This is a genomic window from Janthinobacterium sp. AD80 (assembly GCF_002878455.1).
Classification (GTDB): Bacteria; Pseudomonadota; Gammaproteobacteria; order Burkholderiales; family Burkholderiaceae_D; genus Janthinobacterium.
In genome coordinates this window covers 55,169-97,608 of the sequence record NZ_NRDQ01000009.1, presented here as the reverse complement: position 1 = coordinate 97,608, position 42,440 = coordinate 55,169, and the positions used below count along the sequence as shown (strand labels likewise).

Sequence of the window (42,440 nt, the reverse complement as noted above, 5' to 3'; positions counted from 1 at the left end):
GGTTCCAGGCGCGCGCGTGTTCCGGGTCGAGCGCGCGCCACTGCGCGCTGGCGGCCAGGTCATCCGGCGTGGCCTGGCCCGACTGCTCCAGCAGATACCATTCGACGGCCTGGCGCGCCACGCTACGCGACAGCGGGGGAGATGGAGGAGGGGATGGCGCAGCGGCGGCGCTCATGCCAGCAGATCCGGCGCCAGCAGCACGCATTCGGTCAGCGCCTCGGCCATGTAGCGCTTCACCGAGCGCTCGCCGATGCCCAGCTGCGCGGCGATGTCGGCGTAGGCATGGCCTTCGATCTGCGCCAGGATGAAGACGGCGCGCACTTTCGGTTTCAGGCCGTCGAGCATGGCGTCCACGGCCTGCAGCGCCTGCAGGATTTCGGCGCGCTGTTCGGCGGACGGCTGGTGCCGCTGCGGCAGGGCGGCCAGCGCCTCGGCCCAGGCCCGTTCCAGCGACTGGCGCCGCAAATGGTTGATCAGCAGGTGCTTGGCGACGGTGGCCAGGTAGGCCTTGGGCGCGCGCAGGGCCGGCGTCTGCGGCTGCGCGGGCGCGCCTTGCAGCAGGCGCGTGAAGGTGTCCTGCATCAGGTCGGCCGCCTCGGCTGCATTGCCCAGGCGCCGCTGCAACCAGTGCGCCAGCCAGCCGTGGTGCGCACGGTAGTGGCTTTCCAGCTGCGTCGGCAGCAAGGGAGTGGGCGCGAACGGACTGCCTGGCATGGTGGGGAAGCCTTAATGCAAATAAGAATTATTCTCATTTTAGCGCGATGGGCACGCCGGCGCAATGCGTTGTTGCTGGGCCGCCACGCGCTAGCCGCCACGCGCTTGTCGCCACGCGCTGGCTGCCACGCGGGTGGCGGCACAGCATAAACGCTACAGCACGGCCAGCGCGATGGCGGCCAGCACGGCCGCGCCGCCGATGCCGCGCGCCAGGCGCATGGCCTGGTGCGGCGCATAGGGCAGCAGCCAGATCAGCAGCAAGCCGCAGCCCGTCAGGCTGCCGACCCAGTACACCAGGCCATAGCCGCCGCCGGCGATGTGCATGGCCCAGGCCAGGCCCGCCGCCAGCGCCAGCCACCCCGTCCACTGCAGGCGGCGGCGCAGGGGTGCGGGCGGTTCGGCGCCGCGTCCGTGCAAGTCGGCGTAATGGCGGTCCATGGCCAGGCACAGCGCAGACAGGCCCGTATAGCACAGGGCAAAGACGAGGAAGTTCGCAAGCAGTTCCATCACGCGGCCTCCATCGTTTGCGCCGGTTTCATCGGTGCCGCCTTGGTGGCCTTCAGCGGCAGCGGTTTCAATTTGAACGCTGCATATGCCAGGCCCAGTCCCAGCACCAGCACCACCAGGTCGAAGGCGGCCACAGATACGGGACCGCGGCCGAGGAACAAGGTCACGCCCAGGTGCGATTCGGTGGTGAAGACATTCAGCACGGGCAGCGATGCCAGCAGGAAGGCGCCGACGGCCAGCTGCATGCGCCACATGGTGCGCGATGGACGCAGCTGGGCGATGATGGCGGCCAGGGCCCAGGCGCCGAAGAAGCAGGCGATTTCCTCTTTTGGCCGGTCTTCCATCGTCACCGACAGCAGGCGGTTGGCCCAGAAATACGCGCCGAAGGCGATCGGGATGCCGGCGATGGCACCGATGTTGAGCGCTTCCACCAGGCGCAGGCCGAAGCTGGGCCGCTTGCCGGCGGCCAGCGCCTTGGCTTGCTTCTGGCGCGTCTTGACGGCCCACAGCAAGGCGCCCGTGGCCACCATGGCGCAGCCGGCCAGGCCGGAGAGGAAGAACAGGGCGCGCAGCAGCGGGCCGCCGAAATGCGCGACGTGCAATCCCACCATCACGCCTTGCGTGGCGGCCGCACCGGGCTGCGTGTCGCCATCGGCTGACAACAGCTTGCCGGACACGCCATCGAATTCCATCGACGGCTGCTTCGAGGACATGGCGCGCCCACCGGCGCGCGTCAGCGAGATGGTGGCGTTGGCGTCGCCCGGATGGTTGACGGAAATGCGCTCGACCTTGCCGCCGCCCCAGTGCTGTTCCGCCTGGCGCACGAGGGGCGCCAGCGGCGTCAGCGGCGCGGCCACGCCGGCCGGCTTGCTGTCGCCCGAGCGGCCCGGGAAGGCTTCGGCGAAGAAGGCATCCTGGTCGCCCTTGTAGGCGGCCGTGGCGCCGGACGGCATGTACAGGAACATCAACGTGACCAGGCCCGTGTAGGTAATCATGATGTGGTAGGGCAGGGCCAGCACGGCCGTCACGTTATGCGCGTCCAGCCACGAGCGCTGGCCCTTCTTCGGCCGGAAGGTAAACAGGTCCTTGAAGATGCGCTTGTGCGTGACGATGCCGCTGATGATGGAGACGAACATGAACATGGCGCAGAAGCCCACGATCCAGCGGCCCCAGATGGCCGACATGTAGTGCAGGTCGAAGTGCAGGCGGTAGAGGAATTCGCCGCCCCGCGTCTCGCGCGGCTTGGACAGCACTTCGCCCGTGGCCGGGTCGGCTTTTTCGCTGTGAAAATTGCCGCGCCGTCCGCGCTTCTTTTCACCGGGTTTCGACGGCTTGCTCCAGCCCAGCTGCGTGGCGGGGCTGCGTTCGCCGGGCAGGCTGATGAACCAGCGCGTGGCGCCTTCGGCCCGCTCTTGCATCGCCTGTTGCGCCACCCTGGCCGCTTCTTCCGTCGTCACCTTGCTGGCGGCGGCGCCGTGCAGTTCGGGCTGCATCCACAGGGTGATTTCATTGCGGTAGTAGCTGGCCGTGCCGGCGCAAAACACCAGCAGCAGGATCCAGCAGACGAGCAGGCCGGACCAGGTGTGCAGCCATGCCATCGACTGGCGAAAACCTTCTTTCATGCTAGACTCCAGGATAAGGCGTCCATCCATTGCAGGATGGCGGCGATGATGGCGGCCGGGATCAGCAGGCCCAGCCAGGCGCGCAGGGCGCTGCCGGTGGCGAAGACCCACATCACGGCGCAGGTGTAGATGGCAAACGACAGCAGGGTAGCCGTCATGACGGCTTCGGAACGGGCCATGGGGAGGCTCACCGACAGCAGCATGGTGACCAGCGCGGCCAGCACGTAGCCGCCGACGATGGCGGCCACGCTGCGCGAGGCCACGCCGAACCGGTACACGGCGCCGGCGGAGAGCCGCAGGCGCGGCATTTTAGTGATGGCTGGCGCTTGCATGGTCAGTCGTGATCCTTGCTGGGTGGCAGGGCCGGACCGGCAGGCAGCGGCGCCACGCCTTGCGGCTGCACCAGGCTCAGGGTGGTCACATACATGGCCTTGTCATAGGCGACGCCTTCGTGCTGGCCGGCCTGCTTGTCCGTGTGCTGCACTTCCAGCACATAGGTACCCTGCCATGGCAGCGGGAAGCTGACCAGGCCTTGCGCGTCGCTCCAGGCTTCCTTGCCCCAGCCCGACTGCACCACGGCGTTGACCTTGGCTTGCGCCAGCGGCTTGCCCTGGTAGCTGACCTGGAACTGGCCTGCCGTGCCGGTCGGCACCAGGTCCAGGGTCAGCGCGGCGGCCTGCGCCTTGCCGTCGGCGACCAGGCGCGCGGCGGGGATCCACACGGTGCGCGTGGCCTTGCCATCCTTTTTCTCTTCCCATGACGGATAGTGGCGCTCCTCGGCGATGATGCTTTCGCCGGCCGCCACCTTGCCGTTCAGGACAAAGGCGCCGGCCGTCTTGCTGGCCTGCAGGGGCTTGCTGCCGGACGGCGAGATCCACGTCACGTTCCTGATGCTGAACTTGTCCAGCAGGCCGGGCGACGCTTCGCGCAGGTTGTCGCCGAATTCGCCGAAGTAGACGCTGGCCGACTTGCCGTCCTGCTGCAGCCAGATCTGGTGCGCGCTGGCCGTGCCGGCCGCGAAGACGCCGGCCAGCAATGCGGCGGAGAGGGCGCCGCGGCGGGCGATGGTAGCGATGTGCATGGTGTATCCCTTATCTTTTTATAGGAAATGGTAAAAACGGCCGCGTCCCGGAGAACGCGGCCGGCATGGTGCATCAGTACTGGTAGCGCAGGTTCAGTGCCACGTTGCGCGGTTCGCCGTAATAGCCGCCGTTATAGAAGCCCACGCGGCGGAAATACGTCTTGTCGAACAGGTTGTTGACGTTCAAGGTGGCGGCCAGCTTGGGCGTGATCTGGTAGCGCGCCATCAGGTTGGCCAGCACATAGCTGCCCTGGCTGACGCGTATCTTCGTCTTGTTCGGCAGGGTGGCCGTCGTGTAGATCTCGTTCTGCCAGTTCACGCCGCCACCGATGGTGATGTTCTGCAGTGCGCCCGGCAGGCGGTAGGTGGTCGAGGCGCGCAGCATGTTGGTCGGCTGGATGGTGTTGGTCACCACGCCCTTGCCCGTCTTCGATTTGCTGTGCGTGTAGCCGGCGAACAGCTGCCAGCCGCTCAGGGGGCTGCCCGACACTTCCGCTTCGTAGCCGCGGCTTTTCGTGCCCTTGCCGGTCGAGACATACGGACGGCTGCCATCGGGCAGCACGAAAGTCAGCGGCACCGACTTGTCTTCCTCGCCCAGGTTGTCCTGCCTGGCCTCATACACGGCAAACGAGGCATTCAGGGCCTCGTCGAAGAATGCGCTTTTCACGCCCGCTTCCACGTTGCTGCCCGTGATCGGGTCGAGGAAGGCGTTGTTCTTGTCCTTCAGGTTTTGCGGCTTGAACAGGTCCGTATAGCTGGCGTACAGCGAGGTGCTCTTGCTCACGTCGAGCACCACGCCCGCGTACGGCGTGACGACATCGTCCGTCTTGTAGGCCGAGCTGCGCTTGACGAAATTGCCCTTGGCGTCGTAGCGGTCGTTATACGTTTCCCACTTCGAGACGCGCGCGCCGGCCAGCACCTTGAGGTTGTCCATGACGTTGATGCGCGTGGCGATGAAGGCGCCCGACTGTTTTGTCGTGGCGACGTCGCGCGCGCCCGTGCGCGTCAGTACCGGCTCGGGCACGTCGCCCGTCCAGTTGCGGAAGTCGGGGATGCGGGTGGCGTAGGGCAGCGGATCGGGCAGCAGGGTTTCATTCGTCGTGCCCGTGCGCTTCCAGCCATTCACGCCCAGCACCAGGTCGTGCTGGCGGCCGAACAGGGAAAAGGCGCCGTTGGCCGACAGGTCGAAGTTGTCCTGTTTTTCATCGTAGGGGAAGGCGCCGCTCCACACTTCCAGGCCGCTGCCGTCGCGCTTCGGATAGCCGCTGCCGCCGTAGAACAGCTTGCCGTTCGAGGAGCTGTCCAGGCGGCCATACGCGGCCTTGATCTTCCAGTCGTTGGCGAAGCGGTGTTCGAGGTAGACATATTTATTTTCGAATGCGCGCTCCCAGCTGCTCCACTTGGCCGCCATGTTGAACGAGCGGGGCATGTTGGCCGGCGTGCCGTCCGAGAAGAACAGGGGCGTGGTGCCCCAGCTCGTGCCCTTCGGCGTGTTTTTCTGGTAGTCGATGCCGGCCGTCAGCAGCGTGTCCGGCGTCAGGTCCGCCTCGACGATGACGGCGCCCACCAGCTTGCGTTCCTTGTACAGGTCCATGTAGGAGTGGCGGTTCTGGCCCGCCACGACGACTCTTCCGCGGATGCTGCCGTCGGCATTCAATGGCGCGCTGATGTCGCCTTCGAGGCGGACCTTGCTCCAGGAGCCCACCGTCATGCCGGCCGAGGCGGCCAATTCCTTGCCCGGACGCTTGTGCAGCATGTTAATGGTGGCCGACGGGTCGCCATTGCCGCTGACCAGGCCCGTGGCGCCGCGCACGATTTCGATGCGGTCATAGATGGCCGTGTCGAACAGCGCATTGCTGCCCGAATTGACGGCCACGCCATCGATCTGATAATTGCCGATGGAAAAGCCGCGCGCGGAAAAATTCGTCCGTTCGCTGTCGTTTTCCTGCACCGTCACGCCCGTCGACTGCACCAGTACCTCTGCCAGGCTGTTCAGGCCCATGTCATCCATGCGCTGGCGCGTGACGACGGAAATCGATTGCGGCGTTTCGCGGATGGACAGGCCCATGCGCGTGGCCGTGGCCATCTGCTTGGTGGTGTAGGACCCCGTGTTTTCCGTCGATGCCTTGTCTTGCTGTCCCAGTACCTTGATTTCGCTCAAGGTTGCTTCGTCTGGCGTGGCGGGCGCATCGGCTGCCCAGGCCGCGCCTGCGCCCAGCATCAGCGTCAGCAGGGCGGAATGCACGGCCAGTGCCAGCGGACGCAGGGCAAGCTGGGAAACGGGTGGGGAAAACGGGCCGGCAACCATGCCGGTCCGCGAATGTACTCGCGCCATGAAAGATCCTTCTTCTCGTTTGCCTGCCGTCGTGCGGCTGGCGTTTTTGATATGGGAGGCTTGCTTGGCGGTAGGGCCTGGCTGGCGCAGCGTGTCATCCAGCCGCGCACCTCCCATGCCAGTCTGGCGACGCACCGGCGATGGCGGCAGGCGTGAGAGGTTTAGTGCAGACCTCGTCGAGGTCCAAATGTGAATGAGAACTATTCTTATTATAATGTCAGCTTGTGAGACATGCAAGAGTAGGCTGTTGCAATTAGGCAGCAAGCAAGCGCGGCTACCGCAGGGCAGGCGGTTGCCGCGTCAGCAGAAGTTCAGCAGTTCCTGCCACTGCGCGCGGGCACTGCCTCCCGTGCGGGCATGCGCAGCCAGGCAGGTGGCGATGCGGCGCAAAGCTTGCTGACGCACCCTCGCAAGCGTACGACGCTTTGCCGCTGGCCCCGCATGCGTTAACATGCATTATTAATATGGAGGCAATATGGCTATTCAAATCATCAACACGGCGCCGGTCGCCGGCCAGCAGCCTGGCACCTCGGGCTTGCGCAAGAAGGTCGGCGTGTTCAGCGCGCCGCAATACCTGGAAAATTTCGTGCAGAGCGTTTTTGACACGCTGGGCGACTGCCGTGGCCAGACGCTGGTGCTGGGCGGCGATGGCCGCTATTACAACCGCACGGCGATCCAGACGGTGCTGCGCATGGCGGCCGCGCACGGCTATGCGCGCGTGCTGCTGGGGCAGGGCGGCATCCTGTCGACGCCCGCCGTCAGCTGCGTGATCCGCAAGCACGGCGCCAGCGGCGGCATCATCCTGTCGGCCAGCCACAACCCGGGCGGACCCGATGGCGATTTCGGCATCAAGTACAACATCGCCAATGGCGGCCCGGCACCGGAAAAGGTCACGGAAGCCATGTTTGCGCGCACGCAGAGCATCAGCGAATACCGCATCAGCGACGCGGCCGACATCGACCTCGATGCCTTGGGCACCGTGCGCATCGAGCAGATGCAAGTCGACGTGATCGATCCGGTGCTTGATTACGCGGAACTGATGCAGCAGCTGTTCGACTTCGACGCCATCCGCGCCCTGTTCGCGGGCGGCCTGCGCATCTGCTTTGACGGCATGCACGCCGTCTCCGGCCCGTACGCCACGGCCATCCTGGAAGGCATGCTGGGCGCGCCCAAGGGCAGCGTCATCAACGGCGTGCCGCTGGAAGACTTCGGCGGCGGCCATCCGGACCCGAACCCCGTCAACGCGCACCAGCTGATCGCCATCATGGCCGGCGACGATGGCGTGAATGAGGCGCCGGACTTCGGCGCCGCTTCCGATGGCGATGGCGACCGCAACATGATCGTCGGCCGGCGCTTCGACGTCACGCCCTCGGACAGCCTGGCCATCCTGGCCGCCAACGCCACGGTGGCGCCGGGATACCGCGCCGGCTTGACAGGCATCGCCCGCTCCATGCCGACGTCGGGCGCGGCCGACCGGGTCGCCAGCGCGCTGGGCATCCCGTGCTTCGAGACGCCGACGGGCTGGAAGTTCTTCGGCAACCTGCTCGACGCCGGCATGGCCACCCTGTGCGGCGAGGAAAGCTACGGCACGGGCTCGAACCACGTGCGTGAAAAAGATGGGGTGTGGGCGGTGCTGTTCTGGCTCAACCTGCTGGCGGCAAAAAAGCAATCGGTGGAAGAGATCGTGCGCGCGCACTGGGCCACGTATGGCCGCAACTACTATTCGCGCCACGACTACGAGGACATCGACAGCGCCAGCGCGCAGCAGCTGATGGCGGCCGTGCGCGCGCGGCTGGCATCCTTGCCTGGCCAGCAGTTCGACGGCTACACGGTGGCGCTGGCCGACGACTTCAGTTATACCGACCCGGTCGACGGTTCGGTGGCCACGCAGCAGGGTATCCGCATCATCATGACGGATGGTTCGCGCATCGTGCTGCGCCTGTCCGGCACGGGCACGCAGGGCGCCACCCTGCGCCTGTACCTGGAACGCTACGAGGCCGATACGGCGCAGCACGACATCCCGACGCAGCAAGCGCTGGGGGGGCTGATCGCGGTGGCGCAGCAGGTCGCGCAGATCCGCGAGCGCACGGGGCGCGATGCGCCCACGGTGACGACGTAAAAAAGTAGGACGCGCAGGTCGGATTAGCGTGGCATCGCCACGCGTAATCCGACGACATTGTCAGCAGCGTTGTCGGATTACGCCCTGCGGGCTACTCCGACCTACTTGTATGATTACGCCTTGCCCGGCACCACCGCCTGGCGGTAGTTGTCCACCATCTTGTAGCGCTTCGCATACAGGCCGAAAGCCAGCATGGCGACGGCGGCGAAGGCGGCAAAGAAGAACATCTGGAAGGCCGTCACGCTGATGCCGCTTTCGGCGATCTTGCCGATCACGCCTTCGTTCATGACGCTGCGGTTGACGATCAGTACCCACAGGTTGCCGACGGTGGTCGACAGGTTCCAGAAGCTCATGATGGCGCCCTTCATCGAGACGGGCGCCTGGCTGTAGGCAAACTCCAGGCCTGTCGCCGAGACCAGCACTTCGCCGAACGTCAGCAGGGCATACGGCAGGATCTGCCACATGATGGAGACGGCGCTGCCGCTGTCGAGGGCCAGTTGCAGCAAGCCGATGACGATCCAGGCCAGCGAGGAGAAACCGATGCCGGCCGTCATGCGGCGCAGGGCCGTCGCTTCCCAGCCGAAGCGGTTCAGCATCGGGTACAGCACCAGGTTGTTGAACGGGATCAGGAGCATCACCAGCATCGGGTTCAGCGCCTGCATCTGCGCCGGCAGGAACCAGCTTGGTTTTTCCATGGTGTTGGCCTGCACGATCCAGGTCGAGGCCTTCTGGTCGAACAGCGAGAAGAACGGCGTGACGAGGGCGAAGATGACGAGGATGCGCAGCACGGCGCGCACGCCTTCGACGGCTTCGTCAGGGTGGATGCCGCGTGCGCGTTCCAGCTGCATGGCCGTGCCGATGCTGCCGAAGGCCAGCAGCAAGACCAGCGCGGTACACGCGGAAATCACGAAGCCCCATTCAGGAATGCTGTAGAACGCATACAGGGCGCCGATCACGCCGACGTAGGCCACGTACAGGCCGGGACGCGAACCGCCGTCGACGCGCGCCAGCAGGGCGGTGCGGGCCACGCGGGTGAACGAATCGGGGTTCGGCGGCGCTGGCGGCACGTGCACGTATTTCTTGGCGCCCATCCAGAACACGATGGTGGCGGCCAGCATCATCAGGCCGGGGATGCCGAAGGCGATCGACGGGCCATACTTTTTCAGGAACAGCGGCATCAGCAGCGACGCGAAGAAGGAGCCAAAGTTGATGATCCAGTAGAACAGATCGAAGACCAGCTTGGCCTTGTGCTTGTTGGTCTGGTCGAACTGGTCGCCTACAAACGAGGCCACCAGCGGCTTGATGCCCCCCGAGCCGAAGGCGATCAGGAACAGGCCGAAATAGAAGCCGTTGACGCTGCTTTCAAAGATGGCCAGGCAGGCATGGCCGGCGCAATACACGAGGCTGAGCCAGAAGATGGTGTTGTACTTGCCAAAGAAGCGGTCGGCCAGCCAGCCGCCCAGCAGGGGGAAGAAATACACGCCGATGACGAAGGTGTGGAAGACGTGCTTGGCTTCGCCCGTGCGCTGGTCGATCGGGATCATCAGCAGCAAGGTGCTGATGAGGAATGGCGTCAGGATGTTGCGCATGCCATAAAAGCTGAAGCGTTCGCAGCCCTCGTTGGCGATGATGTACGGAATTTGCCGCGGCATTTTGCCCGTGGCGGTGTGTGTCTCGGCCGATGACATTGGCTCTCCCCAAGTATTTTTTGTAAGCCGCGATGCTAAGGCCTGTTGCGCTTGCTTGCAACAGAAAAAACGGCATCTTGGTTATTTCGCAAGGATTTGTAAGGTATTGATTTTCATAAAGACATTATTTTTGGCATCTGCGACGCCCGCTTGCGCGGGACGGGGCAGCAAGAATTGCATCTGCAGCATGTCCAGCCGCGCCTGTTCGCTGGCCAGCGTGAAGCCGCAGCGCAGGTAGAGCTTGAGCGCCGCGTGGTTGTCGTGCGCCACGGCCAGGCGCAGCAGGGCCAGTTCAGGAACGGCGCAGGCGTGTGTGATGGCGGCCTGTACCAGTTGCCGCCCGGTACCCTGGCCGCGTGCCGGCGGCGCCACATAGATGCCCCACAGGCTGGCCTTGTCGTGCAGCACGGCGATCGGCTCGCGGCGCAGGCCGGCAATGGCGAGCAACTGCGGTCCCGCGAATGCGCCGAACATTATTTGGTGTGGCGTCGTGCGCAAGCGCTCGGCGATCTGCGCCAGCGGCACGGCGCTTTCCGCCGCATGCGTGGTGCAGAAGGCGGCCGGCAATTCGGCGATGCCCTGCAGGCGCAGCGCGCGGTAGGCGCAAGCGTCGTCAGGGGTGAGGGGGCGGACGGTGGTGGCTGGCATGCCGCCGAGTATCGGGCTTTGATGGCGGAAAGTAAACCTTGCGCTGCGGCGGGGGCTTGGGGGCATGCCTGGTGCCGGATGGGCGCATGCATGGCGCCGCGGCGGGCGCCAGCGCGAGGGGCGTTACTGGGTGGCGATGCGCTGCATGGGCGCGCTGTCCTTGCGCCATTGTTCCAGGCTCAGCAAGTCGCCGCTGACGCTATCGTCGACGAGGATGCGCTTGCCATCGGGCGAGACGACGAAACTTTCCCAGCGGTGGGCCGCTTCCGGCGTGCTTTCAAAAAAGCTCAGCTGATAGTAGGCGGTGCCATCGACGAGGCGCGTCTCGGGCGCCGTTTCCATCACGGCGCCATGCGCGCGGCCGCCCGAGGCTTTTTCGATGTGCGCCGACCAGGCCTTGATTTCCGGCAAAGCCATCAGCGCATCGATGGCGCGCGCACTGTGCTCCGCGGCGGGCGCGCCGCTGCTGGCGGCCGGCGCCTTGCCGTCCTGCGGCGTGGACTGCTGCAGGTAAAAAGCGCCGAGTCCGGCGGCCAGCAAGCCGGCCAGGATGCCGGCGATGATGGCGGTTTTGGAAGAAGAGGCGCGTGGCGGCATGGTGGCGTGATGACGGGATAAGGGTGGATGATGGCGGCCATGCTAAAGCAAAACGGGCAGGCGGGCAATCGCCGGCCCTGCCAACGGGCTGACAACGGGCCTGGCAGACGGGTTTGCCAAACGGGTTTGCCAAACGGGTTTGTCAAACGGGCTTGCCAAATCCCTGGGCGAAAAAAAAGCCACCTTCCGTAGAAGATGGCTTTCGGGGCTGCCGGGAAGGCGCTGGCAGCTTTTGGCCTGTCAGCTGCCCCCCGGCGTAGGCGGCTGCGCGCGCCGTCGCCTGCGCGCGTGGCCGCCGGACTTACATCATGCCGTCCATGCCGCCCATGCCGCCCATACCACCCATGCCGCCGCCCATGCCGCCGCCTGCCTTGTCGTCAGCGATTTCGCAGACCATGCAGTCGGTCGTCAGCATCAGCGAAGCGATCGAAGCGGCGTTTTGCAGCGCCGAACGGGTCACTTTGGCTGGGTCCAGGACGCCCATTTCAACCATGTCGCCATACGTGCCGTTGGCAGCGTTGTAGCCGTAGTTGCCCGTGCCAGCCAATACGGCTGCCACGACGACCGAAGCTTCTTCGCCAGCGTTTTGCACGATCATGCGCAGTGGCTCTTCCATTGCGCGCAGGACGATCTTGATACCAGCGTCTTGATCAGGATTGTCGCCCTTGACCGTGATGTTGGCGCGTGCGCGCAGCAGGGCTACGCCGCCGCCTGGCACGATGCCTTCTTCCACGGCAGCGCGGGTCGCGTGCAGTGCATCTTCAACGCGGGCTTTTTTCTCTTTCATTTCGACTTCGGTGGCTGCGCCAACCTTGATCACGGCAACGCCGCCAGCCAGTTTGGCGACGCGCTCTTGCAGTTTTTCACGGTCGTAGTCCGAGGTCGCTTCTTCGATCTGTACACGCACTTGTTTCACGCGTGCTTCGATCGAGGCAGCTTCGCCGGCGCCATCGATGACGATGGTGTTTTCCTTGCCCACTTCGATGCGCTTCGCTTGGCCCAGTTCGGCCAGGGTCACTTTTTCCAGGGTCAGGCCGACTTCTTCAGCGATCACTTGGCCGCCGGTCAGGACAGCGATGTCTTCCAGCATGGCTTTGCGGCGGTCGCCGAAGCCAGGTGCTTTCACTGCGCAGGTTTTCAGGATGCCGCGGATGTTGTTCACAACCAGGGTGGCCAGCGCTTCGCCTTCGATGTCTTCCGCGATGATCAGCAGTGGACGGCCAGCTTTGGCGACTTGTTCCAGTACCGGCAGCAGGTCACGGATGTTCGAGATTTTCTTGTCGCACAGCAGGACGAACGGGCTGTCCAGTACGGCAACTTGTTTCTCTGGGTTGTTGATGAAGTATGGCGACAGGTAGCCGCGGTCGAACTGCATGCCTTCAACGATGTCCAGCTCGTCGTTCAGCGACTTGCCGTCTTCCACGGTGATGACGCCTTCTTTGCCGACTTTTTCCATCGCTTCAGCGATACGCTCGCCGATCGAGTAGTCCGAGTTCGCCGAGATCGCGCCAACTTGGGCGATTTCTTTGGTGGTGGTGCAAGGACGGGCGATTTTCGCCAGTTCTTCGACGGTCGCGGCAACCGCTTTGTCGATACCGCGCTTCAGGTCCATCGGGTTCATGCCGGCGGCAACGAACTTCATGCCTTCGCGCACGATGGCTTGGGCCAGCACGGTTGCGGTGGTGGTGCCGTCGCCGGCGTTGTCGCTGGTGCGGGAAGCAACTTCCTTGACCATTTGCGCGCCCATGTTCATGAGCTTGTCTTTGAGTTCAACTTCTTTGGCTACCGAGACACCATCCTTGGTGACGGTAGGGGCGCCGAACGAGCGCTCCAGGACCACGTTGCGGCCTTTCGGGCCCAGGGTCACTTTGACTGCGTTGGCGAGGATGTTGACGCCTTCAACCATCTTGGCGCGCGCTGCGTCGCCGAATACTACTTCTTTAGCTGCCATGTTCAATTCTCCAGAAATTTCGGAATGAGTTATCTAAAACGTGGAAACAATTACTTGACGACGATCGCCATGATGTCTTCTTCGCGCATGACCAGCAGCTCATCGCCGTCAACTTTGACGGTTTGGCCGGCGTACTTGCCGAACAGGACACGGTCGCCCACTTTGACATCCAGAGGACGGACTTTGCCGTCGTCGAGAATCTTGCCATTGCCTACGGCAAGGACTTCGCCTTGATCCGGTTTTTCAGCAGCTGCATCAGGAATGATGAGGCCGGACGCAGTTTTGGTTTCCTGGTCGAGGCGTTTGACGATGACGCGATCGTTCAATGGGCGCAGATTCATACAAAACTCCTTAAAGTTCAATGGATAAGTGTTGCTGAATGAATACATGCCTGGCACAGCGCCAGGCGTGCTTTCAGTGACCGCCGTTGAAAGCAGCCCGCAACGGTCAAGCAAACCCCATGGCATCAGTACGTACCAGCCTGGGCAGTGGTGGCATCGCGGCGTCGCCCGCCGCGTAGCGTTCCCTGCTGTTGTCCGGCATGCACCATCATGTCCTGAGGATTGCTACGAAAGAGTTTGTTAGCACTCTCTACTAACGAGTGCTAATTATAGGGACGGTAGGGGGCTTATTCAAGGGGAACATATTGATACTTGTTCCGCGCAGCCTGCATTTACTCAGGGTTTGCGCAAACGCAAGCCTCGTTCCCGGGCGTCAGCAACAGGCGCGACTCTAGCATGCCCGTCAGGCGGAGGGCGTTCCTGTACGCATGGGAAACAGAGTTTTGCTATGGACTTTGATAAGATGATTAGAATTGCATATCAATATCGCCATTCGCACCTGAAAGCTCACTCACCATGCCATTGATTCTTTCCCGTCCCGCCCTGCGCCTGCTGGGCGCCGCCGTCCTCGGCCTCGCCTGCCTGGGCAATGCCGCCGCACAGCCTGCCACCATTCTCGACGAGATCACCGTGGCCACCCTGACGCCGCTGGAAAAAGAGACGCTGCTGAACGAGCTGTTCAACGACTTGAACAAGGACGATGACGATCAGCAAGCCCATGTGTGGGACAACGGCGCCGACAATGGCGTGCTGGTGAAGGTCACGTACAGCTTCAGCAACTCCGGCATGACGGAGCACAGCCTGAAGGCGCATGTGTGCCGCGACCTGAAATTCGTCGTCACGGCGGCCGACAAGACGCAGGACCTCAGCCGCCGCACCTGTTCGCAGAACAGCGGGCGCTGGGATGTGCAGGGCAAGGACCCGGCGCCCGTCGTGTCTCCGCCGTTCCTGTCCGACGTAACGGTGGCCAGGCTGAACGCGAAAGAGCAGGCCTCGCTGCTGAAGGCAGCCGTGCGCACCCTGAAGGATGAAGAGGATGGCAAGACGCGCCAGTGGAGCAACAAGGGCCTGGGCAATGCGCTACCGCTGGCGGTACGCCTGACGCCCTCGGGCACGGACGCCAAACCCGGCAGCTACAGCCGTACCTGCCGCGACTTGACGATGGTGCTTGACGGCAAGGGCGGACAACAGACCTTGACGCGCCGCTCTTGCGAAAACCGCTATGGCGGACTGGATATCGAAGCCGATTACGTCGACGAGTAAAACGCTGCCATCGCGGCGCTGGCAGATGCGCGCAGTTGGCGAAAAGCGCCGGAAAAAGCGTGTATTTTCCGCCAACTGCCCTGCATTGATGTAAATATGTGTGACAGCCGCGTGATTCGATTGACGCCCATGGAGCGTCCGCCCTATAGTGGCGGGATGATTTCCGAATTCAATGAATTATCCGACAAAATAGGCCTGCTGGCCGAAATGACCCATGCGCTGCGCCGTGAAAACGCGCAACTGCGCAAGGACAATGCCGCCCTGGCCGCCGACAACGCGCAGTATGTGCAACGCATGCGCGAAGCGCAGGAGCGCGTGGAAGCCTTGCTGGAAAAAATTCCGGAACTGGTGCAGGCCGGCCTGGAGCAAGCCGCTTCGGAAGCGGGTGCCTACATTGCCGAGAACGAGAAGGAAGCGTAATGCCGCGTGTCGATGTGAATATCATGGGCCAGTCCTACAGCATGGTGTGTCGCGATGGCGAGGAGCGCGCGCTGCGCGAAGCGGCGATCTACCTGGACAGCAAAATGAAAGCCATCCGCGACGCGGGCAAGGTCAAGGGCAATGACCGCATCGCCGTGCTGGCCGCCCTGGGCGTGGCAGCGGAATTCCTGTCCGTGAAGTCGCCGCAAGGTCCGCTGTCGGAACTGACCATCCTCGAAGTGAAGCAGAAAATCTCGGCCATGCATACCGTCCTGGACAGCGCTCTGACGCCCCAGGAAAACCTTTTTTAAACACCGAACCAAACCTACTGCGCGTCGCGACTTGCGGCCTGCGATGCGCGCTCCCTCGGCTGCCCCGCGCAAGCACAGCTGCGCTTCTTGGCCACAATTCATCGCCGCTCGCCACGGTTTTGTTCCGTGTTATTAATTGGATTTTAAGCGGACACGGTACGATTTGTCTTTGCGATGCGCGATCAAAGGAGTAAACTTGTGTCTACCCTGCGGTGTTCGCGATTGCCATATATTCCTTGAACCATTTATGCGCATCGGTTGCGAATTTTGTTTGATGGGAGTGAGCGTCGCTCGTTCGACGAACCCGAAATTGAACTAACGTGACCACCTTGAACCGTTTGGTTCGGGATGCCGGCATAGCGGCACAGGCGGGGCCCAATTCGCAGTATATTTGCAGTACAAACTGAAAACGGTTGCAGCATTGATGCGCAACCGTTTTTTTACGCCTGTTGCTTTTGATAGGGAATGCACATGAAACAATACTGGCTGATGAAATCCGAACCCGACGAAGTGAGCATCGATGACCTGATGGCCGCGCCCGGGCACACCTTGCCCTGGTTTGGCGTGCGCAACTACCAGGCGCGCAATTTCATGCGCGATGGCATGCGGGTGGGCGACGGCGTGCTGTTTTATCACTCCAGCTGCCCGCAGCCGGGCGTGGCGGGCGTGGCCGAAGTAGCCAGCACGCCCTATCCCGATCATAGCCAGTTTGAAGAAGGTGGCAAGTATTTCGATCCGAAGGCCACGCAGGAACAGCCGCGCTGGATCAGCGTCGATGTGCGCGGCGTGAAGAAGACGGCGCTGCTGCCCCTGTCGGAGATGCGCCAGATGCCGGAGCTGGAAGACATGCTGCTGCTGAAGAAGGGCAGCCGCCTGTCCATCACGCCGGTGACGCCGGCGCAATGGAAGGTGATTACGGGTAAATTGAAGGCCTGACGCGGCTTCTTATGCGTCCGCCGGGCGCGCCTTGGTGGGCGGCGTGCCCATCACCTGGCTTTTATGCGCCCACACCAGCAGCACGATGGCGCCGACGATCATCGGCAGCGACAGCATCTGTCCCGAGGTGATCGGCACGCCCAGCCACACGACTTCCCAGTCCGGCGTGCGGAAGTATTCGGTGAAGAAGCGCGCGCAGCCATACAGCAGGGTGAACATGGCGCCCACGGCCATGCGCGGACGCTGCTTGCGCGCAAACAGCCACAGGATGATGAAAACCAAAATGCCGTCGACCAGCATCTGGTAGAGGGGCGACGGATGCACGGGATACGGAATGCCCGGCCACTGCATGGCCCACGGCAGGGTGTCCGGCGCGATGCGGCCCGGCAGTTCGGCATTGATGAAGTTGCCCAGGCGGCCGGCCGCGTAGCCGAGCGGCACCAGCGGAGCGATGAAGTCGAGCACGTCGAAAAGGTTGCGTCCCGCCTTGCGGCTCCACAGGTACATGGCCAGGATGACGCCGAGGAAGCCGCCATGGAAGGACATGCCGCCATGCCAGACCATGAAGATTTCCAGCGGATTGTGCATGAAGTATTCGGGGCGGTAGAACAGCACTTCACCCAGGCGTCCGCCGATCACCACCCCCAGCATGCCGTAGAACAGCATGTCATCGAGGTCCTCCTTCTTCCAGCCCAGCTTGGCGATATGCGGCTGCTTGATGCGCACTCTGCCCAGGAGTATGAACAGGGCAAAGGCCAGCACGTACATCAGGCCGTACCAGTGCACGGCGAGCGGGCCGATCTGGATGGCTATCGGGTCAGGCATCGGGTGTATCAGCATTGGAGTTCTTTCTTTGTTTAAAGCCAAGGTTGCGTAGTATGGGGGCGCCGGCGGTTTTCTGCCTTAGCCGCCCCTTAATGTATTGCGCCGCGTTTAACCAGCATCGGCCATCTGCTTGCGCAGCAGCGCCAGAAAACCTTGCAGGACGGCCGACGGATTGTCGCGGCGCCAGGCCAGGCCCGTTTCCACCAGCGGCGTGGCGTCCTGCAGCGGCCTGTATTCTACGCCGGGGCGCATCAGATTCGATACCGATTGTGGCACAAGCGCGATGCCCATGCCAGCCGAGACGAGGCTGACGATGGTCTGCATCTGGATCGCTTCCTGGCCGATCTGCGGCGTGATGCCCGCTACGCGGAATACGCCGAGGATCGCGTCGTGCAGGGCGGGCGAGATGGCGCGCGGGAAAACGATCAAGGGCAGGGGCGGCACGTCGCGCAGGCGCACGGGTCCCGGTGTATTCAATATGTCGAGGCCGGACGGCGCTGCCAGCACCAGCGGTTCGGCCAGCACGGGCAGGTAATCGAGTTCCCCTTTCGCCTTCTCGGGCAGCGGCGGGATCAGCAGGCCCGCATCCGTGCGCCCGGCCAGCAGTTCATCGAGCTGCAGGTCGGAGGTGGCTTCCTGCAGCGCGATCTGCACTTGCGGATAGGCTGCCTGGTAAGTGCGCAGCAGGGGTGGCAGTACGCTGTAGTCGGCCGACGAGACGAACGCCAGGCTGAGGCGCCCGGCGGTGCCCTGGGCGGCGCGCTGCACCAGCGCGGATAAATCCTGTGCCTGCGCCAGCAGCCGGCGCGCCTCGGGCAGCAGGGCCGTGCCGGCTGGCGTCAGCTGCACTTCGCGCCGCGTGCGCAGGAACAGGGGCGCACCCAGCAGGTCTTCCAGGGCCATGATGGTTTGCGACAGGGGCGGCTGCGTCATGTGCAGGCGCGCGGCGGCGCGGCCGAAGTGCAACTCCTCGGCGACGGTGACGAAATAGCGCAGCTGGCGCAGTTCAAGGTTCATATGCGTTTCCATGCGGATTGATTGCTGTGATATGTAAAACGACTCACAGACGCGTGCATCATATATTTGACAGGGGGGCGCGCGCAAGGCAATCTGGCGTACCCCCACTGCACGCAGGGTTTTGCGAACGCCCGCGCAGTCAGGCATCAATCATCCTTGGAAGGACCCCATCATGCCGCAATACCGCTCCCGCACCACCACCCACGGCCGCAACATGGCTGGCGCCCGCGCCCTGTGGCGCGCCACCGGCATGAAGGATGGCGACTTCGACAAGCCGATCATCGCCGTCGTCAACTCGTTTACCCAGTTCGTGCCGGGCCACGTGCACCTGAAGGACCTGGGGCAGATGGTGGCGCGCGAAATTGAAAAGGCGGGCGGCGTGGCCAAGGAGTTCAACACCATCGCCGTCGATGACGGCATCGCCATGGGCCACGGCGGCATGCTGTATTCGCTGCCTTCGCGCGACCTGATCGCCGACTCCGTCGAATACATGGTCAACGCCCACTGCGCCGACGCCATGGTCTGCATCTCGAACTGCGACAAGATCACGCCGGGCATGCTGATGGCCGCCATGCGCATCAACATCCCCGTCGTCTTCATTTCCGGCGGCCCGATGGAAGCGGGCAAGGTCGTCAAGGTGGTCAACGGCACGCAAAAGATCATCAAGCTGGACCTGGTCGACGCCATGATCAAGGCGGGCGACAGCACCGTGTCCGACGCCGACGTGGCGGAAATCGAACGCTCGGCCTGTCCCACCTGCGGTTCCTGCTCCGGCATGTTTACAGCCAACTCGATGAACTGTTTGACCGAGGCGCTGGGCCTGGCCCTGCCCGGCAACGGCACCATCCTGGCCACGCACTCGGACCGCCAGCAGCTGTTCCTGCGCGCGGGCCGCCTGATCGTCGACCTGGCCAAGCGCCACTACGAGCACGATGATTACACGGTGCTGCCGCGCTCGATCGCCACCAAGGCCGCGTTTGAAAACGCCATGGCGCTCGACGTCTCCATGGGCGGCTCGACCAACACCGTGCTGCACCTGCTGGCCGCCGCCCACGAGGCGGAAGTGGAATTCACGATGGCCGACATCGACCGCATCTCGCGCAAGGTGCCGTGCCTGTGCAAGGTGGCGCCGATGACGGACAAATACCATATCGAAGACGTGCACCGCGCCGGCGGCATCGTGGGGATCCTGGGCGAACTGGCACGCGCCGGCCTGCTCAACACGACTTTGCCGACCATCCACGCGCCGACCCTGGCCGACGCCATCGCGCAAAACGACATCAAGTGCACGGACGATCCGGCCGTGCATGAACTGTTCCGCGCCGCCCCGGGCGGCGTGCCGACGCAGACGGCGTTCTCGCAATCGGAGCGTTTCGCTGGCGTGGATACGGACCGTGCCACCGGCTGCATCCGCGACAAGGCCCACGCGTATTCGCAGGATGGCGGCCTGGCCGTCCTGTACGGCAACCTGGCCGAGAAGGGCTGCATCGTCAAGACGGCCGGCGTGGACGAAAGCATTTTGAAATTCTCGGGCAAGGCGCGCGTGTTCGAAAGCCAGGATGCGGCCGTCGCCGCGATCCTCGAAGACACCGTGCATGAAGGCGATGTCGTCATCATCCGCTACGAAGGCCCGAAAGGCGGCCCGGGCATGCAGGAAATGCTGTACCCGACCTCGTACATCAAGTCCAAGGGCCTGGGCAAGGCGTGCGCGCTGTTCACGGACGGGCGCTTCTCGGGCGGTTCCTCGGGCCTGGTGATCGGCCACGCCTCGCCGGAAGCAGCCGAAGGTGGCGCCATCGGCCTGGTGGAAGAGGGCGACTTCATCGACATCGACATCCCCGAGCGCACCATCAACCTGCGCGTGACGGATGCCGAACTGGCCGCGCGCCGCGCCGCCATGGAAGCGAAGGGCGACGCGGCCTGGCTGCCCGTCAACCGTGATCGTTACGTGTCGCAGGCGCTGCAGGCGTATGCGGCCCTGACGACGTCGGCCGACCGTGGCGCCGTACGCGATCTGTCGCAGCTGAAAAAGCGCTGAGCGTTGTAAAAACGCCGCACCGCCGCCCTGTTTCCAGGGGCGGGGCGGCGGGCGTTACATCGCCTTACAAACAACATGGGAATTGGTGCGCGCTTGGGGCAAAATAGCCTTGCCTCGGGTGTTTATGTATTTGAAACGCTTGATCTGGGCTCGTGGTGAACCTGCCGAAACACGGTAGAATGCCGGCAGGAAGTTACTCTGGAGAAAAGACAATGAAACGTTCCATGATGTTGGTAGGTGTATTGGCTGTGTCGGCATTGACTTCGCAAGTGGCGATGGCCAATCCGGACCTGGCGAAAGCCAAGAATTGCATGGCTTGCCACGCGGTGAGCACGAAACTGGTCGGCCCTGCGTTCAAGGACGTGGCTGCCAAGTACGCGGGTCAAAAAGACGCGGAAAACAAGCTCGTGGCGAAAGTCATGAAGGGCGGCTCCGGTACCTGGGGTGCGATCCCGATGCCAGCGAACCCGCAAGTGAGCGATGCCGAAGCCCACACCCTGATCAAATGGGTACTGGCACAGAAATAATCTGTGCCCTGGCAACACCCCATCAATGCGCCGGCAATCCCGGCGCGTTTTTTTTTGTCCAAACCCAAGAGCACATACCGGGGTCGGACCCTCAGGGTCCGACCCCGGCCCTCGCTTGAGGAGTCCGGGTATGTCCGCCGGCCAGCAAATTGCCCATGCCAGCCAAGGTGGCCCGCACCGCCTCGTCGAGCGGCGTATGCGGCTCCTGCCCCAGCACGGCCAGTAGCCGCGCATTGTCCATTGCCAAGGGTGTTTGCCACAGATAGCGCATCTCGCGCAGCTCGCGCACGGTTGCCACGAATGGCGACGCCAGGGCCATCAGCCACCAGGGGAAACGCCCTACGGCGGGCGTGGCGCCCTCCGCATGTTCCACCGCGCGCACTATCGCCGTCGTCATTTGCCGCCCGTCATGGTCCCAGTGCCCGGCCATATGAAAGCGCGCGAATGGCGGCAGGCGGTCGCGCACGCCCAGCAATTGCAGCATGGTGCGCGCCACGTCGGGCAGGTAGGACCACTGGTGGCCCACGCCGGGCGCGCCCGGGTACAGGATGCTGCGCACGGGCTGGCCCGCTTTCACCAGGCCCTGCGAAAACCAGTTGTTGCCGGCGCGGGGACCGAAGAAGTCGCCCGCGCGCACGATGATGACCTTCGCGCCCTGCGTGCTGGCCCGTTGCAGGCGCGCTTCCAGCTCCACGCGGATGGCGCCCTTGCGCGTCAGCGGGCGCTGCGGCGCGTCTTCCGCCAGGACGTTTCCTGCTGCGGGGAAAACGTCGGGGCCAAAGTTGTACACCGTGCCTGGCAGCACGATGGTGGCGTTCCCGGCGATGGCCGCCGCGATGGTGTTGTCGAGCATGGGCAGCACCAGCTGGCCCCAGTTCCGGTAGCCGGGCGGGTTGACGGCATGCACGATCACCGAGCAGCCCCTGGCGGCCGCCATCACGTCCGCGCGCACCAGCGCATCGCCGCGCAGCCACTCGATGCCGTCGCTGCGCGCCGCTTGCAGCTCGCCCCGCTTCAGGGCGCGCACCGTCCAACCCGCCGCCAGCAGCTGGCGCAGCATCTCGCCGCCGATGCCGCCCGTGGCGCCCAGTACCAATGCTGTTTTCGTCGTATCCATCATGTTCTCCTTGTGGTTGATGGCCCCAGTATCTGCCGCGCGCAGCTATTTGGGAATTGACGAACATCGGGCACACGCTATACATTTATGTATGACTACCTCGATTGCCTGGGAATACTATCGCTCGCTGCTGGCTGTGCTGGAGCACGGCTCGCTGTCGGCTGCCGCCCGCGCACTGGCCATCACGCAGCCGACAGTCGGCCGGCACATCGCCGCGCTGGAGCAGGCGCTGGGCGTGACCTTGTTTACGCGCTCGCAGCTGGGCCTGTTGCCGACGGAGGTCGCCCTGGCCCTGCGTCCGCATGCGGAAACCATGGAACACACGGCTGCGCTGATGCAGCGCGCCGCCAGCGGCCAGGGGCAAGGCGTCGTGGGCAGCGTGCGCATCGCGGCCAGCGAAGCGGTGGGTGTGGAGGTGCTGCCGCCGATCCTCGCCAGCTTGCGCGAGCGCCATCCCGGCCTGGTTATCGAACTGGTACTGAGTAACAAGGTGCAGGACTTGCTGCGGCGCGAGGCGGACATCGCCGTGCGCATGCTGCGTCCGCGCCAGGAACAGCTGGTGGCGCGCAAGGTGGGCAATATCGAACTGGGCCTGCATGCGCATGAAGACTACCTGGCGCGCTACGGCATGCCGCAGGCCTGGACAGAGCTGGCGCAGCACGCCGTCATCGGCTACGACGAGGCGAGCCCGTTCGTGCGCAATGCGGGCGCGGCCTTCCAGGGATTGACGCGGGAACAGTTTGCCTGGCGCTGCGACAGCGACATGGCGCACCTGGCCCTGATACGCGAGGGCGCCGGTATCGGCGTGTGCCAGGCGGGCCTGGCGGCGCGCAATCCCGCCTTGCGGCGCGTGCTGCCGCAGGCGTTTTCACTGCCGATGGAAACGTGGGTGACCATGCATGAGGATTTGCGCGGCAGCCTGCGCTGCCGCGCAACCTTCGACGCGCTGGTCGAAGGCTTGCAAGCTTACGTGGCGACGCAGCCGCTTATTTGACCACTTCCATCTTGGTCTTCTTCCCGTCGCGATACGTGAACAAGGTCAGCGCGCCATCCTTGATGTCGCCATTGGCATCGAACGAGATCGGCCCCGTCACGCCCTGGTACTTGACCTTGGCCAGGAAGGGCAGGTAGACGGACGGTTTCGACGACTTGGCGTCGGCCATGGCGGTGGCCATGGTCATCACGGCGTCGTACACGTAGGGCGCGTACAGCTGCACTTCCATATTGTATTTCTGCTTGTAGCGGGCGCGGAAATCGTCCATGCCTTTTTGCTGCTCGCCCGTCACGCCGCCCGCTTCCGCGCACGTCACCACGTTTTCACCGACGGCGTCGCCGGCCAGCTTGCCCAGCGGCTCCGTGCACAGGCCATCGCCGCCCATGAACTTGGCCTTGATGCCCAGCGCCTTCATCTGGCGCAGCATCGGGCCGCCCACGGAATCCATGCCGCCGAAGAAGATCAGGTCGGGATTTTTCGACTTGATGCTGGTCAAAATGGCATTGAAGTCGGTCGCGTTGGCATTCGTAAATTCCTTGCCGACGATTTGCACGCCTGGCGCCGCCTTCTTGGCGCCCTTGACGAACTGTTCCGCCACGCCTTGTCCGTAGGCCGTGCGGTCGTCGATGACGGCGATTTTCTTCGCCTGCAGCTTGCCCACGGCATAGGCGCCCAGGGTGCCGCCCAATTTATTGTCATTGGCGACCACGCGGAAGGCCGTGTTGAATTTCTGCTGCGTGTAGGTGGGGTTGGTGGCGGCCGGCGAAATCTGCGGAATGCCGGCATTGAAGTAAATGCGCGAGGCGGGAATCGTCGTGCCCGAGTTCAAATGGCCGACGACGCCGTTGACCTTGGCGTCGACCAGCTTTTGCGCCACCGCCGTGCCCTGCTTGGGGTCGGCCGCGTCATCTTCGGCAACCAGCACGAATTTGACGGCCTTGCCGTCGATCTTGAAGCCTTTGGCGTTCAAGTCCTCGATGGCCATCTTGGCCGCGTTTTCATTATCCTTGCCCAGGTGGGAACTGGCGCCGGAGACCGGGGCGACATGGCCTATCTTGATGATTTCCTGCGCGCCCGCATGGCCGGCAAAGGCGAGGGCGATGGCGAACGGAAGGACTTTGGTCTTGAGCAGCATAAACATTCTCCAATGGATAAAGATACGGCGGCGTCTCGTGAAAACCGCTTCGAGGGGCGGTGCATGTGAAGAAAGGTACAACAAAAAACAGGCCGCGCAAAGCCGCATTTCGGGCTTTTTACATTTTGTCGCGACAATCACCAAACTGAGGCGCGATGCACCGATTTTATGGGCGTGAGTGCACCAAAGAATGGCGTTGGGAGAGGGAAGGGTGTAGGGAGGTGCTTGCTGCTAACCCCAAACAACATCCGGGGTCAGACCCTGAGGGTCAGACCCCGGCCTTTCGACGTTGGGGCACAAATAACGGCATGTGGGTAGGGCGGCTTGCTTGTGCAGGTCGGCTGAGGGGACGCCGGCATAGTCGCGTAGGTCGGCTTAGCGCGCAGCGCGCAAGCCGACGATGCTGGCGATGCTCAGGGCTGCGCCGGTGGATGCAGGTGACCGAGTTCATGGCTCACCGCATGCGCCACGATCTGTTCCAGCGACTGCTGCAAGTCTTCGCGCAAGGCGCCGCGCATGCCGATCAGGGCGTTTTGCAGGGCCGTCTGCAGCACGTGGGCGATGCGCTCTTCCAGCAGATGGTCGATCTTGCCTTGTACTTGATGCAGGATGCGCTGCGTCAGCCGCTGTTCGATGGCGTCCCAGTCGGGCTGCGCGACGCTGGCTGGCAACGCTGGCGCTGCTTCGACTGCCGGCATAGGGACGGGCACCGGCGCGGACTCGGGCGCCGTTTCTGCCACGTCCGGCCCCAGCAGCACCTCCGTCAGCAGGGGGATGCCCTGGTCGAATGGCTGCTGGCTCATGCTTTGCCTGCCACGAAGTGGGTTGGCTGCACATTTTGCTGGCGATAGTGCAGGAAGCGCTGGCGGCCCGCCTGCGCATCTTGCTCATCCATGGAAACGATCTCGAAGACGCGCTGGAACTGCGCGTAGCTGGCCGGCGGCAGCTGCGACAGGTTGACGAGGATGTCGTGGTGGGGCAACGCGGCCGTCTCGTCATCCGTCAGGATGATGGGCGTTTGCGCCGCCAGCGGGTCGCCGGCCAGCACGTGCGGCAGGAAATCCGTGGCGGAAAAGGTCCACATGGCGGTATTCAAGGCATCAAGCTGGACCGCGTCTGCGGCCAGCACGACGACCTTGTTGCCGGCCATGTAGGCCTTGCGCGCCAGGCGGCAGGCATAGGCCAGCTTGTCCGGCACGTTGCTGTGAAAGTCGACGCGGCTCATGGCGATCAAGCAGCCATGCCGCTGTGGCGCAGCAGGGCGTCGATGCTTGGTTCGCGGCCACGGAAGGCTGTAAACGATTCCAGCGCCGGGCGCGAGCCGCCGACGGACAGGATCTCTTCCAGGTAGCGCTTGCCTGCCTGCGCGGTGGCGGCCGGCCCCAGCGCCTTGGCTTCCTCGAAAGCCGCATAGGCGTCGGCGGATAGCACCTCGGCCCATTTGTAGCTGTAGTAGCCAGCCGCGTAGCCGCCGGCAAAGATGTGTCCGAAGGCATTCTGGAAGCGGTTGAAGGCAGGCGGGATGAGCAGCGAAAACTGGGCGCGCACGCCGTCGATCAGCTGCTGCACGCTCTGGCCCGTGGCCGCGTCGTAGTCATAGTGCAAATGCATGTCGAGCAGGGAGAATTCCACCTGGCGCAGGGTTTGCAGGCCGGACTGGAAATTCTTGGCCGCCAGCATCTTGTCGTACAGCGCGCGTGGCAGCGGCTCGCCCGTGATGGCATGCGCCGTCATGTGTTCAAGCACTTCCCATTCCCAGCAGAAGTTTTCCATGAATTGCGACGGCAGTTCGACGGCATCCCATTCCACGCCGGCAATACCCGACACGCCCAGCTCGTCGACCACCGTCAGCATGTGGTGCAGGCCATGGCCGAATTCGTGGAACAGGGTGATCACTTCATCGTGCGTGAACAGGGCAGGCTGCGCCTTGCCGTCGAGCACGGCCGGTTCCGTGAAATTGCAGGTCAGGTAGGCGATCGGTGTTTGCACTTGCTTGGCGTCGGCGCGGCGTCCCCGCGCGTCGTCCATCCAGGCGCCGTCGCTTTTCCCCGCGCGCGCATACAGGTCCAGGTAGAACTGGCCCACCAGCTTGCCGTCGCGTTCGATGCGGTAAAAACGCACATCCTTATGCCAGACGGGTGCTGTATCAAGCTCGATTGCGACGTTGAACAGGTTCTGGATCTGGCGGAACAGGCCGTCGATTACCTTGTGTTCAGGGAAATATTGTTTGACTTCCTGGGCCGAGAACGCGTAGCGGCGTTCCTGCAGCTTTTCGGACGCGTACGGCACGTCCCACGCCTGCAGCTCGGCGATGCCCAGTTCCTCTCGTGCAAATTGCTTCAGTTCCGCCAGGTCCTTCTCGGCGTACGGACGCGCGCGTTTGGCCAGGTCTTCCAGGAAGGCGATGACTTGCGCGGGCGAAGTGGCCATTTTCGACACCAGCGACACCTCGGCGAAATTGGCGTAGCCCAGCAGCTTGGCTTCCTCGTCGCGCAGTTTCAACAGGGTGACGATGTTCTGCGTATTGTCCCAGTCCTCTTTCTTGCTGAAGACCTCGCCCTGGTCCGATGCCTTGGTGGCGTTGGCGCGGTAGATGGTTTCGCGCAGGGCGCGGTTGTCGGCAAATTGCAGGATCGGGTAGTAGGACGGGAAGTGCAGCGAGAACTCATAGCCAGGCTTGCATGCTTTCTCGGCGGTGGCGCGCGCGGCCGCCTTCACGTCATCGGGCAGGCCGGCCAGTTCAGCTTCGCTCTCGACCAGCAATTTGTAGTCATTGGTGGCATCGAGCACGTTTTCGGAAAAGCGCGTAGCGACGGCCGCATGTTCTTCCTGGATGGCGCCAAAGCGCTCCTTCTTGTCTTCTGCCAATTCGGCGCCACCGAGGCGGAAGTCGCGCACGGCATTGTCGACGATGCGGCGGCGTGCCGGCGACAGGCTGGCGAAATCGGCGCTGGCCTGCAATTGCTTGTATTTGCCGAACAGAATTTCATTCTGGCCCAGTTCGGTCAAGAATTCCGTCACCTTGGGCAGGTTCGCATTGTAGGCGGCGCGCAGCTCGGGCGTATCGATCACGCTGTTCAAGTGGTTGACGATACTCCAGGCGCGGCCCAGGGTTTCGGCGATCTGGTCCTGCGGCGCGACGAAGTTTTCCCAGCTGACTACTTCCATGGGCGCTTCCAGCTGCGCCACGGTGGCGCGCGCCTGTTCCAGCAGAGTATCGATGGCAGGCGTGACATGCTCGTGCGTGATCGCGTCGAAGCGTGGCAGGCCGGAAAAATCAAGCAGGGGATTGGTAGTCATCGTCAGTTCCATATAGGTAAAAGGGCGGTCATGCCGCCCCGGGGTGATTCTTTAGATGCGTTCGGCAGCTTCGACCGTATTCATCAATAACATGGTGATCGTCATCGGACCCACGCCACCCGGTACGGGGGTTATGTGCGAGGCGACTTCTTTCACGCCAGCGAAATCCACATCACCGCACAGTTTGCCTTCATCGTCGCGGTTCATGCCCACGTCGATGACGATGGCGCCCGGCTTGACCATGTCGGCCGTCAGGGTATTGCGGCGTCCGACGGCGGCCACGACCACGTCCGCCTGGCGCGTGTACAGGCCCAGGTCCGGCGTCGCACTATGGCAGATGGTGACGGTAGCGTTCGCTTGCAAGAGCAGCAGGGCCATCGGCTTGCCGACGGTGTTGCTGCGGCCAATGACGACGGCGTGCTTGCCGCGCAAGTCCACGCCCGTGCTTTCGATCAGCTTCATGCAGCCATACGGCGTGCAGGGGCGGAAGCCGGGCAGGCCCGTCATCAGTTCGCCGGCGCTCAGCACCGAGTAGCCGTCCACGTCTTTCGTCGTGGCGATCGCTTCGATGACCTTGTGCGGGTTGATGTGCTTGGGCAAGGGCATTTGCACGAGGATGCCGTGGATGGCGGGATCCGTGTTCAGGCTGGCGATGCGTGCCAGCAAGTCCGCTTCGGACAGGTCCGCTTCATATTTTTCCAGCACCGAGTGGAAACCCACGTCGCCGCAGGCCTTGACCTTGTTGCGGACATACACTTGGCTGGCCGGGTCTTCGCCGACGAGAATCACGGCCAGACCGGGCTGGATGCCCTTGGCGGTGAGGGCGGCGGCGCGCGTGGCGATCTCGCTGCGCAGTTTTTGGGAGAGGGCGATTCCGTCGATCAGTTGTGCTGGCATGATGGGGGCTGAGAGCTGTGGGAGGGAAAAGACAGATTATAAAGCCGGGCGGCGCAAAGGGGCGGTTTTGGCGCCAAGCCGTTCAGTGAAAAAGTCATGACAACAGCGGGCCGGAGACGCGGGCCTGAGAAAATGCCGATGGCGGCGTTGCAGTTCCTTGCCGTACTGGCGTACTGTCTGCATCGCTGCGCCTTGCCCTCGACATTGTTCAGGCCCGCTTGGCCCGAACAACAGCGGGCTGGAGACGCGGGCCTGAGAAAATGCCGATGGCGGCGTTGCAGCTCCTTGCCGTACTGGCGTACTGTTTGCATCGCTGCGCCTTGCCCTCGACATTTTGCAGGCCCGCTTGGCCCGAACAACAGCGGGCCGGAGACGCGGGTCTGAGAAAATGCCGATGGCGGCGTTGCAGCTCCTTGCCGTACTGGCGTACTGTTTGCATCGCTGCGCCTTGCCCTCGACATTTTGCAGGCCCGCTTGGCCCGAACAACAGCGGGCCGGAGACGCGGGCCTGAGAAAATGCCGATGGCGGCGTTGCAGCTCCTTGCCGTACTGGCGTACTGTCTGCGTCGCTGCGCCTTGCCATCAACATTTTTCAGGCCCGCTTGGCCCGAAGTGCCTGGGCGGGCGACTGGGGTTTTCTTTCATTTTGCCGGTGTGCTCGCGGGTCGTACCCCTGTCGAAATTTGCTTTCAAGGGGAAGAGGGCGCCAACCTGGCGGCATGATGGTGTTGGCGCCGCTATTTGCTACTCTGCTCATCCTAATTTCCGGACAGAATTTGCGGCACTGCAGCATAAATTCCATAGGGTGATTTCACGATACGAAATGCTATATCGTAATTTGAAAAATACTAAATACGCTGTTAGAATCCCCACACTAATCCATCTTAATAGTAAATAATCAGCGAAATACCGTCCGACAGCGATCCGGAAAATCGGGGTGGGGCGATCACAAAGGAGACTCAACAGATGTCAGCTCAACTGAACCAGGTAACGACACAGATCGGCACCGACCCGGATATGCAGGAAACCAAGGAGTGGCTGGACGCGCTCGAAGCCGTACTGGAAAATGAAGGTCCGGAACGCGCGCATTACCTGATGGAACGCCTGGTGGACCTGGCCCGCCGCCGTGGCGCCCAGATCCCGTTCTCCAGCACCACCGCCTACGTCAATACCATCCCCACCAAGCAAGAAGCACACTGTCCCGGCAACCTCGAATACGAAGAGCGCCTGCGCTCGTGGATGCGCTGGAACGCCATGGCGATGGTCGTCAAGGCCAACCGCGCCGACGGCGACCTGGGCGGCCACCTGTCGTCGTTTGCCTCGCTGGCGAACATGCTGGGTATTGGGTTCAACCACTTCTGGCACGCGCCGACGGCCGACCATGGCGGCGACCTGCTGTACATCCAGGGCCACTCCTCGCCTGGCGTCTACGCGCGCGCCTTCCTCGAAGGCCGCTTGACGGAAGAGCAAATGCTGAACTTCCGCAAGGAAGTCGACGGCAAGGGCCTGTCCTCGTACCCGCATCCAAAGCTGATGCCTGACTTCTGGCAGTTCCCGACCGTGTCGATGGGCCTGGGCCCGCACATGGCGATCTACCAGGCGCGTTTCCTGAAGTACCTGCACGCACGCGGCATCGCCAAGACCGACAACCGCAAGGTATGGGCCTTCTGCGGCGACGGCGAGATGGACGAGCCGGAATCCCTGGGCGCGATCGGCCTGGCCGCACGCGACATGCTCGACAACCTGGTCATCGTGGTCAACTGCAACCTGCAGCGCCTGGACGGCCCGGTACGCGGCAACACCAAGATCATCCAGGAACTGGAAGGCGAATTCCGTGGCGCCGGCTGGAATGTCGTCAAGGTCATCTGGGGCCCGGGCTGGGACGCCCTGCTGGCACAGGACAAGGATGGCATCTTGCAGCAAGTGATGATGGATACCGTCGATGGCGAGTACCAGAACTACAAGGCCAAGGATGGCGCCTACGTGCGCAAGCACTTCTTCGGCAAGCATCCGAAGCTGCTGGAAATGGTTGCCAACATGACGGACGACGACATCTGGCGCCTGACCCGTGGCGGCCACGATCCGCACAAGATCCACGCGGCCTTCAAGATCGCCCAGGAACACAAGGGCCAGCCGACCGTCCTGCTGGTGAAAACCATCAAGGGCTACGGCATGGGCAAGTCCGGCGAAGCGCGCAACACGGCGCACCAGACGAAAAAACTCGACGACGAAGCCATCCGCGAAATGCGCGACCGCTTCTCGCTGCCGATCCCGGACGACAAGCTGGCCGATATTCCATTCTTCAAGCCAGCCGACGACGCGCCGGAAATGATCTACCTGCACGAGCGCCGCAAGGCCCTGGGTGGCTACCTGCCGCAGCGCCGCCAGAAAGCCGAAGAAACCCTGCCCGTGCCTGCCCTGGACGCGTTCAAGAACGTGCTGGAAGCAACGCCGGAAGGCCGTGAAATCTCGACCACGCAAGCGTTCGTGCGCGTCATTTCGACCCTGCTGAAAGACCCGAACCTGGGCCAGCGCGTGGTGCCTATCCTGGTCGATGAATCGCGTACCTTCGGCATGGAAGGCCTGTTCCGCCAGATCGGCATCTACAACCCGAAAGGCCAGTTGTACGAGCCGGTCGACAAAGACCAGGTCATGTACTACCGCGAAGACAAGGCTGGCCAGATCCTGCAAGAGGGCATCAACGAAGCAGGCGGCATGAGCTCGTGGATCGCGGCGGCGACGTCGTACTCGACCAACGACCGCATCATGATCCCGTTCTACACCTTCTACTCGATGTTCGGTTTCCAGCGCATCGGCGACCAGGTGTGGGCTTCGGCCGACATGCGCGCCCGCGGCTTCCTGATGGGCGGCACGGCTGGCCGGACGACCTTGAACGGCGAAGGCTTGCAGCACGAAGATGGCCACAGCCATATCTTCGCCGCGACCATCCCGACCTGCATGCCGTACGATCCGACCTTCAGCCATGAAGTCGCCGTCATCATCCAGGACGGCCTGCGCCGCATGATCGCCAACCAGGAAGATGTGTTCTATTACATCACGATCATGAACGAGAACTACGCCCAGCCAGGCATCAAGCCAGGCCAGGAAGAAGGTATCCTGAAAGGCATGTACAAGCTGCAGGAAGGCCAGGCGGACGCCAAGCTGCGCGTACAGCTGATCGGCTGCGGCACCATCCTGCGCGAGTCGATATTCGCCGCCGAGCTGTTGCAAAACGACTGGGGCGTGGCCGCGGACGTGTGGTCGGCGCCGTCGCTGACCCTGGTGGCCCGCGATGGCCAGGATGCGGAACGCTGGAACATGGTCAACCCGTCGAAAGAACAGCGCGTGCCTTACGTGACGTCGCTGCTGCAGGACACCGACGGCCCGATCGTCGCCACGACCGACTACATGCGCGCATTTGCAGAACAGATCCGCGCCTTCATGCCGAAGGGCCGCACTTATAAAGTGCTGGGCACCGATGGCTTTGGCCGCTCGGACAGCCGCGCCAAGCTGCGCGAGTTCTTCGAAGTGAACCGTTATTATGTCACCGTGGCCGCGCTCAAATCGCTGGCTGACGAAGGCAAGATCGACGTATCGGTAGTGGAGCAGGCGATCGCCAAGTACGGCATCGACGCGAACAAACCGAATCCGGTGACCCAGTAATCGTTAAGGGATCCGATCACGCCAGGGCAGTGCGCAAGCGCCGCCCTGGCGTGTCTGCGGGTCCATCTGACAAATAAAATAACGGAGCAAGCTATGAGCATTGTGGAAGTCAAAGTCCCGGATATCGGCGATTTCAAGGAAGTCGAGATCATTGAACTGATGGTCAAGCCAGGCGATACGGTCAAGGTCGATCAGTCCCTGATCACGGTCGAATCGGACAAGGCCAGCATGGAAATTCCATCGAGCCACGCCGGTGTCGTCAAGGAATTGAAAGTCAACGTGGGCGACAAGATCGCCGAAGGTTCGCTGGTCCTGCTGCTGGAAGTGGCGGACGACGCCTCGGCGCCTGCGCCAGCCGCTGCCGCACCAGCTGCAGCACCTGCCGCTGAAGCCGCACCTGCCGCCGCTGCCGCGCCAGCACCTGCCGCCCCTTCCGGCGCGCCGGCCCTGGTCGAAGTGACCGTGCCTGATATCGGCGACTTCAAGGAAGTCGAAGTCATCGAACTGATGGTCAAGGTGGGCGACAGCATCAAGGTCGACCAGTCGCTGTTGACGGTGGAATCGGACAAGGCCAGCATGGAAATTCCATCGAGCCATGCCGGTATCGTCAAGGAATTGAAAGTCAAGGTCGGCGACAAGGTTGCCAAGGGTTCGCTGGTGCTGGTCGTGGAAACGACGGGCGGCGCTGCTGCTCCTGCAGCCGCTGCTGCGCCAGCGCAAGCAGCCGCCGCACCAGCCGCCGCCGTCGCTTCGGCACCCGTGCCTGCCGCAGCACCTGCTGCAGCCCCGGCTCCTGCCGTCGCACCTGCCGTCAACGGCAAACTGGCGCATGCATCGCCATCGATCCGCAAGTTCGCGCGCGAACTGGGCGTGGACCTGATCCGCGTGGGCGGTTCCGGCCCGAAAGGCCGCATCACCCAGGAAGACGTGCAGAACTTCGTCAAGGGTGTGATGTCGGGCGCTGTCGCCGTGCCAAATGCGCCGGTCGCCGCCAAAGGTGGTTCGGGCGTGGGCCTGGATCTGCTGCCATGGCCGTCGCTGGACTTCAGCAAGTTCGGCACGACCGAACTGCTGCCGCTGTCGCGCATCAAGAAAATCTCCGGTCCGAACCTGCACCGCAACTGGGTCATGATCCCGCACGTCACGCAGTTCGACGAAGCGGACGTGACGGACCTGGAAGCGTTCCGCGTCGACACCAACGCCGCCAATGCGAAGAACAAGGATGCGGCCAAGCTGACCATGCTGGCCTTCGTCATCAAGGCGTCCGTTGCCGCGCTGAAGAAATTCCCCGCGTTTAACGCGTCGCTCGACGCCAAGGGCGAGAACCTGATCCTCAAGCAGTACTACAACATCGGCTTCGCGGCCGACACGCCGAATGGCCTGGTGGTACCGGTGATCAAGGGCGCGGACCAGAAGTCGGTGTCGCAGATCGCCCGCGAAATGACGGAACTGTCCTTGCAGGCGCGCGAAGGCAAGCTGAAGCCGGCCGACATGCAGGGCGCCAGCTTCACGATTTCGTCGCTGGGCGGCATCGGCGGCACGCACTTCACGCCTATCGTCAATGCGCCGGAAGTGGCGATCCTGGGCCTGTCGAAAGCCTCGATCAAGCCGGTATGGGATGGCAAGGCCTTCCAGCCGCGTTTGATGATGGGCACCTCGCTGTCCTACGACCACCGCGTGGTCGATGGCGCGATGGGCGCGCGATTCTCCGTGTACCTCGGCGAAGTCCTGGCCGACATGCGCAAAATTCTGCTGTAAGGAGCGATTGATGAGCACAGTAGAGGTAAAAGTACCGAATATCGGCGACTTCAAGGAAGTCGAAGTCATCGAACTGATGGTCAAGGTCGGCGACACCATCAAAGTGGACCAGTCCCTGATCACGGTCGAATCGGACAAGGCCAGCATGGAGATTCCGTCGACCCACGCGGGCGTCGTCAAGGAAGTCAAAGTCAAGGTCGGCGACAAGATCGCCGAAGGCAGCGCGCTGCTGGTGGTGGAAGCGTCGGAAGGTGCTGCAGCTCCTGCAGCCGCTCCGGCGGCCGCTGCTGCGCCTGCGGCGGCACCGGCTCCTGCAGCGGCGGCACCAGCTGCAGCCGTTGCCGCCATCCCGGCCGGCAATTACAGCGGCCAGGTCGACATCGACGTCGACATGATGGTGCTGGGCGGCGGTCCTGGCGGTTACTCGGCCGCATTCCGCGCGGCCGACCTGGGCATGTCGACGGTCATCGTCGAGCGCTACGCCACCCTGGGCGGCGTGTGCCTGAACGTGGGCTGCATCCCGTCGAAGGCGCTGCTGCACGTGGCCTCCGTCATCGATGAAACGGCGCACATGTCCAACACGGGTGTGACGTTTGCCAAGCCGACCATCGACATCGACCAGGTACGCAAGTACAAGGAAGGCGTGATCTCGAACATGACGGGTGGCCTGGCCGGCATGGCCAAGGCGCGCAAGACGCAAGTGGTCACGGGCGTGGGCCAGTTCCTGTCGGCCAACCACATTGAGGTGACGGCAGGCGACGGCTCGAAAAAAGTCGTGCAGTTCAAGCAAGCCATCATCGCCGCCGGTTCGTCCGTGGTGAAGCTGCCATTCGTGCCGGAAGATCCGCGCATCGTCGATTCGACGGGTGCGCTGGAACTGCGCCAGATCCCGAAACGCATGCTGGTCATCGGCGGCGGCATCATCGGCCTGGAAATGGCCACCGTGTATTCGACATTCGGTGCGCGCATCGACGTGGTCGAAATGATGGATGGCTTGATGCAGGGCGCGGACCGCGACGCCGTCAAGGTGTGGCAGAAGTTCAACGAGAAGCGCTTCGACAACATCATGACCAAGACCAAGACGGTCGCGGTGGAAGCGCTGGCGGAAGGCATCAAGGTCACGTTTGAAGCTGCCGAAGCAGGTGCCACGGCACCGGCGCCACAGATTTACGACCTGGTATTGGTGGCCGTGGGCCGCAGCCCGAACGGCAAGAAGCTGGCCGCCGACAAGGCGGGCGTGCAAGTGACGGACCGCGGTTTCATCAACGTCGACAGCCAGATGCGCACCAACGTGCCGAACATCTTCGCCATTGGCGACCTGGTGGGCCAGCCGATGCTGGCGCACAAGGCCGTGCATGAAGCCCACGTTGCAGCGGAAGCGGCTGCCGGCCAGAAGTCGCACTTCGACGTCAAGGTGATCCCGTCGGTCGCCTACACGGACCCGGAAGTGGCATGGGCCGGCATCACGGAAGATGAAGCGAAAGCCAAGGGCATCAAGGTCGAGAAGGGCCACTTCCCGTGGGCAGCTTCGGGCCGCGCCGTGGCCAACGGCCGCGCCGAAGGCTTCACCAAGCTGCTGTTCGACGCGGAAACGCACCGCATCATCGGCGGCACCATCGTCGGTACGCATGCGGGCGACATGATCGGCGAGATCGCGCTGGCCATTGAAATGGGCTGCGACGGCACCGACATCGGCAAGACCATCCACCCGCACCCGACCCTGGGCGAGTCGATCGGCATGGCCGCCGAAGTGTACGAAGGCGTATGCACGGACCTGCCGCCACCGCGCAAGCGCTGATGTTGTAGCGCTGTGCCGTGACACTAAAAACCCCGCAAGCGATTGCGGGGTTTTTTTATTATTCAACTGCGATGAAACACCTCATCGGCGGCACCATCGTCGGCACGCATGCGGGCGACAGGTGAACGATGAAACGGCGAAACCACCTTGGCCATCGAAATGGGCTGCGACGACACCGACATCGGCAAGACCATCCACCCGCACCCGACCCTGGGCGAGTCGATCGGCAGGTCGGCAAAAGCGCGCGGAAGTAGGCGTGTGCACTGACTTGCCGCCACCGCGCAAGCGCTGATCGCTAATAAAGCATTAACTTCCAGTATGGAAAACCAGGGACTTGTTCCCGGGTTTTTTCATTTTCCTTGACCTCGGCAAGCTAAATCGCTGATGCACTGTGGCGGATAGGTGTCATGTGAAAATTGGTGAGTATTGCCACACGGAAAAAGTGGCAGAATGGAGGCCTGTAACCATGTTTCGCTCGCGCTTGCCCAGGGGCGTGTGAATTTTCCCTGAACGTTGCCAGTGTCCGGTCAAGTTCGGCTGTACTGTGAAAGTTTTGCAACAATGAAAAAATTTACCGCCCTCCATATTTCCGATGTCCGCTTGCGCCGGAACGATGAGCAAGAGCAGGCCGTGATGTTGCATGCCTTGTATCAGGACGTATCAGCCATGCTGGCGGCGGGCAGGCAGATCGATGCGATTTTCTTCACGGGCCAGCTGGTGGCGCCTGATGCCTGCGATGACACGACGCCCGTGTATGTCTATGAATACTTCCTGCGTCCCTTGTTGCAGGCGGCTTGCCTGCCTGGCGCGCGCTTTTATCTGGTGCCGGGCAGCCGCGTGCAGGGCGTTGCGGCCGCGGCGCTGGGCAGTGCCGGTTTCAGTTTCTTTGCTGCCGATGAGCACGCCAGTGCGGAGCAGCGCGCGCGCTACAAGAATATTCACGCCGTCTTCCATGGACACCAGCATACGGGCGACGCCAGTTCGCTGATGAAGTCGCTGGGAATCTTATTTAAAAGCAATCCTGGCAGCCTGTATGGGGCACACGGCCAGATGGCCGCGTATGCCGTGCTGGAATTTGGCACCCAGGCGGCCGAGGGCGGCGCGCCCGCCTCGCCCTGGACGGTGGCCCTGCGTGAATTCGATGATGTGAGCAAGAGCTTTGCCCTGTCGGTGCTGTACACGCCGAATGGCCAGGAAACGGGGCAGATGGATGCGGAATACGTGTTTGCCACCCTGCTGCCGCAACTGGCCGGCGAACCCGTGTATTTTGAAGGCTTGCTGGGCAAGGCGGCGCAGCAGCAGCGCGTGCCCGTGGGCGGTGCCGCCGATGCGCGGGAATTCCTGATTGAACTGGCCTTTGTCATGTTCGAGGCCAAGACCCTGTTCCTGGAGCAGGCGCAGCTTGAGCGCTTTGCCAGCGACTATTGCGCCGTGAAAGGCTGGGGCTTGCCGGCTTCCGACTGGCTGGCGCCGCTGTACCGCCATGGCTTGCTGCTGCAGGCCGATGGGCAAGTGGCGTTTGCCTTCGATTACTTCCGCACCTATTTCCTCGCGCAGCGCTTTGAAACCTCGTTCGACCTGATGCGCTATGGTCCCGAACGCCATGACGGCAGTGAGTCTTCACTCAGCTTTGACGGCGCGTCGGCGGCCCAGCCATTCCTGCGCGCGCTGGGCCTGGGCGGCGAACGCCCAGAGGCGCCAGCCGCGCCGGCGGCCATGCCGCAAGACTGCAGGCGCCCTGGCTGAGCCTGTGGCGTGAGGCGCTTCAGCCGGCCGCTGGCGGCTGGCGCAAGGTACCGCGCAGGAACAGGTCTAGGCCGGCTGCGACCTTGAGGCGCAGCTGCGACACATCGGGCTGCGCCGGCGGCGGGAACAGCAGGCGCGACATCTGGTCGCCGAGCAGGCAGTTGAGCAGGTGCAAGGCCATCACGGAGGCCGTCAATTCCGCGCGAAACAGCGGCGCGATATCGGGCCGGCTGAAAAACCGCGTCAGCATCTCGCGCGTCTGCCCCGGTCCCACTTTATAAAACGTTTCCGCCAGTTCCGGGTGCGTGGCCGCTTCCGCCACCACCATGCGGTTCAGGCGGATGGCCGCCGGCATGGTTACCAGCTGCACGAACAGCAGGCCGAACTCGCCCAGGATGGTGGCCAGCGGACGCATGTCCGTTTCCAGTGCCGGCATGGTGGAGAAATACGCGGCGCGGCGCTGTTCCACCACGGCGTTGAACAGGCCCGACTTGCCGCCAAATTTCACATAAATCGTCCGTACGGCCACGTGGGCTTCGCGGGCGATCATTTCCAGACTCACTTTTCCATACCCTTTTTCCAGGAACAGGCAACCGGCCGTGTGCAGCAGGTTTTCCATGCGTGCCTCCATGTCGGCGGCACGCGGGCGGCCGGCCGGCTTGCCGCAGCAGCTCAGTTCCTGGGCAGTGTCGGTGTCGGTAGGGCTGTCGGTAGGCAAGGTGTCGCTGAGGCCGGGATCGGGCATGGTCGGGGTCTCTTTACAGGTTGGAAGGTGAGTGATGGCTCACACTGTAGTGCAAATTAAAATGAAATGCAATCGTTTCATTTCTTGACTTTGCCTTTTCTTTGACCAATAATGAACATATATCATTTCATTTTCGGAGCGCAGTATGTCGAACCAGCCTGGCCAAGCAGAACAAAAAGTGCTTAGCGCCGTCCCACCCGCGGCCCCCGCCGCACCGTCCACGCCCGCCGCACCTGCCAGCTCCGCCGCACCGAACCACCGCGTGAAGATCATCGCCGGCCTGATCGTGCTCGTCGCCCTGGGCGCCGGCGCCCGCATGTGGTACCGCAGCCACTATTTCGTGGAAACGGAAAACGCCTATGTGGCCGGCCACGTGCACCCTGTATCGGCGCGCATTTCCGGCGTCGTCACCAAGGTCTTCATCGACGACAACCAGATGGTGAAAGAGGGCGACGTGATCGCCGAACTCGATCCTTTCGACCAGCGCGTGAAAACCGAGCAGATCGCCGCGCAGATCGCCAGCGCCGAGCAGCAAGTGCTGCAGGCCGAGGCGCAGATCGCGCAAGTGCAGGCGCAAGCGAGCGCCAGCCAGGCGCAAGTGGCGCAAGCGGACGCGCAATTGCTGCGCGCGAAACAGGATGCCGAGCGTTTCGGCCAGCTGTATACGAGCCAGATGAAAGCCGTCTCGAAAGCGGAACTGGACGCGGCCAACGCGGCCCGCTCCAGCGCCGTGGCCGACCTGGCCGCCCGCCGCGACAGCGCTTCCGCCGCCAAGGCGCAAATCGGTGCGGCGCAAGCTGCGCGCGACGTCGCCAAGGCCCAAGTGGCCGTGCTGCGCGTGCAATTGAAGGACGCGGAACAGCAGCTGCAATACAACCGTATCCTGGCGCCCGTCGCCGGCCGCATCGGCAAGCGCAACGTGGAAACGGGCATGCGCGTGCAGCCTGGCCAGCAGTTGACGGCCATCGTGCAGGACAACGTCTGGGTCACTGCCAACTTCAAGGAAACGCAACTGGCCGACCTGCACCGCGGCCAGAGCGTGCACGTGACCATCGACGCCATGCCGGGCAAGAAACTGGTGGGTACCGTGGACAGCTTCGCGCCGGCATCGGGCGCGCAATTCGCCCTGCTGCCAGCCGATAACGCCACCGGCAACTTCACCAAGATCGTCCAGCGCGTGCCGGTGAAAATCGTCTTCCAGCCGCAGGACATCAAGGCCATGAATGGCCGCCTGGTGCCGGGCATGTCGGTGATCGCCGAAGTGGAAGTGAACCAGCCTGACACGCAGCCGGCCGCGCAGCACGCCGCCGCGCCAGCTGATTCTGCCGCACAGACCGCCGCCCGCTAAGTTTCCATGAGCAGCCCTTCCACCACACCGGCGGCATCGCCGGCGTTCCCCGTGATCAGCGAGAAAGTCTCCGGGCGCACCTGGCTGGCGGTCGCCGCCGGCATGCTGGGCGCCTTCATGGCGGTGCTCGACATCCAGATCACCAACTCCTCGCTCAAGGATATCCTTGGCTCGCTGTCGGCCACCCAGGAAGAGGGCTCGTGGATTTCCACGGCCTACCTGGTGGCGGAAATTATCGTCATTCCCCTCACTGCGCTGCTGGCGCGCGTGTTCGGTCTGCGTACCTACATGATCGGCACCACTGCCTTCTTCCTGCTGTTCTCCACCCTGTGCGGTACGGCCTGGAACCTGGAAAGCATGATCGTCTTCCGCATGCTGCAAGGGTTCACCGGCGGCGCGCTGATCCCGATGGCCTTCACCCTGGTGATGCTCAAGCTGCCACCGTCGAAGCGCGCCGTCGGCATGGCCATTTTCGGCCTGACGGCCACCCTGGCGCCGGCCATGGGCCCGACCCTGGGCGGCTACCTTTCCGAGCTGTATGGCTGGCCCTCGATCTTCTACATCAACTGGGTGCCGGGCGTGCTGCTGATCGCCGGCATGATCTATGGCCTGGACAAGGAGCCGATGAAGCTGCAGATGTTCTGGAAGGCCGACTGGCTGGGCATCTTCTTCATGGCCCTGGGCCTCGGCTGCCTGACCATCTTCCTGGAAGAGGGCAATTCGAAGGACTGGTTCGACTCGGGTTTCATCATCACCTTCGCCGCGCTGGCCCTGGTGGGCATCCTGGGCTGGGTCGTCACCAGCGCCACGCGCGCCGAGCCGTTCGTCAACCTCGCTTTGTACGGCCAGCGCAATTTTCTGGTCGCCACCGTGCTGTCGGCCGTGACGGGCATGGGCCTGTACGGCTCGGCCTTTTTGCTGCCTTTGTTCCTGGGCCAGATCGCCGGCTACTCGCCGATGCAGATCGGTGAAGTCATCATGTGGGTAGGCTTGCCGCAGCTGTTCATCATGCCGTTCGTCGCCAAGCTGTCATCCGTGGTGGACAACCGCATCCTGTGCTCGTTCGGCCTGCTGCTGTTCGGCGGTTCGTGCATGATGAACGCCTACATGGACGCGTCGACCGGCTACGACCAGCTGCTGTGGTCGCAGGTGGTGCGCGCGCTGGGCCAGCCCTTCGTCATGCTGACCCTGTCGAACTTCGCCATGAAGGGCATCGCGCCGAAGGACATGCCGTCCGCGTCGAGCCTGTTCAACATGACGCGCAACCTGGGCGGCTCCATCGGCATCGCCCTGCTGGCCACGGCCCTGAGCACGCGCGAGCATTTCCACTCGCAGCGCCTGGGCGAGGCGATCAACGCATTTTCCAGCGCCACGCAGCTGCGCATCGACCAGCTGACGTCGTCGTTCATGGCCAAGGGCTTCGATTCGGTCACGGCCGGCAACCAGGCCTTGCAGGCGATTGACGGCATTGTGCGCCGCGAAGCGTATGTGATGGCCTACAACGATGGCTTCTTCCTCATCGGCGCCATCCTGCTGGCCTGCATCGTGCCTCTGTGGCTGGCCGACAAACTCAAAGCTCCCGGTGGCGGTGGCGGCGGTCACTGACCGTCCACAGCCCGCACGTGCAGCACCTCAAGAACAAGAAGGTAATCATCATGCAAACAGTATTGACGAAAATCGCGCTGGCCGCTTCCCTTGCCGTGGCGCTTGCAGCCTGCGGCACCGTGGGCCAGGATTTCACCGCACCGGCCAATGTGGCCGGCATCGACAACGCCGCCTTCCGCCACGGCGCCAGTGCGGCGGACGCCGCGCAGCTGCCGAAGCAATGGTGGAGCATCTACGGTGACGCCACCCTGAACCGCCTGGAACAAAGCGCGCTGCAGGACAACCCCGGCGTGAAAGCGGCGGGCGAACGCCTGCTGCAGGCGCTGGCGCAAAGCGGCACGGCGCGCGCCAACCAGGGCCCGAGCGTGAACCTCAGCACGGGCATCTCGAACTCGCGCACCTCGGCCAACACCTCGCAGGGCCTGGCCCTGGGCAACCGCTCGATCAGCGGGAATAACTTCTCGGTCGGCGGCTCGCTGTCGTACGAAGTCGACCTGCTGGGCCGCGTAAAGCGCATGGTCGAAGCGGCCGATTCGCAAGCGCTGGCAGCGCAGGCCGACCGCGACGGCGTGCTGCTGATGCTGTCGGCGCAAGTGGCCAGCAATTACTGGCAGCTGCGCGGCCTGGATGCGGAAATGGCCATCTTGAATGGCGCGCTCGACACGCGCCGCGAGTCGGCGCAGCTGGTCGAGGCGCGCTTCAATGCGGGCTTGACGAATGAGCTGGACCTGGCGCGCGCGAAAGTGGAACTGTCGAACGCGCAGGCCGACCTGCATGAAGTCAAGCGCCAGCGCAACCAGCTGGAAAACAGCCTGGCCACCCTGACGGGCAAGCCGCCATCGGCGCTGCAATTGCCGGTGGCTGCCGATCCATCGGCCCTGCCGCTGCCGCCAGGTATCCCTGTCGGCCTGCCCGCCAGCCTGCTGGCGCACCGTCCCGACCTGGTTTCCAGCGTGGCGGGCCTGCGCGCGGCGAATGCGCAGGTGGGCGTGGCCGAAGGCGCGTTTTATCCTTCGCTGCAACTGACTGGCAATTTCGGCTATGCGTCGGAAAAGCTGCGCGACCTGGCGCAGGGCGGTTCGCGCCAGTTCAGCTTTGGCCCGCTGGCCCTGTCCCTGCCGATCTTCGACGGTGGCCGCAACCAGGCCAATCTTGACCTGTCCAAGGCGCGCTATGCGGAAGCCGTGGCGAACCATGAAACCAAGCTGCTGACGGCCTTGCGCGAAGTGGAAGATGCCCTGTCGGACGTGGAGCAGCGCCAGTTGCAGGGCGATGCCCAAGCCTTGTCGCAGGCGGCCGCCGCGCGTGCCTACCTGGTGGCGCGCACGCGCTACGAGCGCGGCATCTCGACCTACCTGGATGTGACGGATGCGCAGCGCAGTTCCCTGGCCGCC

36 protein-coding genes, 1 other RNA gene and 1 pseudogene (1 of these 38 cut by a window edge) are annotated in these 42,440 nt (G+C 63.3%); 17 read left to right on the top strand and 21 right to left on the bottom strand.

Annotation, left to right across the window (positions count from 1 at the left end; translation table 11 throughout):
- From JaAD80_RS31965 to JaAD80_RS02300, 7 genes are all read right to left on the bottom strand, one after another.
- A partial coding sequence (locus JaAD80_RS31965; protein WP_180979259.1) for a DUF4880 domain-containing protein occupies positions 1-175 on the bottom strand: 175 nt, incomplete at its 3' end.
- Positions 172-714 carry a sigma-70 family RNA polymerase sigma factor gene (locus JaAD80_RS02325; RefSeq protein WP_102292694.1) on the bottom strand — a complete coding sequence of 181 codons (543 nt, stop codon included), beginning with the start codon at positions 712-714 and terminating at the stop codon, positions 172-174. The genes JaAD80_RS31965 and JaAD80_RS02325, both read right to left, overlap by 4 nt.
- A gap of 153 nt (positions 715-867) precedes the next feature.
- On the bottom strand, positions 868-1,221 hold the full coding sequence (locus tag JaAD80_RS02320; RefSeq protein WP_102292693.1) for a DUF3325 domain-containing protein: 354 nt from the start codon (positions 1,219-1,221) through the stop codon (positions 868-870).
- Positions 1,221-2,843, bottom strand: a complete 1,623-nt coding sequence (locus tag JaAD80_RS02315) for a PepSY domain-containing protein (RefSeq protein ID WP_102292692.1) — start codon at positions 2,841-2,843, stop codon at positions 1,221-1,223. Before JaAD80_RS02315 ends, JaAD80_RS02320 begins: the two co-directional genes overlap by 1 nt.
- Positions 2,840-3,175, bottom strand: coding sequence for a DUF3649 domain-containing protein (locus JaAD80_RS02310; protein ID WP_102292691.1), 336 nt, complete (start codon positions 3,173-3,175; stop codon positions 2,840-2,842). Before JaAD80_RS02310 ends, JaAD80_RS02315 begins: the two co-directional genes overlap by 4 nt.
- 2 nt (positions 3,176-3,177) lie before the next feature.
- Positions 3,178-3,924: a DUF4198 domain-containing protein gene (locus tag JaAD80_RS02305; protein WP_102292690.1), complete on the bottom strand. Its 747-nt coding sequence runs from the start codon at positions 3,922-3,924 to the stop codon at positions 3,178-3,180.
- Positions 3,925-3,997: 73 nt separating this feature from the next.
- A complete protein-coding gene (locus JaAD80_RS02300) occupies positions 3,998-6,259 on the bottom strand; it encodes a TonB-dependent siderophore receptor (protein WP_180979258.1) in 2,262 nt (753 codons plus the stop codon).
- 475 nt (positions 6,260-6,734) lie between these two features.
- On the opposite strand from JaAD80_RS02300, the gene JaAD80_RS02295 reads away from it, so the two are divergent.
- A complete protein-coding gene (locus JaAD80_RS02295) occupies positions 6,735-8,378 on the top strand; it encodes an alpha-D-glucose phosphate-specific phosphoglucomutase (RefSeq protein ID WP_102292688.1) in 1,644 nt (547 codons plus the stop codon).
- Positions 8,379-8,491: 113 nt separating this feature from the next.
- Here JaAD80_RS02295 and JaAD80_RS02290 read toward each other — a convergent pair whose 3' ends face one another.
- The 5 genes from JaAD80_RS02290 to groES form a co-directional block, all read right to left on the bottom strand.
- On the bottom strand, positions 8,492-10,030 hold the full coding sequence (locus JaAD80_RS02290) for an oligopeptide:H+ symporter (protein WP_219726769.1): 1,539 nt from the start codon (positions 10,028-10,030) through the stop codon (positions 8,492-8,494).
- Positions 10,031-10,147: 117 nt separating this feature from the next.
- Positions 10,148-10,714, bottom strand: coding sequence for a GNAT family N-acetyltransferase (locus JaAD80_RS02285; protein WP_180979257.1), 567 nt, complete (start codon positions 10,712-10,714; stop codon positions 10,148-10,150).
- A 123-nt stretch (positions 10,715-10,837) separates the two neighbouring features.
- Entirely contained in the window at positions 10,838-11,311 is a 474-nt protein-coding gene (locus tag JaAD80_RS02280) for a hypothetical protein (protein ID WP_258002773.1), read from the bottom strand.
- 301 nt (positions 11,312-11,612) lie between these two features.
- The gene (gene groL / locus JaAD80_RS02275; protein WP_010400981.1) at positions 11,613-13,262 is read right to left on the bottom strand and encodes a chaperonin GroEL; all 1,650 of its coding nucleotides are present in this window, start codon (positions 13,260-13,262) and stop codon (positions 11,613-11,615) included.
- Between the two features lie 50 nt (positions 13,263-13,312).
- Positions 13,313-13,603: a co-chaperone GroES gene (gene groES / locus JaAD80_RS02270; protein ID WP_010400979.1), complete on the bottom strand. Its 291-nt coding sequence runs from the start codon at positions 13,601-13,603 to the stop codon at positions 13,313-13,315.
- 516 nt (positions 13,604-14,119) lie between these two features.
- On the opposite strand from groES, the gene JaAD80_RS02265 reads away from it, so the two are divergent.
- From JaAD80_RS02265 to JaAD80_RS02245, 5 genes are all read left to right on the top strand, one after another.
- The gene (locus JaAD80_RS02265) at positions 14,120-14,866 is read left to right on the top strand and encodes a hypothetical protein (RefSeq protein WP_102292685.1); all 747 of its coding nucleotides are present in this window, start codon (positions 14,120-14,122) and stop codon (positions 14,864-14,866) included.
- 156 nt (positions 14,867-15,022) lie between these two features.
- Positions 15,023-15,286, top strand: a complete 264-nt coding sequence (locus JaAD80_RS02260; RefSeq protein WP_099378049.1) for a DUF904 domain-containing protein — start codon at positions 15,023-15,025, stop codon at positions 15,284-15,286.
- Positions 15,286-15,597: a cell division protein ZapA gene (locus JaAD80_RS02255; RefSeq protein ID WP_034747344.1), complete on the top strand. Its 312-nt coding sequence runs from the start codon at positions 15,286-15,288 to the stop codon at positions 15,595-15,597. Before JaAD80_RS02260 ends, JaAD80_RS02255 begins: the two co-directional genes overlap by 1 nt.
- Positions 15,598-15,798: 201 nt before the next feature.
- Positions 15,799-15,976: non-coding RNA, 6S RNA (ssrS, locus tag JaAD80_RS02250), on the top strand.
- Positions 15,977-16,068: 92 nt separating this feature from the next.
- Positions 16,069-16,533, top strand: coding sequence for an EVE domain-containing protein (locus JaAD80_RS02245; protein WP_102292684.1), 465 nt, complete (start codon positions 16,069-16,071; stop codon positions 16,531-16,533).
- Positions 16,534-16,542: 9 nt separating this feature from the next.
- Here the strand turns inward: JaAD80_RS02245 and lgt are convergent, their stop codons facing one another.
- Positions 16,543-17,373 carry a prolipoprotein diacylglyceryl transferase gene (lgt, locus tag JaAD80_RS02240; RefSeq protein ID WP_102292683.1) on the bottom strand — a complete coding sequence of 277 codons (831 nt, stop codon included), beginning with the start codon at positions 17,371-17,373 and terminating at the stop codon, positions 16,543-16,545.
- Positions 17,374-17,466: 93 nt separating this feature from the next.
- Complete coding sequence (locus tag JaAD80_RS02235; RefSeq protein ID WP_102292701.1) at positions 17,467-18,375, bottom strand: LysR family transcriptional regulator; 909 nt, start codon at positions 18,373-18,375, stop codon at positions 17,467-17,469.
- 172 nt (positions 18,376-18,547) lie between these two features.
- Here JaAD80_RS02235 and ilvD point away from each other — a divergent pair, with 172 nt between their 5' ends.
- A complete protein-coding gene (gene ilvD, locus JaAD80_RS02230) occupies positions 18,548-20,413 on the top strand; it encodes a dihydroxy-acid dehydratase (RefSeq protein WP_102292682.1) in 1,866 nt (621 codons plus the stop codon).
- Positions 20,414-20,625: 212 nt separating this feature from the next.
- Positions 20,626-20,940, top strand: coding sequence for a c-type cytochrome (locus tag JaAD80_RS02225; RefSeq protein ID WP_180979256.1), 315 nt, complete (start codon positions 20,626-20,628; stop codon positions 20,938-20,940).
- 91 nt (positions 20,941-21,031) lie between these two features.
- On the opposite strand, the gene JaAD80_RS02220 is transcribed toward JaAD80_RS02225, so the two are convergent.
- Positions 21,032-22,057, bottom strand: coding sequence for an NAD(P)H-binding protein (locus tag JaAD80_RS02220; RefSeq protein WP_374755218.1), 1,026 nt, complete (start codon positions 22,055-22,057; stop codon positions 21,032-21,034).
- A 91-nt stretch (positions 22,058-22,148) separates the two neighbouring features.
- Here JaAD80_RS02220 and JaAD80_RS02215 point away from each other — a divergent pair, with 91 nt between their 5' ends.
- Positions 22,149-23,051, top strand: coding sequence for a LysR family transcriptional regulator (locus JaAD80_RS02215; RefSeq protein ID WP_102292680.1), 903 nt, complete (start codon positions 22,149-22,151; stop codon positions 23,049-23,051).
- Here JaAD80_RS02215 and JaAD80_RS02210 read toward each other — a convergent pair.
- The 5 genes from JaAD80_RS02210 to folD all read right to left on the bottom strand — a co-directional run bounded on the left by JaAD80_RS02210 (position 23,044) and on the right by folD (position 28,383).
- Positions 23,044-24,186: a branched-chain amino acid ABC transporter substrate-binding protein gene (locus tag JaAD80_RS02210; protein ID WP_102292699.1), complete on the bottom strand. Its 1,143-nt coding sequence runs from the start codon at positions 24,184-24,186 to the stop codon at positions 23,044-23,046. The two genes, JaAD80_RS02215 and JaAD80_RS02210, sit on opposite strands and share 8 nt — an antisense overlap.
- A gap of 413 nt (positions 24,187-24,599) precedes the next feature.
- Positions 24,600-24,989, bottom strand: coding sequence for a hypothetical protein (locus tag JaAD80_RS02205; protein WP_102292679.1), 390 nt, complete (start codon positions 24,987-24,989; stop codon positions 24,600-24,602).
- Positions 24,986-25,411, bottom strand: a complete 426-nt coding sequence (locus tag JaAD80_RS02200; protein ID WP_102292678.1) for a DNA polymerase III subunit chi — start codon at positions 25,409-25,411, stop codon at positions 24,986-24,988. The genes JaAD80_RS02205 and JaAD80_RS02200 overlap by 4 nt, the downstream gene beginning before the upstream one ends.
- Before the next feature lie 5 nt (positions 25,412-25,416).
- The gene (locus tag JaAD80_RS02195) at positions 25,417-27,486 is read right to left on the bottom strand and encodes a M3 family metallopeptidase (RefSeq protein WP_102292698.1); all 2,070 of its coding nucleotides are present in this window, start codon (positions 27,484-27,486) and stop codon (positions 25,417-25,419) included.
- A 51-nt stretch (positions 27,487-27,537) separates the two neighbouring features.
- Positions 27,538-28,383 carry a bifunctional methylenetetrahydrofolate dehydrogenase/methenyltetrahydrofolate cyclohydrolase FolD gene (folD, locus tag JaAD80_RS02190; protein WP_072455517.1) on the bottom strand — a complete coding sequence of 282 codons (846 nt, stop codon included), beginning with the start codon at positions 28,381-28,383 and terminating at the stop codon, positions 27,538-27,540.
- A 966-nt stretch (positions 28,384-29,349) separates the two neighbouring features.
- On the opposite strand from folD, the gene aceE reads away from it, so the two are divergent.
- The 5 genes and pseudogenes from aceE (at position 29,350) to JaAD80_RS02170 (ending at position 37,348) form a co-directional block, all read left to right on the top strand.
- Positions 29,350-32,046 carry a pyruvate dehydrogenase (acetyl-transferring), homodimeric type gene (aceE, locus tag JaAD80_RS02185; RefSeq protein WP_102292677.1) on the top strand — a complete coding sequence of 899 codons (2,697 nt, stop codon included), beginning with the start codon at positions 29,350-29,352 and terminating at the stop codon, positions 32,044-32,046.
- Between the two features lie 93 nt (positions 32,047-32,139).
- On the top strand, positions 32,140-33,804 hold the full coding sequence (gene aceF / locus JaAD80_RS02180) for a dihydrolipoyllysine-residue acetyltransferase (protein WP_102292676.1): 1,665 nt from the start codon (positions 32,140-32,142) through the stop codon (positions 33,802-33,804).
- Between the two features lie 10 nt (positions 33,805-33,814).
- Positions 33,815-35,602, top strand: a complete 1,788-nt coding sequence (lpdA, locus tag JaAD80_RS02175) for a dihydrolipoyl dehydrogenase (protein WP_102292675.1) — start codon at positions 33,815-33,817, stop codon at positions 35,600-35,602.
- An 83-nt stretch (positions 35,603-35,685) separates the two neighbouring features.
- Positions 35,686-35,894 (top strand): annotated as a pseudogene (locus tag JaAD80_RS31960) (dihydrolipoyl dehydrogenase); the annotation flags it as partial.
- Between the two features lie 269 nt (positions 35,895-36,163).
- Positions 36,164-37,348, top strand: coding sequence for a hypothetical protein (locus JaAD80_RS02170; RefSeq protein WP_102292674.1), 1,185 nt, complete (start codon positions 36,164-36,166; stop codon positions 37,346-37,348).
- 19 nt (positions 37,349-37,367) lie between these two features.
- On the opposite strand, the gene JaAD80_RS02165 is transcribed toward JaAD80_RS02170, so the two are convergent.
- Positions 37,368-38,093: a TetR/AcrR family transcriptional regulator gene (locus JaAD80_RS02165; protein WP_102292673.1), complete on the bottom strand. Its 726-nt coding sequence runs from the start codon at positions 38,091-38,093 to the stop codon at positions 37,368-37,370.
- 145 nt (positions 38,094-38,238) lie between these two features.
- Here JaAD80_RS02165 and JaAD80_RS02160 point away from each other — a divergent pair, with 145 nt between their 5' ends.
- The 3 genes in view from JaAD80_RS02160 to JaAD80_RS02150 are tightly spaced (at most 50 nt apart) and all read left to right on the top strand, a layout consistent with a single transcriptional unit that may run on beyond the window.
- On the top strand, positions 38,239-39,441 hold the full coding sequence (locus tag JaAD80_RS02160; protein ID WP_102292672.1) for an HlyD family secretion protein: 1,203 nt from the start codon (positions 38,239-38,241) through the stop codon (positions 39,439-39,441).
- A 6-nt stretch (positions 39,442-39,447) separates the two neighbouring features.
- On the top strand, positions 39,448-41,046 hold the full coding sequence (locus JaAD80_RS02155) for a DHA2 family efflux MFS transporter permease subunit (RefSeq protein WP_102292671.1): 1,599 nt from the start codon (positions 39,448-39,450) through the stop codon (positions 41,044-41,046).
- Positions 41,047-41,096: 50 nt separating this feature from the next.
- A protein-coding gene (locus JaAD80_RS02150) for an efflux transporter outer membrane subunit (protein ID WP_258002770.1) crosses the window boundary here: on the top strand, positions 41,097-42,440 show its 5' portion. The gene runs 135 nt beyond the window's last position; the window shows 1,344 of its 1,479 coding nt (coding positions 1-1,344); the start codon lies at positions 41,097-41,099; the stop codon falls past the right edge of the window.

Bases quoted from the DNA above. Each gene is read 5' to 3' on its own strand.
- JaAD80_RS02155 (WP_102292671.1), top strand. From the start codon at position 39,448: ATGAGCAGCCCTTCCACCACACCGGCGGCATCGCCGGCGTTCCCCGTG.
- JaAD80_RS02245 (WP_102292684.1), top strand. From the start codon at position 16,069: ATGAAACAATACTGGCTGATGAAATCCGAACCCGACGAAGTGAGCATC.
- lpdA (WP_102292675.1), top strand. From the start codon at position 33,815: ATGAGCACAGTAGAGGTAAAAGTACCGAATATCGGCGACTTCAAGGAA.
- JaAD80_RS02220 (WP_374755218.1), bottom strand. From the start codon at position 22,057: ATGGATACGACGAAAACAGCATTGGTACTGGGCGCCACGGGCGGCATC.
- JaAD80_RS02320 (WP_102292693.1), bottom strand. From the start codon at position 1,221: ATGGAACTGCTTGCGAACTTCCTCGTCTTTGCCCTGTGCTATACGGGC.
- JaAD80_RS02290 (WP_219726769.1), bottom strand. From the start codon at position 10,030: ATGCCGCGGCAAATTCCGTACATCATCGCCAACGAGGGCTGCGAACGC.
- aceF (WP_102292676.1), top strand. From the start codon at position 32,140: ATGAGCATTGTGGAAGTCAAAGTCCCGGATATCGGCGATTTCAAGGAA.
- JaAD80_RS02170 (WP_102292674.1), top strand. From the start codon at position 36,164: ATGAAAAAATTTACCGCCCTCCATATTTCCGATGTCCGCTTGCGCCGG.
- JaAD80_RS02205 (WP_102292679.1), bottom strand. From the start codon at position 24,989: ATGAGCCAGCAGCCATTCGACCAGGGCATCCCCCTGCTGACGGAGGTG.
- JaAD80_RS02280 (WP_258002773.1), bottom strand. From the start codon at position 11,311: ATGCCGCCACGCGCCTCTTCTTCCAAAACCGCCATCATCGCCGGCATC.
- JaAD80_RS02310 (WP_102292691.1), bottom strand. From the start codon at position 3,175: ATGCAAGCGCCAGCCATCACTAAAATGCCGCGCCTGCGGCTCTCCGCC.
- JaAD80_RS02225 (WP_180979256.1), top strand. From the start codon at position 20,626: ATGAAACGTTCCATGATGTTGGTAGGTGTATTGGCTGTGTCGGCATTG.
- JaAD80_RS02195 (WP_102292698.1), bottom strand. From the start codon at position 27,486: ATGACTACCAATCCCCTGCTTGATTTTTCCGGCCTGCCACGCTTCGAC.
- JaAD80_RS02215 (WP_102292680.1), top strand. From the start codon at position 22,149: ATGACTACCTCGATTGCCTGGGAATACTATCGCTCGCTGCTGGCTGTG.
- JaAD80_RS02315 (WP_102292692.1), bottom strand. From the start codon at position 2,843: ATGAAAGAAGGTTTTCGCCAGTCGATGGCATGGCTGCACACCTGGTCC.
- aceE (WP_102292677.1), top strand. From the start codon at position 29,350: ATGTCAGCTCAACTGAACCAGGTAACGACACAGATCGGCACCGACCCG.
- JaAD80_RS02325 (WP_102292694.1), bottom strand. From the start codon at position 714: ATGCCAGGCAGTCCGTTCGCGCCCACTCCCTTGCTGCCGACGCAGCTG.
- JaAD80_RS02300 (WP_180979258.1), bottom strand. From the start codon at position 6,259: ATGGCGCGAGTACATTCGCGGACCGGCATGGTTGCCGGCCCGTTTTCC.
- JaAD80_RS02160 (WP_102292672.1), top strand. From the start codon at position 38,239: ATGTCGAACCAGCCTGGCCAAGCAGAACAAAAAGTGCTTAGCGCCGTC.
- JaAD80_RS02235 (WP_102292701.1), bottom strand. From the start codon at position 18,375: ATGAACCTTGAACTGCGCCAGCTGCGCTATTTCGTCACCGTCGCCGAG.
- groES (WP_010400979.1), bottom strand. From the start codon at position 13,603: ATGAATCTGCGCCCATTGAACGATCGCGTCATCGTCAAACGCCTCGAC.
- JaAD80_RS02305 (WP_102292690.1), bottom strand. From the start codon at position 3,924: ATGCACATCGCTACCATCGCCCGCCGCGGCGCCCTCTCCGCCGCATTG.
- JaAD80_RS02165 (WP_102292673.1), bottom strand. From the start codon at position 38,093: ATGCCCGATCCCGGCCTCAGCGACACCTTGCCTACCGACAGCCCTACC.
- folD (WP_072455517.1), bottom strand. From the start codon at position 28,383: ATGCCAGCACAACTGATCGACGGAATCGCCCTCTCCCAAAAACTGCGC.
- groL (WP_010400981.1), bottom strand. From the start codon at position 13,262: ATGGCAGCTAAAGAAGTAGTATTCGGCGACGCAGCGCGCGCCAAGATG.
- JaAD80_RS02255 (WP_034747344.1), top strand. From the start codon at position 15,286: ATGCCGCGTGTCGATGTGAATATCATGGGCCAGTCCTACAGCATGGTG.
- JaAD80_RS02200 (WP_102292678.1), bottom strand. From the start codon at position 25,411: ATGAGCCGCGTCGACTTTCACAGCAACGTGCCGGACAAGCTGGCCTAT.
- JaAD80_RS02295 (WP_102292688.1), top strand. From the start codon at position 6,735: ATGGCTATTCAAATCATCAACACGGCGCCGGTCGCCGGCCAGCAGCCT.
- JaAD80_RS02285 (WP_180979257.1), bottom strand. From the start codon at position 10,714: ATGCCAGCCACCACCGTCCGCCCCCTCACCCCTGACGACGCTTGCGCC.
- JaAD80_RS02210 (WP_102292699.1), bottom strand. From the start codon at position 24,186: ATGCTGCTCAAGACCAAAGTCCTTCCGTTCGCCATCGCCCTCGCCTTT.
- JaAD80_RS02265 (WP_102292685.1), top strand. From the start codon at position 14,120: ATGCCATTGATTCTTTCCCGTCCCGCCCTGCGCCTGCTGGGCGCCGCC.
- ilvD (WP_102292682.1), top strand. From the start codon at position 18,548: ATGCCGCAATACCGCTCCCGCACCACCACCCACGGCCGCAACATGGCT.
- JaAD80_RS02260 (WP_099378049.1), top strand. From the start codon at position 15,023: ATGATTTCCGAATTCAATGAATTATCCGACAAAATAGGCCTGCTGGCC.
- lgt (WP_102292683.1), bottom strand. From the start codon at position 17,373: ATGCTGATACACCCGATGCCTGACCCGATAGCCATCCAGATCGGCCCG.